General features: G+C 53.0%; 49 protein-coding genes (1 of these 49 running past the window's edge). 36 read left to right on the top strand and 13 right to left on the bottom strand.

Annotation, left to right across the window (positions count from 1 at the left end; translation table 11 throughout):
* The 5 genes from Q0859_RS19425 to Q0859_RS19405 all read right to left on the bottom strand — a co-directional run.
* On the bottom strand, positions 1-949 hold the 5' portion of the coding sequence (locus Q0859_RS19425; protein WP_299154397.1) for a toprim domain-containing protein. It extends 89 nt beyond the left edge of the window; only the first 949 of its 1,038 coding nucleotides appear in the window; the start codon lies at positions 947-949; its stop codon lies off the left edge, out of view.
* Positions 946-5,337 (bottom strand): strawberry notch-like NTP hydrolase domain-containing protein, encoded by a 4,392-nt coding sequence (locus Q0859_RS19420; RefSeq protein ID WP_299154394.1) that lies wholly within the window; start codon positions 5,335-5,337, stop codon positions 946-948. Before Q0859_RS19420 ends, Q0859_RS19425 begins: the two co-directional genes overlap by 4 nt.
* A gap of 82 nt (positions 5,338-5,419) precedes the next feature.
* The gene (locus Q0859_RS19415) at positions 5,420-5,716 is read right to left on the bottom strand and encodes a hypothetical protein (RefSeq protein WP_299154392.1); all 297 of its coding nucleotides are present in this window, start codon (positions 5,714-5,716) and stop codon (positions 5,420-5,422) included.
* A gap of 120 nt (positions 5,717-5,836) precedes the next feature.
* Positions 5,837-6,217, bottom strand: a complete 381-nt coding sequence (locus tag Q0859_RS19410; protein WP_299154389.1) for a DUF3768 domain-containing protein — start codon at positions 6,215-6,217, stop codon at positions 5,837-5,839.
* Between the two features lie 120 nt (positions 6,218-6,337).
* A complete protein-coding gene (locus Q0859_RS19405; protein ID WP_299154388.1) occupies positions 6,338-8,518 on the bottom strand; it encodes a ParB/RepB/Spo0J family partition protein in 2,181 nt (726 codons plus the stop codon).
* 258 nt (positions 8,519-8,776) lie between these two features.
* Between Q0859_RS19405 and dndB the strand changes: the two genes are divergently transcribed.
* From dndB to Q0859_RS19380, 5 genes are read left to right on the top strand one after another with little or no spacing between them, the layout of a single operon-like run.
* Entirely contained in the window at positions 8,777-9,883 is a 1,107-nt protein-coding gene (gene dndB / locus Q0859_RS19400) for a DNA sulfur modification protein DndB (RefSeq protein WP_299154386.1), read from the top strand.
* Positions 9,880-11,343 carry a DNA phosphorothioation system sulfurtransferase DndC gene (gene dndC, locus Q0859_RS19395; protein WP_299154385.1) on the top strand — a complete coding sequence of 488 codons (1,464 nt, stop codon included), beginning with the start codon at positions 9,880-9,882 and terminating at the stop codon, positions 11,341-11,343. The genes dndB and dndC overlap by 4 nt, the downstream gene beginning before the upstream one ends.
* A complete protein-coding gene (dndD, locus tag Q0859_RS19390) occupies positions 11,340-13,292 on the top strand; it encodes a DNA sulfur modification protein DndD (RefSeq protein WP_299154383.1) in 1,953 nt (650 codons plus the stop codon). The genes dndC and dndD overlap by 4 nt, the downstream gene beginning before the upstream one ends.
* Positions 13,282-13,656 (top strand): DNA sulfur modification protein DndE, encoded by a 375-nt coding sequence (dndE, locus tag Q0859_RS19385; protein ID WP_299154381.1) that lies wholly within the window; start codon positions 13,282-13,284, stop codon positions 13,654-13,656. The genes dndD and dndE overlap by 11 nt, the downstream gene beginning before the upstream one ends.
* Positions 13,657-13,660: 4 nt before the next feature.
* On the top strand, positions 13,661-14,863 hold the full coding sequence (locus Q0859_RS19380) for a cysteine desulfurase family protein (RefSeq protein WP_299154380.1): 1,203 nt from the start codon (positions 13,661-13,663) through the stop codon (positions 14,861-14,863).
* Here Q0859_RS19380 and Q0859_RS19375 read toward each other — a convergent pair.
* Positions 14,860-15,579, bottom strand: a complete 720-nt coding sequence (locus tag Q0859_RS19375; protein ID WP_299154378.1) for a hypothetical protein — start codon at positions 15,577-15,579, stop codon at positions 14,860-14,862. The two genes, Q0859_RS19380 and Q0859_RS19375, sit on opposite strands and share 4 nt — an antisense overlap.
* Before the next feature lie 216 nt (positions 15,580-15,795).
* Here Q0859_RS19375 and Q0859_RS19370 point away from each other — a divergent pair, with 216 nt between their 5' ends.
* From Q0859_RS19370 to Q0859_RS19330, 9 genes are all read left to right on the top strand, one after another.
* On the top strand, positions 15,796-18,843 hold the full coding sequence (locus tag Q0859_RS19370; RefSeq protein ID WP_299154376.1) for a sigma factor-like helix-turn-helix DNA-binding protein: 3,048 nt from the start codon (positions 15,796-15,798) through the stop codon (positions 18,841-18,843).
* The gene (locus Q0859_RS19365; protein WP_299154374.1) at positions 18,843-20,927 is read left to right on the top strand and encodes a DNA phosphorothioation system restriction enzyme; all 2,085 of its coding nucleotides are present in this window, start codon (positions 18,843-18,845) and stop codon (positions 20,925-20,927) included. Before Q0859_RS19370 ends, Q0859_RS19365 begins: the two co-directional genes overlap by 1 nt.
* Positions 20,928-20,965: 38 nt before the next feature.
* Complete coding sequence (locus Q0859_RS19360) at positions 20,966-21,154, top strand: hypothetical protein (protein ID WP_212706534.1); 189 nt, start codon at positions 20,966-20,968, stop codon at positions 21,152-21,154.
* Positions 21,151-23,202: an AAA family ATPase gene (locus tag Q0859_RS19355; RefSeq protein ID WP_299154372.1), complete on the top strand. Its 2,052-nt coding sequence runs from the start codon at positions 21,151-21,153 to the stop codon at positions 23,200-23,202. The genes Q0859_RS19360 and Q0859_RS19355 overlap by 4 nt, the downstream gene beginning before the upstream one ends.
* On the top strand, positions 23,192-23,623 hold the full coding sequence (locus Q0859_RS19350; protein WP_299154370.1) for a DNA phosphorothioation-associated protein 4: 432 nt from the start codon (positions 23,192-23,194) through the stop codon (positions 23,621-23,623). The genes Q0859_RS19355 and Q0859_RS19350 overlap by 11 nt, the downstream gene beginning before the upstream one ends.
* A 201-nt stretch (positions 23,624-23,824) precedes the next feature.
* A protein-coding gene (locus Q0859_RS19345; protein WP_299154369.1) for an IS3 family transposase occupies positions 23,825-24,978 on the top strand; the annotation gives its coding sequence in 2 pieces (ribosomal slippage) (positions 23,825-24,101 and positions 24,101-24,978; 1,155 coding nt in all).
* 44 nt (positions 24,979-25,022) lie between these two features.
* Complete coding sequence (locus Q0859_RS19340; RefSeq protein ID WP_299154367.1) at positions 25,023-25,565, top strand: hypothetical protein; 543 nt, start codon at positions 25,023-25,025, stop codon at positions 25,563-25,565.
* On the top strand, positions 25,565-26,794 hold the full coding sequence (locus Q0859_RS19335) for a DNA phosphorothioation-associated DGQHR protein 1 (protein WP_299154365.1): 1,230 nt from the start codon (positions 25,565-25,567) through the stop codon (positions 26,792-26,794). The genes Q0859_RS19340 and Q0859_RS19335 overlap by 1 nt, the downstream gene beginning before the upstream one ends.
* A gap of 134 nt (positions 26,795-26,928) precedes the next feature.
* Positions 26,929-27,936, top strand: coding sequence for an IS30 family transposase (locus Q0859_RS19330; protein ID WP_299154364.1), 1,008 nt, complete (start codon positions 26,929-26,931; stop codon positions 27,934-27,936).
* 161 nt (positions 27,937-28,097) lie between these two features.
* On the opposite strand, the gene Q0859_RS19325 is transcribed toward Q0859_RS19330, so the two are convergent.
* Positions 28,098-29,111 (bottom strand): LacI family DNA-binding transcriptional regulator, encoded by a 1,014-nt coding sequence (locus tag Q0859_RS19325; protein ID WP_299154363.1) that lies wholly within the window; start codon positions 29,109-29,111, stop codon positions 28,098-28,100.
* Positions 29,112-29,234: 123 nt separating this feature from the next.
* On the opposite strand from Q0859_RS19325, the gene Q0859_RS19320 reads away from it, so the two are divergent.
* The 8 genes from Q0859_RS19320 to Q0859_RS19285 all read left to right on the top strand — a co-directional run bounded on the left by Q0859_RS19320 (position 29,235) and on the right by Q0859_RS19285 (position 38,512).
* Positions 29,235-30,221: a substrate-binding domain-containing protein gene (locus tag Q0859_RS19320; RefSeq protein ID WP_299154362.1), complete on the top strand. Its 987-nt coding sequence runs from the start codon at positions 29,235-29,237 to the stop codon at positions 30,219-30,221.
* 197 nt (positions 30,222-30,418) lie between these two features.
* Complete coding sequence (locus Q0859_RS19315) at positions 30,419-31,855, top strand: sugar ABC transporter ATP-binding protein (RefSeq protein ID WP_299154361.1); 1,437 nt, start codon at positions 30,419-30,421, stop codon at positions 31,853-31,855.
* Entirely contained in the window at positions 31,848-32,846 is a 999-nt protein-coding gene (locus Q0859_RS19310) for an ABC transporter permease (RefSeq protein WP_299154360.1), read from the top strand. The genes Q0859_RS19315 and Q0859_RS19310 overlap by 8 nt, the downstream gene beginning before the upstream one ends.
* Positions 32,839-33,807, top strand: coding sequence for an ABC transporter permease (locus Q0859_RS19305; protein ID WP_299154359.1), 969 nt, complete (start codon positions 32,839-32,841; stop codon positions 33,805-33,807). Before Q0859_RS19310 ends, Q0859_RS19305 begins: the two co-directional genes overlap by 8 nt.
* Before the next feature lie 10 nt (positions 33,808-33,817).
* Complete coding sequence (locus Q0859_RS19300) at positions 33,818-35,392, top strand: FGGY family pentulose kinase (RefSeq protein ID WP_299154358.1); 1,575 nt, start codon at positions 33,818-33,820, stop codon at positions 35,390-35,392.
* A 21-nt stretch (positions 35,393-35,413) separates the two neighbouring features.
* Positions 35,414-37,420 carry a transketolase gene (gene tkt / locus Q0859_RS19295; RefSeq protein ID WP_299154357.1) on the top strand — a complete coding sequence of 669 codons (2,007 nt, stop codon included), beginning with the start codon at positions 35,414-35,416 and terminating at the stop codon, positions 37,418-37,420.
* A gap of 14 nt (positions 37,421-37,434) precedes the next feature.
* A complete protein-coding gene (gene fsa / locus Q0859_RS19290) occupies positions 37,435-38,091 on the top strand; it encodes a fructose-6-phosphate aldolase (protein WP_299154356.1) in 657 nt (218 codons plus the stop codon).
* A 211-nt stretch (positions 38,092-38,302) separates the two neighbouring features.
* Positions 38,303-38,512, top strand: a complete 210-nt coding sequence (locus Q0859_RS19285) for a helix-turn-helix transcriptional regulator (RefSeq protein ID WP_299154355.1) — start codon at positions 38,303-38,305, stop codon at positions 38,510-38,512.
* A gap of 266 nt (positions 38,513-38,778) precedes the next feature.
* Here the strand turns inward: Q0859_RS19285 and Q0859_RS19280 are convergent, their stop codons facing one another.
* Positions 38,779-39,357 carry a hypothetical protein gene (locus tag Q0859_RS19280; protein WP_299154352.1) on the bottom strand — a complete coding sequence of 193 codons (579 nt, stop codon included), beginning with the start codon at positions 39,355-39,357 and terminating at the stop codon, positions 38,779-38,781.
* A gap of 132 nt (positions 39,358-39,489) precedes the next feature.
* Between Q0859_RS19280 and Q0859_RS19275 the strand changes: the two genes are divergently transcribed.
* From Q0859_RS19275 to Q0859_RS19215, 13 genes are all read left to right on the top strand, one after another.
* On the top strand, positions 39,490-39,804 hold the full coding sequence (locus Q0859_RS19275; RefSeq protein WP_299154350.1) for a hypothetical protein: 315 nt from the start codon (positions 39,490-39,492) through the stop codon (positions 39,802-39,804).
* Entirely contained in the window at positions 39,767-40,441 is a 675-nt protein-coding gene (locus Q0859_RS19270; protein ID WP_299154438.1) for a lytic transglycosylase domain-containing protein, read from the top strand. The genes Q0859_RS19275 and Q0859_RS19270 overlap by 38 nt, the downstream gene beginning before the upstream one ends.
* A gap of 14 nt (positions 40,442-40,455) precedes the next feature.
* A complete protein-coding gene (locus Q0859_RS19265; protein ID WP_299154348.1) occupies positions 40,456-40,737 on the top strand; it encodes a TrbC/VirB2 family protein in 282 nt (93 codons plus the stop codon).
* Positions 40,738-40,752: 15 nt separating this feature from the next.
* Positions 40,753-41,031 (top strand): VirB3 family type IV secretion system protein, encoded by a 279-nt coding sequence (locus tag Q0859_RS19260; RefSeq protein WP_299154345.1) that lies wholly within the window; start codon positions 40,753-40,755, stop codon positions 41,029-41,031.
* On the top strand, positions 41,006-43,396 hold the full coding sequence (locus Q0859_RS19255; protein WP_299154343.1) for a type IV secretion system protein B4: 2,391 nt from the start codon (positions 41,006-41,008) through the stop codon (positions 43,394-43,396). Before Q0859_RS19260 ends, Q0859_RS19255 begins: the two co-directional genes overlap by 26 nt.
* A 199-nt stretch (positions 43,397-43,595) precedes the next feature.
* Positions 43,596-44,708: a transglycosylase SLT domain-containing protein gene (locus Q0859_RS19250; protein ID WP_299154340.1), complete on the top strand. Its 1,113-nt coding sequence runs from the start codon at positions 43,596-43,598 to the stop codon at positions 44,706-44,708.
* Complete coding sequence (locus Q0859_RS19245; RefSeq protein ID WP_299154339.1) at positions 44,705-45,472, top strand: type IV secretion system protein; 768 nt, start codon at positions 44,705-44,707, stop codon at positions 45,470-45,472. Before Q0859_RS19250 ends, Q0859_RS19245 begins: the two co-directional genes overlap by 4 nt.
* Positions 45,469-45,891 (top strand): hypothetical protein, encoded by a 423-nt coding sequence (locus tag Q0859_RS19240; protein WP_299154336.1) that lies wholly within the window; start codon positions 45,469-45,471, stop codon positions 45,889-45,891. Before Q0859_RS19245 ends, Q0859_RS19240 begins: the two co-directional genes overlap by 4 nt.
* Positions 45,892-46,905, top strand: a complete 1,014-nt coding sequence (locus tag Q0859_RS19235; RefSeq protein WP_299154334.1) for a type IV secretion system protein — start codon at positions 45,892-45,894, stop codon at positions 46,903-46,905.
* A 19-nt stretch (positions 46,906-46,924) separates the two neighbouring features.
* Positions 46,925-47,596: a virB8 family protein gene (locus Q0859_RS19230; RefSeq protein ID WP_299154330.1), complete on the top strand. Its 672-nt coding sequence runs from the start codon at positions 46,925-46,927 to the stop codon at positions 47,594-47,596.
* Between the two features lie 4 nt (positions 47,597-47,600).
* A complete protein-coding gene (locus tag Q0859_RS19225; RefSeq protein ID WP_299154328.1) occupies positions 47,601-48,332 on the top strand; it encodes a TrbG/VirB9 family P-type conjugative transfer protein in 732 nt (243 codons plus the stop codon).
* Between the two features lie 2 nt (positions 48,333-48,334).
* Positions 48,335-49,768 carry a TrbI/VirB10 family protein gene (locus Q0859_RS19220; protein ID WP_299154326.1) on the top strand — a complete coding sequence of 478 codons (1,434 nt, stop codon included), beginning with the start codon at positions 48,335-48,337 and terminating at the stop codon, positions 49,766-49,768.
* Positions 49,765-50,745, top strand: coding sequence for an ATPase, T2SS/T4P/T4SS family (locus Q0859_RS19215; RefSeq protein WP_299154324.1), 981 nt, complete (start codon positions 49,765-49,767; stop codon positions 50,743-50,745). The genes Q0859_RS19220 and Q0859_RS19215 overlap by 4 nt, the downstream gene beginning before the upstream one ends.
* Positions 50,746-50,806: 61 nt before the next feature.
* Here the strand turns inward: Q0859_RS19215 and Q0859_RS19210 are convergent, their stop codons facing one another.
* The gene (locus Q0859_RS19210; RefSeq protein WP_299154321.1) at positions 50,807-51,082 is read right to left on the bottom strand and encodes a hypothetical protein; all 276 of its coding nucleotides are present in this window, start codon (positions 51,080-51,082) and stop codon (positions 50,807-50,809) included.
* Positions 51,079-51,915, bottom strand: a complete 837-nt coding sequence (locus Q0859_RS19205; RefSeq protein ID WP_299154318.1) for a hypothetical protein — start codon at positions 51,913-51,915, stop codon at positions 51,079-51,081. The genes Q0859_RS19210 and Q0859_RS19205 overlap by 4 nt, the downstream gene beginning before the upstream one ends.
* A 232-nt stretch (positions 51,916-52,147) precedes the next feature.
* On the opposite strand from Q0859_RS19205, the gene Q0859_RS19200 reads away from it, so the two are divergent.
* Complete coding sequence (locus tag Q0859_RS19200; RefSeq protein ID WP_299154315.1) at positions 52,148-52,573, top strand: hypothetical protein; 426 nt, start codon at positions 52,148-52,150, stop codon at positions 52,571-52,573.
* 122 nt (positions 52,574-52,695) lie between these two features.
* Here the strand turns inward: Q0859_RS19200 and Q0859_RS19195 are convergent, their stop codons facing one another.
* From Q0859_RS19195 to Q0859_RS19185, 3 genes are all read right to left on the bottom strand, one after another.
* Positions 52,696-54,021, bottom strand: a complete 1,326-nt coding sequence (locus tag Q0859_RS19195; RefSeq protein WP_299154312.1) for a hypothetical protein — start codon at positions 54,019-54,021, stop codon at positions 52,696-52,698.
* A gap of 15 nt (positions 54,022-54,036) precedes the next feature.
* Entirely contained in the window at positions 54,037-55,527 is a 1,491-nt protein-coding gene (locus Q0859_RS19190; protein WP_299154309.1) for an asparaginase domain-containing protein, read from the bottom strand.
* A gap of 9 nt (positions 55,528-55,536) precedes the next feature.
* Positions 55,537-57,671, bottom strand: a 2,135-nt coding sequence (locus Q0859_RS19185) for an asparaginase domain-containing protein (protein ID WP_299154307.1), incomplete at its 5' end; no start/stop codon positions are given.

Genomic DNA, 57,671 nt, shown 5'->3' with positions numbered 1-57,671 from the left:
CGTTAAGCTTTGGGACAAGGCACTCACACTCAATGCCCGATGATGCCAGTTTGGATGCAAGAGTGTGCGCAGCGCGTTCTCCTGCCGCATCGTTGTCCCGTGCAATCCATATGCGCTTGATACCTGACGATGGAATGAAAAGGCCAAGATGTGTCGCTGTCAGACAGGACGCGAGGTTGAACTCTGGCAAGGCAGTGCCAACTGACAGCGTATTCTCCAGACCTTCGCCGACAATGAGGTCTTCCAGATTGGACCCTGACCAAAACCGCGCGGCGTTGCCGTAAAGCTGGCCCAGTATCCGTTTCGAGTTGCTCAGGCCTGCTATGCCACCCGTGATCGGGTCCAGATATGTCCGTGCGCACCCGGTAGTATTGCCCTTATTGTCCGTGATTTTCGCCAGAAGGGCAGGGGCGTAGCTTGGCTGATCTGGACCAGTGTTCGCACCACGAAAATAGACCCGAGGATGATAGCGCAAGGCAGGCCCAAAGTGTGCGATGCCGCGACTGTGCAGGTAGGCTGCTGCTGCAGTTCCCAGGATGGGCCTGCCAGCGGCAAAGAGCCTGCGTGCCGATGCAATGCGCTTGGTATTAGCCGTACCAGCACCTTTCGACGTCCTGTTGGATATCCGCTGTGCAGAAAGCGGCGCGTGTCCAAGGAAATGCTCGGCCTCAAGGAGGGTTTCATGCAGAGATCGTGATCCAAGTCTGGCGTGCAGTAGATCAATGAGGTCCCCAAATTCACCGGTGGCGTAGTCTGTCCACCTACCGGCCTTACGCCCATCTCCAGCGTGCAACCGGATCACAAGGCTGCGGCCCGCGGCACCTGACGTATCACCAACTTGCCAATAATCTCCCTGACGGTGTCCCTCCGCGAAATAGGCGCGGCAGAAACTCTCTGCACGCGCCCCAAGGTCCGCTGAAATCTCAGCAATCGAAACATGCTTTTTCATTGCACCGCGCCATCCACAGCTGTGCCCACAGGGAAGCGCGCCAAGAGGGTCGTCAGTACATTGAGGTTGTCTGAGGGCAGAAACATCCGCGTCTTCCATTGGATCACTTCGGTAAAGCAGCCCATGGCCTTCAACTCAGCGAGTATCGGACCCGTCGCACCGATTAACTCAAGCCGTGGTTGACCCATGATAAGTGATCGACGGAGTTGGAACCCGTTTATAAGACTGAAGGTGGCACGGGTCTCCATAACTGCGCGTAGGACGTCGTCAGGTTCCATTTGGATGTCCGTATCGAGCCCAAGTCGCGCATAAACGTTGATCAGCTGCTCCTGAGAAACCAACCGCCCGATAGCGCGTTCCCCATCTTCCGTCTGCAAACGATAAATCCGCATATTGTCGGCGGGCAGGCGATCCCAAATCGGCAGAAGCAAGCCGCAGATTAGTGTGATTTTGGATGTCGTGAACTCCGGCACGGCGTCGACCTCAGCCTGCCAAAGCTGCTCGAAGTTAGCATCATCGACTTCCTGCCAGTTTGATTTGATAAACTCACTCTGCTCGAACAAATCATAGGTCATTGGACGCAGCAATTTGATCCGCCGGGTCGGGACCCCGTCCTCGTCCATGTAGGCGGGCGCATTTGTCATCAGACCCGCACGCTTCGAGGTGGCGTTCCAATAGAGCTTCGCATCGGTCATAGAAGCGCAAATAGATTTGACCTTGGTGAGCGTCAGCGGCGCGTTGCGATCAGTCCGCTCGACCGTCAGCGCTGTGGCGGTTGCACCGGTCGCTTCATGCTCAAAAATGACTTTACGGTCTGTAATCACAAACCGCTCGGCACGCAGCGTTTCGAGACCAACATCAAGTGTGCCAGCCTGTCGCGCATCTTCGATGATCGCAGCCAGGAATTCACCAAAGGCATCAAAGATTGCGTCCTGCATGCTGATCTTGAGAGCCAGGCACCGATTGAGGAATTGCTGGATAGGCGGCAGGACCTCCTTCATGCAGCCATCTGCATCATCAAGGGTCAGACCTGTCATCTCCTGAAACCGCGCATAGGAGCAGGCCTCGATCTTACCTGCGCGCAGCTTGTAAAAGAACTGACGCAGTGCCGCGCGCGCGTAAGGGCTTTCAAGATTGTCCTCAGCACGGAACATGTTCTGCCCGCCGGTCTCACGTTGCCCCTTCGTGATCGCACCAAGCGTGTCGAGGCGACGGGCAATTGTGGACAAGAACCGTTTCTCGCCTTTGACGTTTGTGGCAACGGGGCGAAACAGCGGCGGCTGCGCTTGATTGGTTCTGTTGGTGCGTCCAAGACCTTGAATGGCGTTGTCGGCCTTCCAGCCCGGCTCAAGCAGGTAGTGCACGCGCAAGCGCTGGTTCTTAGCGCCAAGATCCGCGTGGTAGGAGCGCCCCGTGCCACCCGCGTCTGAGAACACAAGAATGCGCTTGCTATCATCCATAAAAGCATGAGTTTCGCCGAGGTTGGAGGAGGCAGGTCTATTCTCGACCTTCAGGCGCCCCTCAGACGTCCGTACAATCCGGCGCTTGCGCCCCGTGACCTCTGCCACAACATCCCCGCTGAAATGCCAGAGGATCTGATCGAGCGCACCTTGCACGGGTGCCAATGACCCAAGGTGTTCGATGAGGGCATCGCGCCGCTGCTCGGCCTCACGGCAGATGATCGGCGTGCCACCCTCATCGACCGCAGGACGGGATCGCAGTTCACCATTCTCGTCAGTGTAAGGCTCAAACAGCTGCGTCGGGAACGAATGCGCTAAATAATCCATCACATATTCCCTCGGAGTGATGTCGACCTGCAAATCACGCCACTCAGAAGGGGGGATTTCATCAAGGCGACGTTCCATCAGCGCCTCGCTGGTTGAGACGACTTGCACGACAGCGGCATGGCCTGCCGCGAGATCTGCCTCAATGGCCTTGATCAGAGATGGACATTTCATGGCCGTGATTAAGTGATTGAAAAACCTCTGTTTATTGCTTTCAAAGGCTGATCGCGCTGCAGATTTTGCTTGCGGGTTTAGTGTGCCGCCCTCTGACGAGATGCCTGATGCTTCAAGCGCGGCTTCCAGATTGTTGTGAATGATCTGAAACGCATCCGCATAGCTGTCATAGATCGCGACCTGCGCTGGTGTCAGGTCATGAACCAGCATGTCGTACTCCACACCGGCATAGGACAGCGACCGCGCGAGGTAGAGCCCGAGGGCTTTGAGGTCGCGCGAAATCATCTCCATGGCTGCAATGCCACCGGCTTCCATTGAGGACACGAATTCGGCTTGGGTCACGAAGGGAAAATCGCCCGTGCCCCAAAGGCCAAGACGGGACGCGTAGGCGAGGTTGCCGACAACGGTTGCGCCAGTGGCTGAGACGTAGAGGATGCGCGCATCAGGCACCGCATTTTGCAATGCGAGCCCCGCAAGGCCTTGTTGTGACGCCTTTTTGTCACCGCGCGCAGATTTCTCACCTGCGGCATTTGCCATCGCGTGACTTTCATCGAATGCGATGACGCCGTCAAAACCTTCACCGAGCCATGCGATAACCTGATCAAGACGAGAGGCTTTGCCTTCACGCTCGGCTGATCGCAGCGTGGCATAGGTGACAAACAAGATGCCCTCAGCCAGTCGAATGTCGCTACCTTGGCGGAACTTGGACAACGGCACGATATCGCTGTCCCGACCGCCGACGGCCATCCAATCACGTCTGGCGTCCTCAATGAGCTTGTCGCTCTTGGAGACCCAGACCGCGCGCCTACGGCCGTGCAACCAATTGTCGACGATAATGCCCGCGACTTGCCGTCCTTTGCCACAGCCGGTGCCATCGCCAAGGAACCAGCCTTTACGCAGCCGAAAGGCCCCTTCATCAGTCTCAGCCGCTGCAACAAGCTGACCCGCGATCTCGCTTGGCTTGAACCAGCCCTTAAGATGACAGGCATGGGCATGGCCGGCGTAAATAACACTCTCAAGCTGCGGCGCAGACAGAACGCCGTCACGTGTTAGCCCAGTGGGGAGGAGAGGTTGGTAGGTTGGCAGCGGCGGCGGGACAGACGCCATGGCGGCTGACTGCACCAGTGACGTCGGATGGGTGGCAGCGCCGTCAATCTGGAAGGCCTGCAGCGAGTAGTCTTCATAAACAGCGTCTTGCAGAGTGCCTTGGGGGTCTGCCCGGACTTTCGGCTGATAGGCGAGCGGAATTGCGTCAATGCTGTCGAAGGGATGCTTCGCGCGCTCTGCAGCAAGGTCTCGGGTTTCTTGGCGGGCGGCATCACGCAGTGCATGCAGATTGAGCCGCGGCGCAGGGTTGGGTGCGATCTGACGCGCGCCAGTAGGGCAGGGGGGCATTTCATCGGGCCGTTCTGGGCAATGGGCCAAAACAGCGGCCAATAGATCACCAGTCGTTTCGCACAGCGGATGATAGACGTCCTCGGCGTCAATCTTTGCGACGTCGTCGCCCGCGCTTTTCTTGTCGATGACCGTCAGGCGGGTATCGATGCTCGTGCCGTGCCGCGCAAAGACCTTGCCAGCAATGGCTGCCGAAAATACGACATCCGCGACCTCGTCAATGCTCTTGAAGGTCGACTGATGGCTTTTGGTTTTTGGTGCGAAGCTTTCGCCCGTAATCACAACGAGACGTCCAGAAGGCGCAAGCCGTGCCAAGGCTGACAGAACGTGTTGACTGGTTGCTTTGCGGAACTTGCCGTCGACATGTTGGGCGGCAGAGAAGGGTGGGTTCATAACGATGACAGAAGGTGTAATCGCGCGATCAAGCCTGTCATCGATGGACGCGGCATCGTGTCCAGAAACCGGAGCAGCTGCAAAGAGCGCCCTCAGCACACCGCGTCGTACCTCAGCCAGTTCGTTGAGGGCGATGTCCGCGCCAGCAATCTGCCCAAATACGGCAAGCATGCCTGTGCCCGCCGACGGCTCCAGAACGAGGTCAGACGGGCGAAAGCCCGCAGCTTGCGCAACAATCGCCGCGAGGGGCAGGGGGGTTGAGAATTGCTGCAGACGGACGCTCTCTTCCGAGCGTCGCGTGTGTGATGGCGCAAGCGCGGACAAGCGTTCGATCATGCTGAGAAATTGGGCTGGCGATGCGGCCTGCTTTCGCATCAATGCGCCGTAGCGCATGATCATCATGATCTGTGCGATCTCGACGGCATCATAGGCGTCCTTCCAGACCCATGCGCCATTTGTGTCACTTGCGCCAAAAGCGGCTTCCATCGCTGCGCGCAAGCTCTTTGCATCAATGGCTTGCCCCACCTCAAAATGTGGCAGATGGCTATTTGCCGCATGAATCAGACCATGCGCAGTCTCAGAGGTGGGCGGGTTCGCGTGAATAGTGTCGATAAGCGCCACCGTTTTAGGTTGAGCATTCATGTTGTGTCTCCAATGTCTCAAAACAGGAAAAGGAGGCGATCCAGCACATCCGGATCGCCTAATTATTGGGGTTTCAGAAATGTCAGGCGACAGAGCGGCTGAACTTCTCAGCAGTGCGGTCCTCGAGGTTGAAATAGAGGTCCTCGGTCGCCTTCTTGAAGCCCGGCGGCTTTCTGGCCGCGAGGCACCGCACGGATGCACGACAGCCTTCGCCGTGCGCCATTGCAAACTGGGTAACCTGCGCGATGAGGTCGTCCATTCCCGCAGCTTGCAGCCGTTTTTCGGGGTAGCTGTCCATCATCGTGAACTTGGTCACGACAAATGCGCCTTCGCGATGCGCTGGATAAAGAGTGATCTGATAATCGCGTGTTTGTGCCATTTTGTGGCCTCCTATGACGGCTGCTGAGACAATCTCGCGCGTTGAAATCCGCCAGTAGGAAAAGGCCGCCCTCAATCAGAGAGCGGCCTAAGTATCGATCAAACAGGAGGGGAGGGGGCGTCAGTATTCCGACGGCAAAAGCAACGTCAGAACGCGGCGGGTCTGTTCTGGATCAGTTGGCGCATCTGCGCCCATTTCATAATTGACGTCATAAAGATCCACTTTAAACCAGATCGTTGTGCCAAAGACCTCGACTGCACCAAACTCATGCCAGCCATGGGGGTCATTGTCGGGCGTGAAGGCCTCAAACGCAGCCACTTGGCGCGTAGCCGAAAGGCGGGCATCTGGGCCCATAGCCGATACGCCTGAGGTCATCACGAACTGCCCCTTTGGCGTGTCTTCTGTGTCATTGAAGAACATGATCGATTTACGAAAAGCGTCGTTTTGGGCAGCGATGATAGCGGCCTCAGTTGTCGGGTTGGTTTGCAATACAGTTGTCATGGATCGTCTCCGTTGCGAGCGAGCTGAACCAATTTCAGCCTGAGGCACCCGCCAGTCGGAAAGGGCCGCCCGTTTCACAAGGACGGCCCAATTGGACGCTGTTGCCGTCAATTTGGAAGGCTAGGCAGCAGTTTCGTTCAAGAACGCTGGCAAGGCGTCCGGCGCGGCATCTTCAGCACTTGAGGTTGTTACATCTGCAACCTCCGCTGGCGTAGCGGCGGCATTGTCTGGGGAGCTGAACGTCTCTGAAGCATTTCCAAAGCCTTGGAACGCCATGCCTTCAGGAAGCCAGCGGGCCGTCTTGGAGGCCACGGCCGCGTCAAACCCTTCCGTTTCAGCCGCCTGCTCAGCGAATGCGCGTTCCATCGCGGCCGCAATATCGCCTTTGCGTTCTCTGCTGCGCTCTTCGGCATAGTCGTCGCCAACAAGTTTACGGGCCATTGAAACTGCATGCCCTTTGTTGACCCGGCCCCAGTAAGTCGAAGCTGTCGGGCGCCAACAGGCGGCGACATCGGCGTCCAGACGCGCACCAATTTCCTCGATGATCGGGGTAGGGTGGTTATCTGACAGAAGCTGCGGTTTGACCGCCAGACCCACTGCCCAAGCGAACAAAGCTTGCTTTTGGGGCAGGGAGAGCGCTGACATCGCCCGAAAATCATCAGGCTTTTCAAGGGTCATCCACTCGACCGCAAGATCTTGTTCCAATGCATCGAGCATCTTCTGCGCGACTGTGTCAGCGTGTAAGGCCTCACGGTTTTGGGCCAGAAACGGGCTGATCGAGATGTTGAGCGCTTCCGTACCGTAGGACCGAGACAGCGCTTGTTCGCAAAGCGCATAGAGCATTGCGTCAAACGCCACATCGTAATCTGCGGCCAAATGTGCGCGCAAAATATGCTGGCGCGAGGCGCGCAGATCATCTGCAAGGCTTGCTGAGATACCATCTGCCTTGCGCAGTGTTGTCGCTGGATCTGAAACCGGCACTGGCGCTGATGACGTCGGTGGTGTGACGTTCGGACGGGTGATTGAAGCCTGATTGCGATCATCTGCCGCATCTTCGGCATCTTCTTGAACCACGGGAATGTCGTCAGGGCGCACCAACCCTTTTTCAACCCGCAACGTGCCATCATGACCAATCGTTACGACACACCCTGAGATCGCTTGATCCGCAGCAGCGTAGGGCTGGCGCGCCTTTTGCAGTGCTTCGATTTCACGAAGCCGAGGCTCGATGGCGTGATACTCATCTGCTTCAGCGTCAGTCCAGTCCGCGCCGTCATTGGCCAGCGCCAATTCTTCTTCGCGGGCCATCAGGTTGTTCTCTTCCGCGAGCAGATCAGGATCCGGTTCAATGTCTTGCGGATAAACACGCCCAAAACTGCGAAACGCGCCATAGTCGACGGAAAGATGTACTTCGACCCATTTCCAATCGGCATCATAAGTCTTGGCTGCGTCCTGCAGTTTTTCGATGGCAAGACGCTCCAGAAGCTCAGGATTCTCCATATGCGCTGCCGCGTTATCGTCAAAGAGGTCGCGCAATAAAACACCCCCCGCCGCTTCATAGGCCTCAATGCCGACAAAGCGCCCGATGCTTGAACTGGCAGAATTTGTCGTCTCTGTCAGCTGACGTTTGATGGACTGCGGATGGATGTGATAGCTGTCCTTCACTGCGTTCCAAACAGTCATCTGACGATCATGATCATCCGTCAATGTGAACGCCATGACGCATTCGAGGGTCATCTCGCCGGCGCGGAACTGCTCAATCAGCTCAGGCGCAATGCGGGCCAGCTTGAGGCGGCGGCGCACTAGATCAACACTGACACCAAATTTCAGAGCAATGTCGTCTTCCTTGCGGCCCTCGGCAATCATCTGGGCAAAAGCCTCAAATTGATCTGCTGGATGCATCGCTGCGCGCTGAAGGTTTTCCGTTGCCGAAGTGACGATCGCATTTTGCTCATCTTCGACCAAACAGGAGACAGGGTGATCGTTCGGTATGATACCATCATTCGCCAGTTGCTTGAGCGCCTTCAAGCGGCGCCCACCGGCATCCACTGCGAATTTCCCATCAGGCAACACATGAACGACAAGGTTTTGCTTGATGCCGTTTTCGCGAATGCTGGCGAGGAGTTCTGCGTCGTCGGTCGTACTCGCCGCAACTTTGCGCACATTGAGCGGGCTAAGTTCCAACTGATCGAGCGGGATCATGCGGAGGTCTTGGGTCATTGTGATCGCGGTTGTGGCGGCGTCAGCAGCTTTTGCGGCCACCGGCGGCTTCTTGGTCTTTGCTTTGGTTTGGGGTTTTGCCATGGGTTTCGTCCTTCTGGACGGGCCCGGATGAGACTCTCTCTATCCTTTCAAGCCCGGCAATCGGGCTTCCCTTTCTCTGGCTCTTTTATAAGGGTGGCCCTGGGCAGTGCTCCAAAATTGCTCGTGTCTCTCGGCAAAAAAAACTATCGCATCGGAGAGAGCCTCCAGGTGACATATCACTGGGCACATGGGCTCCGATTGCTGTTGACTTCCCAGTAGACTTCCATAGACTTCCATCTAAGTGGCAAAGGGGGTCTCATGAGTGGTAATTTCTACAATTTTGCAGCAATACGCGGCGTCCAGGCTGGAACCGAATATTATGTGATCATGGTGCCACTTAAGATGGTGCCAAAGATTTTCGAATTCGACAGCCAGGAACTGCCGGCAGACCTGCGCGCTCAACGCGTTTTGTCAAATGTGCGCGTTCCCCAGATCGCTTCCTATCTCTCGGAAAACTTCGAAGAATATACCCTTTCGTCGCTCTGCGCATCTGTGGACGGTGATCTAGAGTTTTCTCCTGCCAACGACAGCCTACAGTTCCGCAATGTCGGCGAGCTCAGGCTTTCAATGACCGCAAGTATCATCTTGAATGACGGACAACATCGTCGCGCGGCAATTGAAGAAGCTCTAAAAACGCGGCCTAAGCTGGAAAACGAAACGATTTCAGTTGTGCTCTTTGTGGATGAAGGCTTGGGGCGCTGCCAGCAAATGTTCGCAGACCTAAACAAAAATGCAGTGCGCCCATCTGGGTCGCTGAATGTTCTTTATGACCGCAGGAACCCACTAGCACGTTTAAGCACGCGAGTACTGGAAGAAATCCCGTTCTTTCAGGAATTCATTGAGTTGGAAAAAACGTCGCTCTCAAACCGAGCCAAAAAGCTCTTCACCTTGTCCAGCCTGAATCAAGCCAACAAATGGCTGGCTGGACAAGAGGCGGACCGGTTTGGTGAAGACACCGAAAGCACTGTGATCGCCTATTGGAGTCAAGTCTCAGAAGCGATCCCAGACTGGCAGAAATTGATGCGAGGTGCGACAACATCGGGTGATTTGCGCAAAGAAACGGTCCATGCCCATGGAGTCATGCTCCAAGCCTTTGGCTCTTTGGGTGCACGCCTGATCGCGGCAAAGCCAGATGGGTGGACGGAAAGTCTGACAGGCCTTGCAGAGATCAATTGGAGCAAGCGCAATGCGCAACTGTGGCGCCCTCGCGTAATGGGAGCGCGTGGCATGGATGGCAGTGTAAAATCCGTGCATCTGGCGACAAACGTCCTTATTGGGGCCGTTGGCCTGCTATTAACCGAAAAAGAACAGGCGAATGAAGACGACTACCTCGCGTCATTGGCTGAGGAGAAAGCCGTCGCATGACAGCAAACATAGATACAAACTTGGCAAAAAAATCAGGAATCGATCTCGCCGCTCTGCAAAATCACATCCGTGCCGTTTACACAGCTGACAACCGGCCATGGGTGATCGGATACAGTGGCGGAAAAGATTCAACTTGCGCCCTGCAGCTGATATGGAGTGCCGTAAGTTCGCTTCCAGAGGATGAACGGCGCAAAGAAATCTTTGTCTTGAGCTCAGACACGCTTGTCGAGACGCCGGTGATCGTAAACTACATCGATGACACCTTAGCCGCGATTAACGTAGCAGCGGCAGATCAGAATATGCCAATCACCGCGCAAAAGGTGGTTCCAGAGATTTCTGACAGTTTTTGGGTCAATCTGATTGGACGTGGATACCCTGCACCTTCGAAACGCTTCCGATGGTGCACGGAACGGCTGAAAATTGATCCAGCTAATGCTTTTATTAAAAACCGTGTTGCTGAGCACGGCGAGGTCGTCATGGTTTTGGGTGTGAGGTCCGCTGAAAGTGCAACCCGTGCTCAGGTGATGGCGCTACACAAAATTGATGGAACGGCTTTGTCGCGTCATTCGACTTTACCGGGGGCTTTTGTGTTCACGCCAATCGAGGCGTTCAATGTGGATGATGTGTGGGCTTTCCTGCTGCAAAACCCTTCGCCGTGGGGCTCTGACAACCGCGACCTACTCGCCATGTACCGGAATGCTCAAGCCGGCGAGTGCCCGCTTGTGGTCGACAAGCAAACCGAAAGCTGTGGGAATTCTCGCTTCGGCTGTTGGGTCTGTACCGTCGTGACCAAAGACAAAGCGATGGAAGCGATGATCGACAATGGCGAAGAGTGGCTCGAACCACTTCTCGATTTGCGTGACGAGCTGGCTGAAACACAAAATCCTGACAGAAAAAGGGAATTTCGAGATTTCAAGCGGCGGAACGGATCCGTGACGTTCGTTGGCGACTCCGAGACATCCATTCCTGGTCCTTACCTCTTTGCCTATAGGAAGGAACTGCTTCGCAAGCTCCTTGAAGCCCAAGAACAGGTGAACGCCAAGGCTCCACCGGGAGAGAAGACGGTTCTCATTCAAGTCGAAGAACTTCGCGAAATTCGTCGCATCTGGCGCAGCGAGCAAGGTGACTGGGGCGATGCTGTTTCTGAAGCTGTGGAAACGGTAACAGGCAAAGAGCTTCCCGCCGAAGCCGCTGATGGTTTTGAGTTTCAAGCCGATGACGCGAAAGTCCTAGCAGATGTTTGCGCCAAGCATGATTTGCCACCACGTCTCATGGCCCAGCTTCTAGAGGCTGAACGATCTGTACGTGGTCTCAAGCGCCGTACCCTCATTCACAGAAAAATCGCTTCTATTCTTGAGCAGGAATGGCGTGACGAAACAACCGTCCTGAAAGAGCGCAAAGAGCGGTTAGAACAAAACAAATCGACCTCATCCAACCCGCTATTTGAGACTGAAGCATGATCCTCCAATCCCTACGTCTAGAAAATTTTGGACTCTATGGCGGTGAGCACTGCTTTGAGCTGGCTCCAGATGCGGACGGCAAGAAGCCCGTGGTATTGGTGGTTGGACATAATGGAGCGGGGAAGACAACTTTCCTGGAAGCTGTGCGATTGGCGCTCTACGGCAAACGTGCCCTTGGTGCGCGTGTTGGACAAGTCGAATATGAGCGACATCTGCTCAAAAGGATCAACAATTTTGCCACGAAACGCAGTGCCTCTGTTGAACTGGCCTTCAAGAGCCAACACCTCGGGAATGAGGATATGTACATCGTGCGACGTTCTTGGGCCGCACGCGGTGCGAGCGTAGCCGAAAGCCTCGAATTTGAGCGCAATGGCGCGCCGGTCGACGATATCCCAAGCGAGGATTGGAACCACTATTTCGAGGACATCATCCCGGCTGGAGTGTCGCAGCTTTTCTTCTTTGACGGAGAAAAGATTCAAGACATCGCGGACGATCAAGAAAACACCGGGCTGACCGATGCCATCAAATCCTTGCTCGGGATCGACATTCTGGATCAGCTTCGGGGTGACCTTTCACTCTACAAGTCACGCAGCATGGACCGGGAAGGTGACAGTGACCTTGAGAATCTCGGGCGCGATTTGGAGGTCGCCAAGTCTGATCTGGTCTTGGCGGAAGAAGAGATCGGCTCTCTATCTGCAAAACGCACTCAGCTCGCACGTCGAAGCGAAGCATCACAGAAGGTCTTTGAGCAAGAAGGCGGCAGCATTGCGTTAAGCCGCGACACGCTGTCAGAGGAACTTAAGCGCGTCGAAAATGACCTAACTAAGCAAACAAACGCGCTCAAATCGCTTGTGAACGGTATTGCACCTTTCGCCCTAGCCCCAAAACTGTTGGCAAAGTTCTCATCGGATATGGAGAAGGCTCGCGGGCAGCAGTCGGCTCCCGCAATCGAAGCATTTGTGTCCAGTTTTCAAGAAGCTGTAGGCAGAGATGACACCAACTGGACGAAGGCCCATTTTGCGCGGCTTCGTAATTTCTTCGATAGTCGCCAAAGCTCCGCACCAAAAATGGCCTTAAGCACGGAACCAGACTGGGTCATGGCGAAATTTGCTCAGATCGCTGATGAGCGGGTTAAGATGGCCACGATTGCTGCACAATTGGGAGAGCTACAGAAGCAACGAACGCACTTGAAGGATCAATTGAAGAACTTCCGGCCAGGCGCGGCATCAGGAGCTTTTGAGGACTTGAAAAAAGCTGAATTCGAGCTCGGCACTGTTGAAACTGAACTCAATCGCAAACACGCCGAGGCAACGCAGGCCCGTGCGCGGGTCGAACGCTTGGAACGAGAGTTGCGTAAGTCGCAAGATGCCGTCTTTGCGTTGGCCAAGGCAGAAGAAAAGCGAGATTTAGCGACGCGGGCACAGGCCGCACTAAATGACTACGAAGAGCGGATTGTTGCACTGCGCCTTGCATCCCTTTCTAAGCACTTTGTCGAAGCATTTAGCGGGCTCGTTACACGTAAATCTCTCGTGAGTGACGTCATTGTCGACCCCAACACGTTTCAGCTGACCCTTTTGGGCGCGGAAGCCAGAGAGATTACCACGTCGGAACTCTCTGCCGGAGAACGGCAACTTTTTGCAATCTCGATGCTTTGGGCACTTGGTCAAACGAGCGGAAGAGAACTGCCGATGATAATCGACACACCATTGTCACGGCTGGACCGACAACACCGGACAAACCTGATGGCAAATTATATGCCGCGCAGCTCTGCCCAAGTCATCATGCTGTGCACCGATACAGAGCTGACACCGGATCTATCGGATATCATAACGCCTTATGTGAGCAGGCGATTTGAGATCGGTGCAGTGGGCGGCGGGCAGCGCACGGAGATCACTGTGCTGGACCCAGAGCAAGGTGCTCAGGTTTTGGAGACGACGGATGCACGTTAACAAGTTTCGGATTTCATCGACGGCGACGGGCCAGGTCAGGATCATCTCACAAAGATCAGGCCTGACGCCAAATCTTGTGTGCCGCATGGCGATGCTATCATCCTTTGAAGCTGGGCCGATTTCTGGCGTGGCCGATGACACAAGCGAAGGCCAAGAATTCAATGCTTATACGCTGTTTGGGGACTTCCAACCTCTCTTCATTGACCTCTTGAGGTATGTTGAGTTTGGCCCGGAAGAGATCGATACCGACGACACTGATCTGCTGGAGCGCCTTCGGCTCCACATTGATCGTGGTGTCCGGCAACTCTCGGTCCGCCTGAAATCCCCGGCTGATGCGGCCGACCTGATCGCGGGAAGTGCCTAAAACTATGTCGACACCAATTTATCTCGATCACAATGCGTCAACACCAATTGATCCAGATGTCTTGGAGACAGTAATACGGGTCAGTAGGGACAGCTACGCTAACCCCTCTAGTGTAGAACACAGCGAAGGATCGGCAGCGGCTCGGATTGTCGAGACTGCGCGCGCACAAATCGCGGCCCATATCAAATGCAAGGAAACCGAACTTGTCTTCACATCGGGCTCTACCGAAGCAAACAACCTAGCGATCTTGGGCGCATTCCCAAGGCTGCAGGAAGCGGGACGGTCCCATTTGATAACCTCGAAAATCGAACATCCATCGGTTCTGGCGTGTTTCGATCATCTCGAAGGCCAAGGCGCGCGGGTAACGCGATTGGGTGTTGATGAAGGTGGGCAAATCTCGCTCGATGAGCTGGCAGAGGCCTTAACCGATGACACCGGTTTGGTCTCGATAATGACCGCCAACAATGAGACGGGTGTGCTGCAACCTATCCTGCAGGCGGGCAAGCTCGCTGAGGATGCAGGGGCTCTGTTTCATACAGACTTCTCACAGGCTTCAGCCCTAGTGCCACTTGATCTTAAGGACTCGCCAATTCATCTGGCAAGTTTCTCCGGGCACAAGGCCTATGGCCCCAAAGGGGTAGGGGTCCTTTACCGCTCGATCCGTAAGCCACGGGTGAGCTTGGCTCCTGTTGTGTTTGGTGGCGGGCAGGAAAAAGGCTTGAGGGCAGGGACCCTGAACACGCCGGGGATTGCGGGTCTGGGACATGCTTTTGAGCTCATTTCAAAGAACATTGAACACGACCGTGAACGCATTAGCACCCTTCGAAATCAACTGGAAACGGAACTCAAAGACACCCTAAAAGTGCAGATCAATGGGAATGCCGAGTCTCGTTTACCAAACACGATGTCAATTACAATTGATGGCGTTGTCCCGCAGGCACTGATGCAGAAGCTAAGGGACAATCTTTGCTTCTCAGCGTCGAGCGCTTGCGCAACGGAACATGTTGAAACTTCACATGTTCTAATCGCTATGTTCGGCGACACTCCAAGAGCACGCAATGCGTTTCGATTGGGTTTGGGGCGACGAACTCTCCAACGAGACATCTCACAAGTAGCTGATCTCGTTCGCCGGGCGGCAGTCGAGCTTTTACTCTTGCGAACAGCAAAGAGCAATGTGTCCAATCCCGATAGGGCTAAAATGTACTAGTTCCAGAACCAGCTCTCACCCCAGCCTGCAGCGGTCAATCCGTTCGGCAGTGGATCCGGCACCCCGCAAGAGGCAAGGGCCTGTGACACGATTGTATTGGAATTACGCATTTTTGCCACGCCAAGAATATAGTTTTCGCAGCTAGCGCCTAAAGATTTCATTACGGTCATCATACAATTTGCCATCTTGCAAACGTTAGACTGGGCTCCGGCACCAATCTCTACACGAGCCGAAGGTGAAGATACGTTCCCATCTGGCGAATGAACTCCTTCGGCAAGCAGCCCGTGTTTCCCGATATAAGCGACTACAGCTCCCCAAGGATGGTTCGTAGCAGCACAGCTTTGCGGATTTCCAGTCGGACCACCTTTTTCAGGACCGCCACGCAATTCTAGTTGAGAGCCATTTGGTCCAGTCACAACTACGTAAGCATGGTTCTCAATGTTAGCTAAGGGCTTAAACAAGAGCTCTGCCGTGCAGTTTCTGTCGCCTTCTGCATACAGTGGCGGTGCCAGAACTTTATTATTGTCTGTGATGGGGTCAGCAAAAATAGTTGTCGAATTCCATATAAGAAGTGTAGCAACGAGAAACAGAGATCTCATACTTAATTTCTCCTCGGTCAAGTACTTGATCGCAACGATCAGACTAATAGTAAGCGAAAGAGCAAATCCTGAACAGTGCCAATTCAGAGCAACTGAATCGTGTCGTATGGTCGTCAATGAATTAGTCCTTCCGTTTCAGTCAATCTTCTTTGGCGAAGTAAAAAGTGGTATCAAACCGTGACAGATCCAGGCATTCTAGGTATTGCAAGCAAGGTTCTAGATTTTTCTTCTCAAACACATAGCGTTTGGAAGGTTCAATCGGTAGATTGAAGGCATAGTGGTGATCTTTGTGTTGCTTTTCTAGTAGGTTATAAGGGGCCGTAAGCAGACGACATGCTTTCAAGACTGGGCAAGAAACTCAAAGCTCTCGTGAGGCGGGAAACAGTTAAGACTGTGCCAACGACTCCTGCTGCCGCAACGGGCGGGCAAAGTCGCGTAGCCGCACCTGACACTGAGAATGCCTCAAAAATCAGGCCGGCTAACCCTAGTGCAGCCCGCGCGGCACCAAGTCAGGATCCGCAACCGACTCCTTTGCTAGTCTTGGAGAACATGTCCAAAACGCATGAACAAACTGAAACCAATCATTCTGAAGATGCTGTCGAAGAAGAAAATACTGAAAGAGCCGAGGCGAAAGTTACCAACTTAGCGCCCGATGAACCGATAGAAGCCAGGACAAATTCTGACGACGATTTAACTGTCTTGCGGCTGGGTTCGGCCATCGATGAACCGCTTCTAGTCGTCCATTCCAAGAAACTGGACAAGTACACTTCTAGCAACCGGCCGCGCCAGTCAGGACGGCCCACTTCTCAAAATGTTCCAGAAGAAGAACAACTTCTAGACTTGGCAATACAGAGTTTCGCGTCAACGCGGCTGATCAATGTGTTGCGTAATGCCGAAGGAGAGCTGCCTGCAAATACTGTCGCTGCCTACATGCGGGCGCCTGACGCAGCGCGAGACGCATTCAGACAACTCGAGAACTCTGGCGGAAAGACCGCAATGGAACTCGATGACCTTGTCAGAAAGTTCGCGCGCAAAGCCGATCAGAACAGGCAAACTGCGGGTGACCGCATAGTCGATGTCGTGTGCGAAGCCGATTGTTCGGTTCGCCTTTTAAATGCAATCACAGCACACTCCCATGCTCTGCCAGTAAACACTGTGTGCGAATACATGAGAGCCCCGGAAAGCTCCCGGCAAGCATTCCTCAAACTGCCGAACCTCGGGCGCAAGTCGGCAGATGAACTCGATCAGATTTTGCGCAATTTCGTGCCAAGCGTAACTGATCCTGAAGGTGACCAAGAACTGATCTCAAACGAGGATGGCTACTTCCAACGAGCGATCACCGCCGCCGAAATGTTCCTTTCTGGAATGATGTATCCTGATGAACTGTTCGAATGGTCACCGCCGACTAGGCTCGCGAACCTCCTCAAACTTGATCAGTTAGAACATCGAAAGAGTCTTGTAGATTTCCTGAAGACATATGACGAAACCGCCTCACGCATCCGTTCGCTGCCGGGCTGCGGACGAAAGAGCATCGAACAACTCGACGAAATCTTGTCTAGGTTGATTGAAGCGCGACTTTCAATTTGTGGTGCAGGTAGCGAAATTGCAGCCGACCTTAGACGTTTGCTGCGAGGCGAATTTGTATCGCGCACATCGCTTGCAAGCATAGTTGAACTCGGGAACATCAAACCTGAAGACATCAAGGCTTCCGAGACGGCCTCAATCGAAGAGTTGACAGTAGCCGAAATCATCGCGGCATCCGTCTCTTCTCTCAATGGCAGGCAGCAAGACATCCTTCAGCGGCGGTATGGCATCAATAGTGATGTAACCGAGACGCTTGAACAAATTGCTTCAAGTTATGACGTGACCCGAGAGCGGATTCGTCAGATAGAAAAGAAAGCAAAGCAAAAGCTCGCGACACGGCGCACAAAAAAAATATTGATGGGCGCGCTTGAGCAGGAGGGGTCGTTGGAGAACCTCTTCAAGAACAGAAAGATCGTCTCTGAGGAACAGATAAGTGCTGTAAGCAAGCTACTAACTGCAGAGGAGCGTCTAGCGGTTGACTTGGCGTACGGCGACTTGAGATCATTCCTCGACACTGAAAGTGTTCGAACCGAAGCAGGTTGGGTGCAAGAACAAGATCTGCTCTTGATGAGCCACGAACCGGAAGACTTGTCTGGATCACTTCGACAGCGGATTGTATCTGCGATCCGTGACCAACACCTTCCAATCCGGTTGTCACAAATCGAGTCTATGTTACCTGACTATCCGCTTTCAGAGATTAAAGCCGAGTTGTCGGACCGCTTCGATGCAACCTTCGACGGCGATATTGTTGAACTGGCCGCGAGATTGCCAATGTCCATTCGATGTGTGCTGATCCTTCGAGAGGCTGGGCACGCCATGCACTGCGACGAAGTCAGAGCTCGGATGCATGAGGTTTTTGCCAAAGACGAAAGCATTCATCACATTGGAAGTACTCTAGCAAGACTGGAAGAAGTCCTCATCGTCGAGAGAGGAACATATGATCTCTACGAAAACCTGAGTCTTACGGTCAACGATATTGACGAGATTCGGGACCGCACACTTCGCCACCTAGAAAATATTGGTGGGTTTGTCAGCGCTAAAGTTCTGTTCTCCGGCCTATTTCAAGGGGAGACTGAACGCTTCGGAATCGCGTTTGGACCTTACATGCTCCTTGGAATTGTGCAGGACGACGAGCGTTTCGAAACGAAGCGGGGCTTAATGATCGGCCTCGCATCCGATGATAAAAAGTCTGAATTCCGCGGCCTTGGTGAAGATGTGCTAACCGTTCTAACAGAAGCGAAACGGTCGATGACGCTCGTTGAAATTGCCGAGGAGCTTGAAGGCCGGAGGGATGTTTTGACAACTTCGATATCAATTGGTCTCGATAACTCGCCTGAGGCGGTTTCGGTCGGTCGAGGCCGCTTTGACCTGACTGTGCGGGCCATCGGTCAAGAGGAACGCCAAGCTGACTTAATACTGGCTTGCTCAATCGCTTTGGCAAGCGGCCCAAAGACGGCATTTGCGCTTTCAGAAGTACTGGGCCCAATTTGGGGCGAGATTCAGACAAGACCGCTTCTTAGCTTCCTAAAGAACCGCCATATTTTCGAAGTTGACCAAAAGATCATCACAATAACTGAGCCGCCTGAAGTGGTTGCAAGATACGTTAGAATTCGAGATGAAATTTTAGAACATGGAAATGCAAGAGTGCCAGACTATGAGGCGGTGCGTGATGCTCTCAAATCACGGGGTGCATCTGACCTGACTCGGCTCGACCACTTGTTCGAACGAAATGAGGGCGAGCAGGGAGAGGGAGAAGAAATGCTTGGGATGATTCTCGGGGATTTTGGTATTGATTGATGTCCCTTGAGACCCTGAAACTCCCTTTTTACATCACAACGAGCGAGAATGATCCTGTAGAGGATTTCTTCGATCCTGTTCTTGAGCGTGCGCAACAGTATGACATAGCTGTCGGGTATTTTAGCAGCGCGTGGTTACGCGATGCAGCACATGGCATGGCAACCTTTGCAATCAACGGAGGTAAAGCCAGGTGGGTGATCTCACCCGAAATTTCTCTCGAGGACTTCAGGAGCCTTCAGGTTGATGGTCAGCTGTCGGATGAGCGTGTCCAAGACCTCATTTCTCAAACGTATGAAGATTTCTACGAGAGTCTTACACAACATACGCGTGAAGCGCTCGGGTGGCTTCTACGTGATGGCGTGCTGACTTTCAAAGTGGGCATTCCGAAGAATAGGCTTTCCGGAATCTTGCATGCCAAACAAGGTATCTTCACAGATGAGCTTGGAAACCGGGTCGGCTTTCAAGGGTCCTACAATTTGACCGGTGGAGCTGGCACCAATTGGGAAGCTTTCAGCGTTTTTTGCGATTGGAAATCAAGTGAAAGCTTAGAAAGGAACAACCACATCGCAGCTTCCTTTGATCGAATGTGGAGAGGGCTCGATCCGAACTTGGCGCTGTTTGACCCTTCTTCAGCCGATCTTGAGAGGTTCGTCAGCGATGCTCAAGATAGCTCAAGACACTACGAATTGTTTCCGCCTGAAAAGCCAAGCTCTCCTCGTGTGCCTGAACACTTCCTGACTGACGGTCGCCTACGTGGCTACCAAGAAGAGGGGATACGTAAATGGTTCAAGAATAATGGTCGCGGGATTCTCCACATGGCAACGGGAACCGGTAAGACAGTGACTGCTTTGACGGCAGTGACGAGGCTGAATGATTTTGTTGCCCAGAAGAACGGCCAGCTTTGCATCGTTGTTACGGTCCCTTATCAACACCTCGCAGAACAATGGGCCAGAGAAGCTAAAGAGTTCGGGTTTGAACCTGTCCTGTGCTACGGCGGCGTCAATCGCTGGATGGAAGAATGCCAAAGGCGCCTGAATGAACTGCGATCAAAGGCAACGCAGCACGTAATGCTCATCGCGGTTAATGCGTCTATGGCGGACAAGCCATTCCAGTCTGTCCTGGGCTCATTTAATGGCAACATCCTATTTGTTGGAGATGAAGCTCATAATTTGGGTGCGCCATCTAACCTAAAAGCGCTCCCAGAGAGCGCTGCATTTCGACTTGGATTAACGGCGACGCCTGATCGCTACGGCGATGAAGATGGGACTGACGGTCTCAAAAGGTATTTCGGCGAGATTGTCTTAGACTATGGCCTGGACAAGGCGATCAGCGGAGGGCATCTCTGCCGATATCTTTACTACCCGATCCTCGTGCACTTGGACGAAGATGAGCAAGACGAGTACGCGGAGCTCTCGACGAGGATTGGCAGGCTGTTCGGCCAAGCAGCCAAGCCTGATAGTGATAAGGGCGAACAGCTGAACCGGTTGTTGATCAAACGAGCTCGTTTGGTAGGCAAAGCGCGAAACAAGCTACCGGAGTTAATCAAGCTTCTGAAGCAGCAGCGAGATGTCTCACATACTTTGATCTATTGTGGCGATAGCAAGGAAAATGGTCAGCGTTACATCGATACTGCTCTTGCGAGGGTAGGGGGTGAACTAGGGTTGAGGGCTAGCCCGTTCACTTCAGAAGAAAACAATGACGAGAGGTCGAAGTTGCTGAAGCAGTTCGCGGCTGGAGACATACAAGCATTGCTCGCTATCCGATGCCTAGATGAAGGGGTCGATGTACCAATGACGCGGACAGCCTACATCTTGGCTTCATCTGCAAACCCGAAAGAGTTTGTCCAAAGACGAGGTAGGGTACTTCGGCGCTCTGAAGGAAAGAGCAGAGCATACATCTATGACTTTATCGTTGTGCCGGATCTAGAAAAATTGTCAGATCAGGCTCCATCCAACGTAGAGCGATCCCTGATGAAACGCGAGCTGGCGAGGTTCAACGAATTTGCTATGCTTGCAGAAAACTATGGTGAAGCACTCTCCGTGATTACTGAGATCAAGAAAAGCCTTAACCTCCTTGACCATTAACAGGTATATATCAATGTACTTAGAGGAATACATTTAGAATGAACGAGCGAAGCAAATCCCCAAAAGAGGTTTTAGATTCAGCATCACCCAGAGTGAAAAAGGCTGTAAATGAGATATTGAAGCAGGAACAAGAATTTCAAGGCTATAAGAACACTGCTTCTGCTGGCAAAGACAAAGAAATCGCGCAACGCATCAGACAGGTTATTGAGCGGGAGTATCAAAGATGAGAATACTTCAGCTAAAAATCAAGAACTTCCGCCAGTTTTATGGGGAATGCGAGCTGAAGTTTCTTTCCGATGATACATCAAGGATAACTGTTATTCACGGTGAAAATGGTTCTGGGAAAACTTCCCTCTTAAATGCCTTCAAATGGGTGCTGTATGGAACTACAGACTTTGACACTGGCAATCAAACAATTTTAAATGAACTTGCTTTATCCGAGACGGCCATTGGATCAGTTGCGGAGCTAAGCTTAGAGCTCAAGTTTGAGCATGAAGGCTCGACTTACACTGTACATCGAAAACAAGATTTCAAGCGCACAAGTGATGCTTTGGAGGTCGATGCAATCGGAAAATCTGTTCCGACCCTTCATTGGATAAACGAAAAGGGCGGAACCGAAACAGCGCAAAATCCGGCCAACCGTATCAATCAATTGATACCTGAGCAGATGCATTCGTATTTCTTCTTTAATGGAGAGCGGATCGAAAAACTCGCGAATGTGTCTGCATCCGGTGAAATCCGAGAAGCCATCAAGACCTTGATGGGCTTAGAGATCATCGACCGTGCCAGTGATCATCTTGGGCGTCTGGTGATTAAGGACTTACGGAAAGAAGCAAGTGAAACGGCCTCTTCTGACTACCGCGAGCTGCTTGAGCAAGAAGCGAAGATCAACACTGAGATAGATCAACGCAAACAGGAGCGGGAAACTGCATCGAAATCTAACAAAGGATTTCAAACCGAACTTGATGCCATCAACGCATCTTATGAGCAGATTGCTGATGTGAAGGCGAAGGCAGAGCAAAGGCGAAGTCTGGAGACTGAAAAAGGCAAAATTGAAGGCGAGCTTGAGAACCTCAGCCAAGATAGAATGGACCTGGTCTCTCAGACTGGTGCGCTGGCTTTCCTGAACGATACCGTGACCTCTGTATCCAATGTTCTAGAAGATTGTCGTAAGAAGGGCGAACTGCCGTACAAAATCAGACGCACCTTCATCGACGATCTGCTGCATGACGCGAAGTGCATTTGCGGTACAGAGCTACAGGAGGGCTCGCAAGCTAGATCAGCTCTCGAAGGTTATCGAGATCAGGCAACAGGAGAGGATCTGGAGGCCGCGTTTACCGATGTCGTAAGCAACCTAAGAGCAATGCCACGTGAGAGAAACCGGCTATATGCACAGCTCTCGATTTGGTCCGCAAAAGAAAGTGAATTCAACAAACGCCTAAAAGCGATCGCAGAAGAGCTTGACGAGATCAGTAGCAGCTTGGGGTCTTCTGATATTGAAGATGTAAAACGTCTTGAAGAGCGGCGGAACGAGTTGACTCAACTACAAGCGGACGAGCGCTTGAAAATCGTCAAGGCGAAAGATGCGATCGAAACGCTGAACGACGACTTGGCTAAGATCAAAAAAGAGATCGACAAAGTCCAATCCAAATCTCAAAAAGAAGACTTGGCAAGACAGAAGCTTGAGTTCGCAGAAGCCTGCAAAAGTCTCATTGACAATCTTCATGAGGCTTTAGCTGAGGAGACGCGACACCATCTCTCGTCCAAGGTCAATGACACTTTCCAGAGCATCCTACGCAAAGACTTCTATGCGGAGATTGATAGCGACTATACCTTGAGAATATTCAAAGACATACCAGGGGTAGGAAAGCAGCCCGTTTCTGAGAAGTCGACGGGTGAGAACCAGGTCATTAGTCTGAGCTTCATTGCGAGCTTGGTAAACCTCGCAAAGGAACGTAACAAAGCAAAAACAACTTTCTTTAAAGGCGGCGTGTATCCACTGATCATGGATTCACCATTTGGCGCTCTGGATCGCGAATATCGTGAGAAGATCGCCCAGCACATTCCTGATCTCGCCGATCAAGTAATCATATTTGCTTCTAACTCTCAGTGGAGCAAGGAAGTTGACGACAAGTGTCGCCCATTTATCGGCAAGGAGTATAGCTTAATCTATCACGCCCCAAAATCGAAGGGCCGTGAGGAAGATAGTGACTACGTTAAGCGTACCGAGGGGCCTGAGTTCACCAAGATTGAGGAGGGCTACCTTGGCCACTAGAGTAAGACGACCCGCCGAATTTGAAGATATGCTGAGCGAGTTACGGGACGAAGGGATTTTCCCAACCTTCAAGGATGCACTTGTCTTTGCAGCTGCACTAGGCTTCCGCAGGGGCAACCGGAAATCCTTCCAGAAGAGCTCTGAACCGATCGATCTTGAAGTTTTCAGAGGCGATTTTGATCGCACGATCATGAGCATGATTGCGATCGAAGAGAACAAAGACCCAAAGATGCTGGCTCCCTCAAACGAAGTAGAGCGTGTCCTTTGCTTTGAAGAATATGCTAATGGTGGCCTTGAGATCATGAAGCGCGAGATCTCAGAGGGAAAACAAGACTGGCGGGAAGGGCTTCTTTCTCTAATTCACAGGGAAGAGGGTGATCAAACGATACTTGACGACATTACGGAGTTGGCAAATTTTTGAACAAGGTTGCGGGGAGCTTGGGATGAATCCGCGTCGAACTTGGCATTGGTGCGATAGTTTGGTGCAGCATAGTCTCGTTCGCACTTTCGTCGCGCACAACGCCATTCAGCGAGAGGAAGGCTGAGCTACCCCCTGAAATTCGGACACTGACGTAAGCTGTTATTTGTTGTCTGCTGATCTTCAACACGAAGGAGATCAGCAATGTCGAAACGGAAGCAACATCACCCAGAGTTCAAGGCCAAGGTGGCATTAGAGGCGCTGAAGGGCGAGGAAACGGTCAGCGAACTGGCCAGTCGGTTCGGCGTCCATCCAACGATGATCCATCAATGGAAGCGTGCCTTGCTTGAAGGCGCGTCAGGCGTATTTGACCGTGGCGGCCGGAAGGCACCGGAAGTTGATGAAGAGCAGGTCAAAGACCTCCATGCCAAGATCGGGGAGTTGGCCGTCGCCAACGATTTTTTGGCAAGAAAGCTCAAACCCTGGACCGGCTAGTGAGGTGTAGGATGATTGAGCCGAACCTGCCTGGCCTGTCAGTTGGCAAACAATGTGCGCTGCTGTCGATCTCACGGTCGTCATTTTACTATGAGCCAAAGGGCGAGAGTGAGATGAACCTCGATCTGATGCGTGTGATCGACAAGCAGTTCCTGGAGACGCCTTTCTACGGCGTGCGCCAGATGACCTGGCACCTGCGCAATGAGGATCATTTCGTGAACGAGAAGCGCATCCGCCGTCTCATGCGGCTAATGGGTTTGATGCCGATCTATCAGAAGCCCAACACCAGCAAGGCGGCAAAGGGGCACAAGATATACCCCTATTTGCTGCGCGGGTTGCGCGTTGATCGGCCCAATCAGGTCTGGTGTGCAGACATCACCTACCTGCCGATGCGGCGTGGCTTTCTATATCTGGTCGCGATCATGGACTGGCACACCCGCAAGGTTCTGACCTGGCGTATCTCAAACACATTGGAAGCCGAGTTTTGCGTTGATGCCTTGAATGAGGCCATTCACAAGTTCGGCCCGCCGGACATTATGAACACAGATCAGGGCAGCCAGTTTACGTCGTTTGCTTGGACAGACCGGCTGCGACGATCAAACGTGCGCATCTCGATGGATGGCAAAGGCCGTTTCCTCGACAACATCTTCGTCGAACGGCTCTGGCGGTCTTTGAAATATGAATGCGTGTACCTGCATGCCTGGGAAACCGGATCAGAGGCGAAGGCAGGCGTCAGGAAGTGGATCGACTTCTACAATGACAAGCGCCCACATTCCGCCCTTGGCGGCAAACCACCTGCCGTGATCTACTGGCAGCGAATTGAAACAACTAACCCCGATCAGCAGGCCCAAAAAGTAGCTTAATTTACGCTGGAAACTGTCCAACAAATGGGGAGTAGCTCAGGCAATTGAGTAGCAAAGACACGAACCCCGACCAACTGGGTGATTGGCAGTATCTAGGTCGCGAAATGCGGCGGCGTACTTTCGCACCGTTCAAAAGTGTGCCCTTCGTATTTTATTTTATTCTCGCAATCGTTGTTTTGGGTGGGCTAGGGATCTGGGTTGAGGTTGCGAAGAGCCAACTCAATCAAAACTGGAAAGTTGATGGTCTTCTTACGGCCTTGTCTACCTTTTTTCCTGCACTGATCGGCTCTGCTTCCCTTCAGTTAATATTGAAGTCGACTGATAGTTCGGACAAGATCCTAATATCATTTTCGCTACTTGTATGTATTCCTTCCTTCGTGGGAGTTGGTCTCATTGCAGCATTCTTTTCACTTCACCCTATACTATGCCTCTACGCCGCGATTGGCTTTGGCATTCTAGCAGTTTGGTTTTGGTGGTTCACGAATGGAGACGACTTGACCTATAGAAATGCTCCCATCGATGCCGCTGCTGGCGGGAGTACTGCCCGAACCATAAAGGGTAACTTAAATGAGTTTAAGGTAGATTAATGGATATTCAATTCCCTGTTACAATACCCGCTTTACGGGTCGATCAGCGTCTCGGCAGTTTTTATGTTGCTGTACTTCCAGCCGAGCTGTTGCTTCGCGTCTGCGCAAGCGACAGGATGAGCGCATCTCTTAATCCAGACGGAGTGGGCTATTCGCTTGAAGGTACACAACGGGTGATAAAGGATAACCGCCTATCAGAAATCGCTGCTTACATTAATCGTGTCGATGCAGCCTTTCCGAACTCAATCATTGTCGCTGCGAACTACGACCGAGAGACCGGATTTGACCAAGCCGAGAATGAAGATATCGCGGCGGAAGAAGGCGAGGAGTCCGGCGCTGTCTCCAGTGCATGGAGCGTTCAGGTGTTAGATGACGGTTGTCACAAACTGACGATCCCATCGGAAGCAAAGCTTGCGGCAGTGATTGATGGTCAACACAGGTTGTTCTCTTTTGCAAAAGCTAATCCAGAAGCTCTGCAGAGCATGAACCTGATTTGTTCCGTCTTCATAGACCTTCCCAAAGCCCTGCAAGCCCAAATCTTTGCAACGATTAACTCCACACAGAAGCGAGTAGATCGCAGTCTAACGTTTGAACTATTTGGATATAATGTTTCCGACGAGCCAGAAGAGTATTGGACTCCAGACAAATTGGCCGTCTTTTTTGCCCGAAAGCTAGCAACGGATACGGACTCACCCTTGCGAGGCCGTATCATGGTCGCGCCAAAGCGAGACTCTAAGTTAGAGAAGATTGCCTCTGAAGCCACATGGCGCATTTCGACTGCCGTTGCGGTTGACGGAATTATGAGACTCTATTCGAGTAACCCAAAGCGAGACGCCAATCTAATGCGCGAAGGCGACGCTCATACCAGAGATGTGCTTTTGGAAGGCCCCAAGGACAAATCTCCTCTGAGAAGCGCTTACGTCGAAGGCAACGATGCTGTGATCTTCAAGATGGTGCTAAACTATCTAAAAGCGGCAGATAGTGTTTTTTGGGAAAACGCGAACGAGGGTTCTTACATCTTTCGGACCATAGGTGTGCAAGCCATTTTCGATATACTGCGAAAGCTAGCATCGGATGCGTTTGAAGAGAGGAACATAAGCTCTGGGTATTTCGAAAAAATTCTGACCCCAGCCAAAGAGATCGATTTCTCCTCAACTGAATTCCAAAATGCCTCAGGCTCTGGTCGCACCTTCATCCGCAAAGCAATTGAGGGCGCTATAGGAATTTGAAACTATTTGAATACCTGACCAGACCTCAAAAATTTAACATAAACTTCATTATACGATTTTTCTCTTCCCTAAGGGCACATTCCATTTTGGATTGCATCACTAGATAAATTCTTGATGCAGATCAGGAGGATGTGATGAGACAACCCTACCGCAAATTAAGCCTGGATGAACGCAGAATCTTAGCAACGATGCTTCAGGCGAAAGCAACAAAGACCAAGATCGCTGAAACGCTTGGGCGTGACCGATCGACAATTCATCGTGAGATCAAGCGGAACTACTATTCTGATACCGAGCTACCGCAGCTGAATGGCTACCATGCTATGAATGCGCAGGACAAATACGAACAGCGTCGCGCGGTGCATCGCAAACTGATCCGCTATCCTGAGATCATGGCCGCTGTGCGAAGTGGTTTTGATGTGGGCTGGTCGCCTGAACAGATTGCTGGGCGCATGCGGCTGGAGCGTCATCCAATGCGCGTCAGTCACGAGACGATCTACCGTTACGCTTATTCAAAGGATGGCCGTGCTGAGAAGTTCTATCAGCATCTACCACGTCATCGGCGTAACCGCAGGCCGCGCGGGATGCGTAAGCATCATGGGCGCAAATTCCTTGATGAACTGGCCATAAAACACCGTCCTGATGTCGTTGGGGATCGCACTGAGTTCGGACATTGGGAGTGTGATCTGGTCATGTTCCGAAAGGAATTTGGCAAGGCGAATGTCACATCATTGGTCGAGCGCGTTAGTCGGTTCGCACTCGTTCTGAAGAACCCCGACAGACACTCCAAGCCAGTGATGGAAGGCCTGATTAATAGCCTGTCGTCCCTCCCAGCCCATGCTCGCCAATCGATCACCTTTGATCGTGGAACAGAGTTCAGTGCCTGGCAGCATATGAAGGACGGTCTTGGCGCTGATCCGTGGTTCTGCGACCCGTCCGCTCCTTGGCAAAAGGGTACTGTTGAGAACACCAACAATCGTCTGCGCCGTTACCTTCCCCGCAAGTCTGATCCAACGTCATTCACAAATCGATATTTGAAGTCGATTTGCGACCGCCTCAACGCCACCCCCAGAAAGTGTCTGGGCTATCAAACGCCTGCTGAAGTGTTCCGCGTAAAACTTGTGGAAGGAGCATCATCGCCCTGATAAACAAAAGCTATCGAAATTGCGCTTCACCGCGAGTTCACATAAAATTTGTTTATATTATAGATACTTAATCGACCCCCTGGGAAAATTATATGTACATTGCGCGGCTTGAGCCCCGCAAACCGCTTTGAGCTTCGGGACGTTCTAGCGAGGCCCGGACTTCACAAGATCGGAGGTACTTCAATCGTGCGAAGCTCGTCGTGATTGCCTTCGTTGATCATCGAAAACACTGCGTTCATCATCGTTTCCACATCTTGACGCACCATAAAAATGTGGTCCCCCAAAAGAGCCGCAAACGGATCCCAGTCAAAACATCCGATCACGATGTTATCCTGAAGCGCACGGTCTTTTTCACGAAGACTGGTTACCACACCCTCGAGCGAAATTGTCGAATTAACAAACATCGCCGCAGGAGGCTCAACGGCATCTTTCAGGAAAGTCGATAGAGCGGCAGAAGCTTTTTCCGATGCATATCCACAGGCCAGAATTTGACCCTCTGTAACTGTTATCCCGATCTCCGCATGCGCATCCCTAAAACCTCTGATCCTTTCTTGGGTGTTGTGATCCGCCTCGCGCCCACCCACAAATAGCGACCCTTGCGATCGCTCCGAGGCAGCCGCCAGAATCTTCTGGGTTAGTTTGAACGCGCCCGCATAGTTATTTGAAATGACAGAAGATGCCTTTTTACCGGGAAGATCCAAGTTCAGTGTCGGCACACCCGCTGGCGCGCACAGATCATGGATTTTGTCCGGATCGGTGGCACCCGTGCAGATCAGGTATTCGACTTGATAGGCCAGCATCGTGCGCGCAGCGGTTAACTCGAGTTCGGGATCACGCTGTGTACAAGTCACGATCGGAAAATACCCGGCCGCGCGCGCCATTTTTTCAAAAGTTTGCGCAATGGAACTGAAATAGCGGTTATCATACATCGGAACCACCATACCGATGATGCCCGATTTTTCTTTGCGCAAGGTGCTCGCCTGCATGTTGAGAGCATAGCCGTGTTCATCCGCAAGGTTGCGCACCTTGGTAGCCAATTTCTCGCTGATTCGACGCTTTTTCCAGTTGCCGTTCAACACAGCGCTGACAGTGCCCGCAGACGTCCCCGCCAACTGCGCGAGGTCATAGATCGTTGTTTTCTTGGTGTTTTGATCCGCCAAAGCCCGCATCCGCATTAAGATTTCTAAAAGATATTGACACTTCGTGGGCAATTGCGCAACGTAGCACAATCGATTGTGCATTGATGCGTGATCGATTGTGCAATAAACCGGCGGGAGGTCGGTTATAGGGAGGACGCCATGAAAGGCATTTCGAAATTCATGAGCACAGTTGCGGCTGTTGCTTTATTTACTACGGCCCCGCTTGCCGTTTCGGCAGAAACCACCATCGGCGTGGTCGTAAAAATTGGCGGTATTCCGTGGTTCAATGCGATGGAAGCAGGCATCGAACAGCGCGCAGAAGAGTTAGGCATCAACGCCTTTATGGTCGGCCCGACTAGCGATGACCCTGCTCTACAGGTCCGCGCGATCGAAGACCTCATTGCCCGCGGCGTCGACGTCATCGGCGTTGTGCCAAACGATGCGCAAGTGCTTGAACCAGTTCTTGAGCGAGCTCGCGCAGCTGGCATCAAAGTCATTACCCATGAATCACCAGACACAGTAAACAACGACTTCAACTTTGAACTGGTATCTTCAAACGATCTGGGCGTGGCTCATGCCGAATTGTTCCAAGAAGCAACAGGCTGTGAAGGTGGTTATGCCGTTTACGTCGGCGGATTGACCGTTCCGGCTCATAACGCTTGGGCGGATGCAGCAGTTGCCTACCTCGAAGAAAACTGCCCGGACATGACCCAAGTTGCTGAACGATTTGGCGTTGCTGAAAGCGTTGACGACAGCCGCAACACGACATTGGATCTGATGCGTGCAAACCCCGACTTGGCGGGTATTCTAGCATTTGGCAGCCAAGGCCCGATCGGAGCAGCACGCGCCGTTGAGGAACGCGGTCTGTCCGGTGAAGTTGCTGTCGTTGGGCTGTTTTCTGCAGGTCAGGGCCGTCAGCTGGTCCATGATGGCGCGATCACAGGCGGTTTCGTCTGGAGCCCACTTGAGGCTGGCAAGGTATTCGTCGAGCTTGGCAATATGCTTGTTGAAGGTGGTGAAATCACCGACGGAGCCGATCTTCCACTGCTTGGCGAGATCGTGCTTGAAGGCAACAATATCTTTGCCAACAAGCCGCTCGCGCTCAGCAAGGACACGGTTGATGCCCTTGCTGAGATGGGCCTTTGATCTAACAGGTTTCTCCCAAGCCTGACTCGTGGGGCGCTTGACCAACAGGCGCCCCACGGACTTGTCTAACACCTACACAATTTCGCAAAGCCTGTTTGGCCATCCAATTTGGCTGGTCCATGTCTTTGCAATGGAGCATTTCAATGCCGGACTATGCACTTCGCGCTCAAAACGTGACCCAGAAATTCGGGGCCTTTGTGGCGCTTGAGGATGTTTCTTTCGATTTGAAAGTGGGTGAAGTTCACTGCCTTGCCGGTGAGAACGGCTGTGGGAAAAGCACCTTGATCAAAGTGATCAACGGGGTGAACACGCCAGAGCCTGGCGCGCAGATCAGCTTTTATGACAGCGCCTCTGCCGCGCGCGTGTCCCCGACCGATGCAAAGCGTCATGGCGTGCACGTGATTTGGCAAGATCTTGCACTGTTTCCCGACCTGACAGTTGCGGAAAACATCACTTTTGACAGCTTCATCAAGGCTCCTTTTGCATCGCGTGACACTGCGGCAAAAACCGACCGCGCCGCACAGATCATTACGCGACTGGGGGTTAAGTTGGATCCGCATGCCAAACTGAGCGATCTCAGTATTGCTAAACGGCAATTGGTCGCCATTTGCCGCGTGCTGGACGCGAATGCGCGGATCATCTTTATGGATGAGCCGACAGCTTCCCTTACCCGCAAAGAAACTCAGACGTTGCTAGACATCGTGCGCAAGCTTTCTGCGGACGGTATTTCAATTGTCTTTGTCAGTCACCGTCTGGCCGAAGTGCTCGACGTCTGCGAGCGCGTTACAGTCTTGCGCGATGGTGCTTTCGTTGGATCCTACCCGACCGAAGGGATGACCCAGAAAAAGCTTTCCACACTGATGACCGGCTTAGACCTGAATGAGCAGCCCCGTGGCACTGAGAGCTTTGGGGAGACCGCAATAGAAGTGCGCGGCCTGTCATGTGATGCGGAATACGAAGACATCTCGTTCTCGGTACGGCGCGGCGAAATCCTTGGATTGACCGGCCTCATGGGATCAGGCCGCACGGAAATTGCGCTGTCACTCTTTGGCATGACGCAAGCTGACGAAGGCGCAATCCTGATTGACGGCAAACCGGTGAACTTTCGTAACAGCCGCGATGCGATTGCGGCTGGGGTAGCCTATGTTTCCGAGGACCGCTTGAACCTTGGCCTGGTGCAAAGCCAGTCCATTATCAAAAACACGGCCTCAACAGTCCTTGATGATCTTGCGAAACCTTCCTTCTACCTCTCGCCCAAACGCCTCAGCGCTTTGTGCACAGAGTGGATCACACAGCTGAAAACCAAGGTCAGCGACCCGCGCTTGCCTGTGTCGTCACTGTCAGGCGGCAATCAACAACGCATCGTTTTGGCTAAATGGCTCGCGACCAACCCCAAAGTTCTGATCCTCGATGCGCCCACTGTTGGCGTGGACGTGGGCGCTAAGGCAGGCATTTTTGAAATTGTGCGTGATCTGGCCGCAAAGGGAATGGCCATCATTCTCATCAGCGATGAGGCCAGCGAGATCCATACACATGCAGACCGCGTTCTAATCCTGCGAGGCGGCAAAATTCACAAGGATCTGAAGCCCGCAACCGTGAGTGAAGAGACACTGGAGGAGATGATCAATGCGTAAGGTATTTGCATCTGCCGAGGGTATTCTTGGCCTTCTCATCATCTGCCTGTCAGTCCTTTTGACCGTGACAACAGACAGCTTCGCATCCATTCAGAACATCTTTGATCTGCTCAACAACCAGTCGGTGAACATCATCTTCGCGGTTGGCCTTGTGGTCGTTCTTGTGGCGGGAGGGATCGATATTTCCTTCTCGGTTGCCGCCTCAGTCGTACAGTACGTTGTTGTGACCTTGCTTATTTCAATGGGCGGCGGAAACTGGGCCATTGGCCTGCTGTTGGCCGGCGCGACAGGCATTAGTTTGGGTCTGATAAACGCATTGTTCATTCATAGATTTCGGATCGTTTCGATCATCGTCACTATCGGAACGTTCAATGTGTTCTTTGGATTGCTAATGTATTTGTCACGTGGACGTTCGATCTACACGATACCTGACTGGCTTTACGCGCGTGTTTCGATCTTTAGCGTTGAATTGGAGCGCGGTTCGGCCACGCTATACCTGCCAGTGCTTGTCATGGTCGTCATGGTCGTGGCGACATGGTTTATCCTCTCCCGAACAGGGTTTGGCCGCCAGATTTATGGCTTTGGCTCAAACCCGGACGCCGCACGCCGCTCTGGCATCAATGTCGCGTTGATCCAAGGGTTCGCTTATGGCTGGCTTGGATTGTGTGCCGGTATCGCAGGACTAATGCAGGCCCATATCGTGCGCGAGGTCGTGCCAAATGCCCTTTATGGTCGCGAGCTGGATATCCTCGCCGCTGTTGTTCTTGGCGGCGCTGTTTTGGGCGGCGGTCGGGGCACAGTGCTTGGGGCAGTTTTGGGCGTGATGCTCTTGGCGTTGATCCAGAACGGGCTGAACCTTTTGGGAATTTCACCCTTCGCGTTCAAAATGATCGTTGGTGCTATCATTCTGTGCGCCATTACGGCCACGAACCTTGACCGTATTTTTCCCCAAACACGCAGATCCACAAAGGGAGGCGCAACAGATGCGTAAGCTATTTCAAGGCTGGTCAGGCGACCGCATAGAACTGACCGCGATGGTGGCATTCCTTGCTCTGTCAGTTTTGTGTTTTGCCGGGATTGCGCCAAATTTTCTTTCGGTCGGCATTTTCCGCTCCATGGCGTTTCAACTGCCCGAGCTTGGATTGCTGACCCTTGCTATGTTCATTCCAATCATCGCGGGTGGCCTGAACCTTGCCGTGACATTTACAGCCAATATCTGCGGATTGGCGGCGGCCTTCATCGTTCAGAAGTTCTTGTTGGAAAATGGCGGTCTTGCTCTACCGATTGCGTTGATTGTCGCCGTTTTGACGGGTCTGGTTATTGGCATGCTCGTCGGGGCAATGGTCGCCTATGTCGGTGCGCATCCGATCCTTGTGACGTTGGGCGCGATGATTTTCTTGCGTGGCTTGGGTGAATTACTGACCCGGGGCGGCGATATATCCGGCATGCCCCCGGTATTTGAAATCATCGGCCACGGCACATTGTTTGGTGTTCCTATTCCAATGTGGATATTCCTCGCTGCGGTCGCAGTTTGCTTTTACATTATGCAATTCACTAAACTTGGGTTCTCGATCCATATGGTCGGCTCGAACCCCAAGGCAACACTGTTTTCAGGCATCGATGTGAACCGCGTATTGGTTTGGGTTTATGGGCTATCCGGTGCGCTGTCCGGGCTTGCAGGCTTTTTGATGTTGGCGCGCTTTAATTCGGTACGCGTGGGTCACGGCGAAAGCTATCTGCTCATCACGATCCTTGCGTGTTTTCTGGCGGGTGCAAACCCGTTTGGCGGCTTTGGGCGCGTGCTGCCCTTGGCCGTTGGCTTAATCAGCCTGCAAGTTATCGCATCCGGCATGAACCTGATGGGCGCAAGCCAGCACTTAGCGACAGCAGCTTGGGGCGGGTTTTTGATCCTTGTCATGATCCTGCGCGCGCCGTTCCAGTCAAAGACGTGAAGGACCTCAAATGACCTATGTACTCGGAATTGATGTGGGGTCCGGCAGCGCGCGGTGCGGCGTGTTTGATCAAAACGGAACATTACTGGGCACGGCAAAGCAGACCATCGCCATCCACCGCCCGGCGCCCAACCATGTCGAGCAATCCTCAACCGATATATGGTCAGCCATTTGCGCCGCTACAAAAGGCGCGGTTGCACAGGCAAATGTCGCGCCAGACGAGGTGATCAGCCTATCATTCAGCGCTACTTGCTCACTGGTCTTGCTGGATCAAAATCACGCACCCTTGCCCCTGAGCGAAGGCGGCGAAGGTTGGAACATCATCATGTGGATGGACCACCGTGCGAGTGCGGAGGCTGGCATATGCAATGCGACAGGCGCGTCTGTACTGAACAATCTTGGCGGCGCGATATCTCTCGAAATGCAAATTCCCAAACTCATGTGGCTCAAGCGCCAGCGGCCTGAGCTTTGGAATAAACTGGGGTATGCCGCTGATCTCGCCGATTATCTGGCGTGGCGCTGCACGGGCGAAAACGAACGCTCAATTTGCACGGTGGGATGCAAATGGACTTACGACGCCGACAATGGATGCTGGGATGATCGGTTCTTTAATCAAGTCGGGCTGCCGGATCTGCGCGCACGCGCTGCCCTGCCCGACACGGCTTGCGAGATTGGCGCACCGCTTGGCGCATTAACGCAATCCGCAGCGGATGATCTTGGCCTGACCACGCAGTGCCACGTGGCCGTCGGATTAATTGATGCGCATGCAGGCGCTCTTGGAACTTCTGGACTGTTTACAGATGACACGCCAGAAACACGCCTCGCTCTGATTGCTGGCACATCGAATTGCCATATCGCCCTAACGAAAAATCGCATCGAAGTATCTGGTGTCTGGGGACCCTACTACGGGGCAGTCAAAAGCGGACTCCATGCACTCGAAGGCGGGCAAAGTGCGACCGGCGCCATGCTGGACCAAATCGTTGTATTGTTTGCAAGAGCGCAATCATTCGGGGATGCGCCCCACGGCCCGATCTCCGAAACGCTGATGGAGCGTATGGCAACAGACCCTGATCAGGGTAAAGACGTCATGGTCCTACCTGACTTTATCGGCAACCGCTCCCCCTATGCAAACCCCGACCTACGCGGCGCTATCATGGGGCTGACATTGGAGGAGCCGGGCGAGACCTTCCTCAAGGTCTATTGGGCTGCCTGCGCCAGCATCGCCTACGGCACGCGCCAAATCATCGATGCAATGAGGGCGCATGGCGTACCAATTGACAAGCTACACCTGAGCGGGGGCCATGCCCAGTCTGCGCTTTTGGTGCAGATCTATGCCGATGCCACGGGATGTGATGTCCTCGTTGCCGAGACACCCGAACCCGTCTTGCTCGGTGCTGCAATCGCTGCTGCCGCGCCGCTCGGAGATGATTTTCCAATCTCTCAAGGGTGCGCGGTCCGCGCGGCTCGCATTATTTCACCAAACCCAATCGCAACAGAAATGCACACTGCGCGCTACGCAGTATTTTGCGCCCATTACGAAGATGATGCAGCACCAGCCGCCGCGCCTGTCGCAGTCACCACATAACCAAACATACAGGATATCAAGATGATAATAAGGACCGGCCAAACGGCCGATTTTGCCACGCTTGCCAACACGCTTCGCGGCCTTGCGATTGACGCAGTTGAGACTGCGGGCCACGGGCATCCGGGTGCAGCGATGGGGATGGCGGACTTTGCCACGGTCCTTTACGCCAATCAACTTCGTTTTGACGTCAGCGATCCTGACTGGCCGGACCGTGATCGCGTTGTTTTGTCCAACGGTCACGCCTCCATTTTACTATATTCTTTGTTGCATCTGACAGGCGTCACTGGCGTCAGTATAGACGATATAAAGGCGTTCCGCCAAGCTGGGTCCAAGACGCCTGGTCACCCTGAGGTTGGACACACACACGGTGTTGAAACGACCACAGGTCCACTAGGTCAGGGATTCGCGACAGCCGTCGGCATGGCGCTTGCTGAGCGACGTCTGCGCGATGAGGTCGGACCCGATCTTTGCAATCACCGGACATGGGTGTTTGCTGGGGATGGCTGCTTGATGGAGGGTGTTGGTCAAGAGGCCGCATCGCTCGCCGGACACCTTAGGCTTGGCAATCTGAATGTCTTGTATGACATGAATGCGATCACGATTGATGGCAGCACTGAGCTCTCTTTCACTGATGACACTGCTGCTAAGTTCAAAGCAATGGGTTGGCATGTCCTTGAAGCGTGCGGTCACACGCACGGCGAAATTGATGATGCATTGGCCACCGCTAAGGAAGAAACTGATCGACCAACTATCGTCATGTTCCGCACAACAATCGGATTTGGCGCACCGACAAAGGCTGGAACATCCGGCATCCACGGTTCCAAGTTGGGTACAGATGAAGCGAAAGGCGCAAAAGCTTCCTTGGGTTTGCCCCATGCCGCGTTTGACATCCCTACAGACGTGCGGGACACATGGTTGGCTATTGGCGCACGAGGCTCGGCAGAACGGCTTGATTGGACCAAGCGAACCGAACGCTTGCCTGCCTCCGAACTGGCGGAGTTCTATCGCCGGGTAGAAGGGCGTCGACCAAGCTCATTTCCAGCCTCCACAAATGCTGCAAAGGCCAGCTGGATCGATGCACCAGCTTCGGTTGCGACGCGTAAAGCCAGCCAAATGGCGCTTGAGGTGTTGACCCATCAATTGCCTGAACTGATCGGGGGCTCTGCAGATCTGTCTGGCTCCAACCTGACCAAAACTGCTGCGACAGACAAAACGTTTACTGCTACATCCTCGGGCCGCTACATCAACTATGGCGTTCGAGAGTTCGCGATGGCGGCCGCAATGAACGGCCTGGCATTGCACGGCGGCTTTGTCCCGTACGGCGGTACATTCCTCGTGTTCTCAGACTACATGCGCAACGCGATCCGCCTGTCTGCATTGATGGGTACAAGGGTGCTGTATGTCATGACCCACGATAGCATCGGCCTTGGCGAAGATGGCCCAACGCATCAGCCCGTCGAGCATTTGGCCAGCCTCCGCGCGATCCCAGGGTTAAACGTGTTCCGCCCTGCCGATGTGATTGAATCCATGGAGGCCTATGAAGTCGCCCTTGCCGGACCATCCGTGCCGTCTTTGTTTGCATTCTCACGCCAAGGCGTGCCGCAAGTCAGGCTGACCGCCGGTTCAGAAAACCTCACAGCCAAAGGTGGGTATGTCTTACGAGAGGTCGAAACCCGCGACATTACTTTGATCGCCACTGGCTCGGAAGTCAGCCTCGCAATCGCAGCCGCTCAGTTGCTCGCCGAGGATGGTCTATCCGCTGCAGTGGTATCCCTGCCCTGCTGGGAGTTGTTCGATGCACAATCCCAAGTTTACCGCGATGCCACCCTTGGTGCAGCGCCGCGTTTGGCAATTGAAGCAGCTAGTCCCTTTGGTTGGGGTCGTTATGTCGGCCATGAGAACAACATGATTGGGGTGCCTGCCTTTGGCGCTTCTGCCAGTGCCGAGCATTTGTATGAACAGTTCGGCCTAACACCTGAAAACATTGCAGCGGTGTCCCTGGCTCGCATCGCTGCCACAAAATCATAGTACAGGATAAAACCATGAAGTTCTTCATAGACACCGCCGACGTTACTGCCATCCGCCACCTGAATGACGTCGGGTTGATCGACGGCGTGACGACCAACCCAAGCATCATCGCCAAAAGTGGGCGTGACATTATGGAGGTCACCAAAGAAATCTGCGCATTGGTAACTGGGCCTGTGTCGGCCGAGGTGACCGCGCTTGATTACGATGGCATGATGAAAGAGGCAGCTGTTCTGGCAAAGATCGCAGACAACATCTGCATTAAACTGCCACTGACAATGGACGGCCTGAAGGCCTGCAAGGCGCTCACATCCGACGGCCATGAGACCAACGTGACGCTCTGCTTCTCCGTCAATCAGGCCTTGCTGGCCGCCAAATGCGGTGCGACTTATGTGTCGCCATTCGTAGGCCGCCTTGATGATATCAACCTCGATGGGACGCAGTTGATCCGAGATATCCGCACTATGTTCGACAAATACGACGATCTCAACACCCAGATACTCGCCGCGTCCCTGCGTAATGCTAATCACGTCTCAGGTGCAGCCCTCGCAGGCGCTGATGTTGGTACAATTCCCCCAAACGTTATAGAAGGTCTTGCCGAACACCCGCTTACAAAAAGTGGCCTCGATACCTTTATGAAGGATTGGGCAAAAACAGGGCAGCAAATCATCTGAATTCCAATTCTTAAAATCTGCATAGCAAACGAAAACGAGCATTTCTGATGTTCGCAACAGGAAGGTGTTGTTCCGATAGTCCACAACGTGCGTTCATTTGGCTTTAGAAAAGCGGATTCAAACCAAAGTATTTGCCGATTAAAACAAACAGCCCTTGAATGTAACATATATCGCGTGGCTAAATATCACGCATCATGGCCCGTTCACGGTCATGAAACTACGAGACCGTGTAGCGTTAAATATCCAAGATCTGAGGCGTGCTCGCAATCTCAGCCAAGAGGAGCTTGCGCTAAGGGCGGATGTAAGCCGTGGTCATATGGGCAAAGTCGAGAATGCCAAGTTTGCGGCATCATTGGATCTATTGGAACGCATCGCCAAAGCGCTGAACGTAGACCCGGAAAAGTTATTCGCTCAACGTTAATTTGTAATGTCGACGTAACACCATTCATAACTGTCGTGAGGTCCGCACCGTTTCAAAGGACGGGCAGTTAGGATGCAAAAACAAAAAACTGGAGTGCCTTTCCAAGAAGGATATTTGATTGAAAATACAACGGAAACACATATTTTCACCAATTATCTATGGAACAACGGAGACGTAACGTGCCTTTGGCTTGTTGATCCCGAAAGTGTGGCTGTCGAAGATATCGTTACACGTCCTTTCTCAGTTCTCACGACCACGAAAGAAGACTAGTAGGAAAACCAGTCTGAATGGCCCATGTTGCCTTCGTAATCGCCATATTCGACCATGATATCGCGCGAGTAAAAGCTCCCAAATCTGCGTCCAACTGGCAGCAAAATGGTTTGGCCGCTTTCGGACACGAATGAACTCGGCCAACGGCTGTGTGATCCATAAACCCGCGCAATGTATCGGCAGGTTCTGTTTTCGCGGTCACAAGACCGAATACTCCAATCCCACTGCCTGGGATCGTCACGCGGCGTGTAGGACCGACCTGTGAACCAAATCACATGAGTACGGTTGAGCCATTCGTATTCTGGCAGGTTCGTATCAACCTCGCCCTCTCCACCCGGACCACCCAATTCGATGGGCACTGCAGCGAAGGTGCAAATCCCAAAAGGCGGTCTGCTGGGCCACGGCGTAATGCGGCGGATCATTGTCCGATAGGCCCGCGCGCAGACAGCGCTCGGAGGAAATCCACCCGCCATACAGAGCATAATTGCGCAATCCATATCGTAGGCCTGCGCTTTCTGAGGTGAGCTAAACATCGTCAAAACACCAAAGAATGCTGACAAAATAAGTCGTTTCATCGGAGACTCCTTTGTTTGGTTTCCTCCTATGGTTTAGCATTTTGTTAAATTCTGCAATATATCATATTGACTCAATGTGTCTTTCCGCTTGTACTGGGTCGGACTAGAAGGGCTCTCAGGGGGAGAGTCCAAATGCCGATAGCGCGCAATCAAATCTTGATCACACTCGATGGGGTCAAAGACCTTCAAAAGAGGGAAGTTGCGTTCCGCTGCCGGTATGAACTCGTGGGGTTCACGGACGATGGCAAGCCGCGCTACCAGTGCATCTACTTGCGGGAGGGCGAACCCGAAGCCATTCTTGTGTCCACACGGATCACACCCCTCGGCCCGGAAGCACGGTACTTCAACATCTGGCCCGGCCTTTTCAAACATCACCTTGAATTTGGCGACGGTCGCGATCTGCGCTTTGGTGCTGACTACAGCATTACCCTCGAAGGTAACGGCTGACGTCCTAGCGTTTCGCGCTGACGGATCTGCTACGTCATCTGGGTGGACGTTTCACGGAATACGTCCGAGCTGGGCCACCTCCGAAGATACTGTAGAAGCGCAACCTGTTGCCGTTGCTCCAATTGCGCCTGCGGCGGGAGCCACAAGCCAAATTCTTGCCCTCATTCGGCAAACAGCTACTCGCCACCAAAACAACAGAGCCATTGCGAGATCAGGCCTTTCGACGCGAGACTGGCACGTTCTGTTTCAAGCGATGATTGAAGCGGAGAGCAGCTACAATCCAACCGCTATCAGCCCAAAGGGTGCCTATGGTTTGGGCCAGTTGATGCCCGCCACTGCGCGTGAGCTCGGCGTGGATCGGCGCGATATCTCCCAAAATCTCGATGGCGCGGCTCGCTACCTCCTCGCACAACTGGCTGAGTTTCGCAGCGTCGATCTGGCCTTGGCCGCTTACAACGCAGGACCGCATCGCGTTGTTCAATATGCGGGCGTCCCACCATTCTCGGAAACCCGCACATACATTGCACGCATCCACGACATTCGTGAACGGCTGTCCGATGGAACTTCGCGGCCAGCGCCAATCCGCGTGGCCAATACAGCACCCACACGTGCTCCCGTCATTATCGACCTGAACTGATCAAGGACATTTTCATGCCGAGACACCACTCACGATACTTGCCACTGGTGGCCGCAACCATAGCGCTCGCCGCCTCCCCTGCCTTCGCGCAAGACTTGTCACCTATTCAAACCATGCTGGAAACGGTCGAAGCCGCACTCACGGGACCAATTGGCATTGCCGTGGCCACACTGGCAGTCATTGGCACAGGCTTCATGTGCATGATGGGACGGCTGAACTGGGGATGGTTCGCTTCCGTGATCATTGGGATCGTTTTGATTTTCTCGGCGGGCACCATCGTCGACGGCTTCACCTAAGAGCAGGCACAGCAGATGGCAGAACGTTCTCCACTTTTTCTCGGCCTCGCGCGGCCACCCAAGTATCTGGGTCTCCCTGTCGGATATCTGGTGGTCTTGGCTATGGGGGTCGTTCTGCCGTTTATCTGGACGAAATCTCTGATCTTTTTCCTGATCGGGATCATCGCCTACCCCATTCTTTGGTTCGTCGCCGACAAAGAACCTCACTTCTTTGAGGTTCTGCGCATCTCTTTCGGCACAGTGCGTCCGACCAAAAACCGAGCGCATCATGGGGGTAACAGCTTTGGCGCTTGATGGTGGAACTCTGAGCGGCATCGGCCCTGCGGTGTATCAAGCTGGCGGATCAAGCTTTGCCCGTGAAAGCTACCTTGCCGAGCACTTGCCTTACTTCGCTCTGGCGACGGACGATGTGATGGTGCTGCGCGAGGGTGATCTCCTCGCTACATTGCGCCTTGATGGCCTCAACCCCATGACTACCGAGGACGATCGACTTGATGCCCTAAAGCGCGCAGTTGCCGCAATCGTGGCTCAAACCGGGAATGCGTTTGGCTTCTACATTCACCGTGTTTCTGTTCCACAAGACTTGGATCTGAAACCAGTTGAGGGTGATACCTTCGCATCCCATGTTGATGCCCGCTGGGCCGCTCACATCAAAGGCCTGCGCCCGTCCAAACGGCAGATGTACTTGAGCGTAATTCGCAGGCCCAATCTCGCGGCACGCATCCCGCTTTTACGCGCTCTCGCCCGCAAAGCATGGATCAAAGACCGCGCGGCACGTGTCCAGGAACTCAATGAAGTCATGGGCTTCTTCGCAGTAGCCCTGTCTTCAGCAAACCCAATCCGTTTGACAAAGACTGGCGGTGAATGGCTGGGGTATTTGAACACCCTAAACGCGGGAAGCTTTTCACCTATCGCATTTGGTCAAAGCCCCCTGCCCCTATCTCATACCATCAGTGATTGCCGCGCGACGTTTGACGGCGATGTGGTCACTGTTATCTGTGCCACAACAGGAGCCGTCAAATACGGTGCACTGTTCAGTATCAAATCCTATCCCGCACTAACAGATGTGACGCTGCTCGATGCCTTGGACCTGCCGCTCGATATCGTACTGACCAACTCTTTCAGCCCGATCCCGAACAACATCATGGCCGAGCGCATCCAGCGCATCATCAGGCAGATGCATGCTTCCGATGATGCGGCCGTATCTCTGCGCGACCAGCTGGCTTTGGCAGCCGACGATCAAGAAGCCGGTCGCATCGCGTTTGGCGATCATCACCTTTCCATCGCGGTCTACGCACCTGACCGTGACACGCTGGAACGCGCGGCCGCGCAGATCAAACGGGTCGGCCAAGAAATCATGGCTGTGATCGTGCGCGAAAACATGGCCCTCAAAGCCACCTATTTTGCACAGAGCCCGGGCAACTTCGGCTACCGCGCCCGCAAGACGCCAATCTCCTCAACCAATTTTGCCGATTTTGCAGCCCTTCACGGCAGCGTTGAGGGGCGCAGCAATGACGAAAGTCCGTGGGGCCATAGCATTGCGGTTCTGCCAACGGTCGGCACGTCAGGTTATCGCTTCAACTTCCACGAAGCGGGCGCTGCGGGCAAAGAACCTACTGTGGGCCACACGCTTGTTCTAGGCCGGACAGGAACAGGCAAAACACTGACCACAGCCTTCCTCACGGCCCAGGCACAACGTGTGGGTGCGCGCCTGTTCTTCTTTGACAAAGATCGCGGGTTGGAAATGGCGGTTAGGGCTCTTGGCGGCCGCTACAATGAAATTCGCGCAGGCGTACCCACAGGCCTCAACCCGCTCGCCTCTGAAATTGACGAACGTGGTCGCGCTTGGCTTTCTGATTGGTTGGCAACCTTGCTCACGCGCAGCGGTGCCCTTTCGGGAGAGCAATCCCGCCATATCCAAGGTGCTGTGACACAGAACGCGGATGCTGGCGCGGCTCTCCAACGTTTTGCCAGCTTTGAGACGCTGTTCCAGTCGTTGGATGATGATGGTGAGCTGCAATCGCGCGTCGCAGAATGGGCACCAGGTGGACGGTTTGGCTGGGTGTTCGATGAACCTGACCGTGGGCAATGCCTCGATCTCTCAGGCGATATCGTCGGATTTGATATGACTGAGATCCTTGACATGACAACCGAGCGCATGGCGGTGCTCTCCTACATTTTCCGCCAAATCGAACGCGTAGTTGAAGACCGACGCCCCACCATCATCGTCTTGGACGAAGCGTGGAAACTGCTTGATGATCCCTATTTCGGCGCACGATTGGAAAACTGGCTCGTCACCCTGCGCAAGATGAACTGCGTCGTGATCATGATGACGCAATATCCCAGCCAGCTACGCGACAGCCGCGTTGGCAAAACAATTGTAGAGACGGTTCCAACGCAAATCCTGTTCCCGAACGACCGCGCCACGGTTGCTGACTACGATTTCCTGCGCGTGAACGCCAAGGAAGCCGCTTTGCTCGTCCAACCCACCATTGGTCAACGTATCGCGTTGGTGCGCTCAGCAGGCGACAGCGTCTTTGTCGATGCCGATCTATCCGCCCTTGGCGACTTGCTCCCAATTTTGGGTGGCGGTGCAACAGGTGAGGCCCGCGTGCCAGCCGACTGGCGCTCAAACCCCGATTTCTGGAGACCTCAATGAGACATTTCCCACTTCTCTTCATGGTAGTTGTGGTGCCGCTGGTATCAGCCTGCGAGCAATATACTGAGAAAACGTCGCCCTGTTTTGGTCGGAATGGTGAGCCCGTGGTGACACGCGCAGCACTTTCCTTTGCCGCGACAGCACACGTTTCAGGCGCGAACGGCAAAGACTGCACCTTCGAAGCGCTGCCACCCCCAGAATGATCCGCCCTGCCATCATATCTGTTGGGCTTTGTGCCTGCCTGCATGCGACCTCAGGCATCGCCCAAGGTGTACCAACACAGGACAATGCCGCGATCGGGCAAACCATCGCGCGTGTGACCGCATTGGTTCAAGACTTGGGAACCCAAAGTGAGAAAGAGGCCGAGCGGTCTTCCATCGCCGACGTGCAAGCAGATCAGCTGCGCACGCTTGAGGCCATTTCTGCCGCCATGACCGGCCCAGGCTTTGGTATCAGCGCCCTTGAGGGCAATGCGGATTTTGGTGTCGCCTCTGTCTATCCCAATAGCGATACAAGTCCGATGAACAGCCGTCTTTTTGGCGAGGGGCGCGAAACGGTTGAGATGATGATTGTCCGTGTGGCTGGCGAATATGCCGGTGCACCAGGCGTTGCACGGGCTGGGCTTTCCGCCACGCAATGGCGCTGCCTGTTTCAGGCCCTGATCAAACAAGAAAGCCGCTTTAACATCACCGCCGAAAGCCATGTTGGCGCTTACGGACTGACACAGCTTATGCCCGGCACGGCATCTGACATGGGCGCGAATCCATATGATCCCATGGACAATTTGCGTGGCGGTGCGCGCTACATCACGACCCAGCTGAACCGCTTTGGGAACATCCCGCATGCCCTCGCCGCTTACAACGCAGGCCCCGGCCGCGTGATCGAGTATGGCGGCGTGCCACCTTTTACCGAGACCCAAGGCTATGTGCGCAACATCTCCAAATTCTACAACGAATACCTCGCCGTTGTGGGTGGAGCGGACGCGCTTGGCACATTGTCATCGTCAGACTTTGCCCTCGCGGAATATGCCAACATCTCGGATGCAGGCGTCTACTATGCGGCAAGCAGCCACGCCACGACGATGCAGGTCATCAACCGCCTGCGCGCGATCATTCTGCAGATTGATGCACAACCAAATGCAAAAGCCGCGTGGGAACTCAACACCTACGCCAAAGCTGAAATCGCCCGCATTTTGAATCTGCGCGTCAGGCTGATGGCAGCTAATCAACAGCGCGAAGCGGCCCATGCCCAGCACCTAGTCGCGGACCGGTTAGCTGAACGTGAATTCATGCAAATGGGAGTGCCAAATTGAAACAGCTTCTTCTTTCGGTCGCGGCGATAACCGCCCTCGGCCTCTCCACGTCAGTGCGCGCGCAAGGCGTGCCGACGTTTGACGGCTCACAGCTTGGCCAACTGGTCGCGCAGCTTGAGCACATGGCTGAAGACCTGAATGTGCAGCTGCAACAGCTGGCCACCATGCGGCTAGAACTTGAGACGCAGCTTTCCCAGCTTCTCAATTTGGACGCCCAGCTAATCTCTCTTATTGAAGGCAGCGGGTTGAGCGATCTCTTTGCATCGGTTGAAGAATTCCGCGCCTTACGGGGCAAACTTGTTGGCCCGTTAAATACAGCGCGCTCACTGGCGAGCGGAGATTTTCTGAGTGGCTTTAATCCCGGCGCGGAACTGGAAGCATCGGTAAAACGCGTGCTGTCTGGCAGTGGGTTCACACCTGAGACGCTCAGTACCCTTTCGTCATCGCCACAGCCTGCTGACAACCGCATCGCGACCTCCGCAGGCGCCAGCGCTATGTTGTCGGTGGCGGCCCAAGAAAGCCATGCTGAGGCAGGACAAAGCCTGGAACGGCTCGAGACAATGGTTGGCTTGATCGATGATCAAGATGGTTTGAAAGCGGCCGTTGATCTTAACACACGGGTTACAGCGGAGCTCGGCATTATCCTGACGCAAATCTGGCGCTTGGAAGCGGCACAGGGTGTCAGCGCAGGACAACTTGGTGTTGTTGACGCGGCGACATTGGCTGATGAGCGGCGGTTCAGGTCGATGGCGGTAGACCCATGATGGTCTATACTCCAAATGCGATCCGTTCGGTCGTTGCAACGCTTGTAGTTGCACTGCCGATGTCTGCTCTTGCTGAAACACCTGATTCAACATCCGGTGAGCCAAAGCCATTCAGTTCGATGGCCATTACCCCTGATGCAGAGAAGGCCTGCCGCGTGCCTCGACCTCCAGCAGATCTTGCGGAAACCGCTTATCTGCGCAACGGATATCGCGCTATTCTGCGCATCCTTGTCGCCGAACGGCAATTGGAAACCGAGACCTGTGACTGCCTTTTAGGTGAATTCACATGGGACATGGCACTCGCGGAACTGCCGCGCTTTCAGACGTCGGACAACCCGCGCCTCCCATTCAAGGTCCTCGACCTTTATGCCATGGCTGATGCGCTCGAGGCTAAGCACGCCGAGGGTTGTTCAGAATAGATGGGGATTATCAGCGATATCCTCGACCAAGTCGATGCAGCTGTCGACAGCGTCGCACAAGATGGCTTCATCTCATCGGCTGCAGCAGTGGGCAATGTCATTACAGCAGGTGCAGTCCTGTTGCTGATATTGCTGGGCATCAATGTTGTGATGCAACTCAGGCCCATGACCTTTGGAAGCGCCTTTGCGTTTGGGATCAAAATCTCACTGGTCGCCATCTTTGCGCAGAGTTGGGATAATTTTAGCGTCATCTACGGCATCGTAACACAAGTGCCGGACTCCGTCGGCGCATCCATTCTCGCTCTCACAGGATCTGGCGACGAGGCTGGCGTCTATGAGAGCCTCGACAACATGGTGGCCCGCATCACCGCCTACGGCGACACTATCGGCGACCAAGCGGGTTGGGTCTTTGGCGCAGTGCTCGGTGCGATCTTCTTTGTTCTCTCAGCACTTTTTGCAGCCGTTACAGCAGGGATAATCGCCTTCGCCAAAATCGTCTTCGCACTGATGATCGTGATCGCACCTTTCATGATTATCACATCACTCTTCAAACCCACTCAATCCCTCTTTGAGGCTTGGAGCCGTGCAACCATCGGCTATGCTCTGATGCCCGTCGCCGCTGCGGGTGCTGCTGGCATTATCGTTGCGATCGCAGAAGCCATTGGCGATGCCTCCGCCGATCCCGTCGATGTCGAAACCGTCAGTCTCATCTTGCCATTCTTGGTCATTCTGTTGCTCAGCGCCGGGATTATGGCATCCGTCCCCTACATCGCCTCCAACCTAACCGGCGTGATGGGCATCGCGTCTAACGCTGTTGGCCTGACTGGGCTGGCGCGTCGCGGCATCGTCAACACGGGCAATTATGGGACGGGCAGTGCCACGCGCCTCGCAACAGGCAAATCACCGCAAGAGCTCCAGCAAGCCGTGAATAGCGGTGTTGTCAAAACCGGCGAAGCGATCCGCAGAACACCAGCCTCAGCACTCAACACCGTCAAATCCTTCCGCGCCTCCTGATGAAAGACCAACACTAAAAATGAAGAGTCAAACGAGCCAAGACCAAAGCGACGCCTTTGCAGTGGATTTTATCTACGGCCCGCGAAGACGCGAACGATTTGCCTATTTTGTCGCTGCGGCTGGCGTTCTGGTCGGGCTGGCAGGAATGGTCGCTGGTGCAAGCTTGTTCCCGCTCAAATCGATTGAGACCTTTGTCGTCGTTGTCGACAAAGAAACCGGCCAAATGGACCGCGTCGCTGCCGTTCAAGCACTGTCCTTATCTGAGAGCGATGCCATCATTCAGGCCAACCTTGTGGCCTATGTAGATGATCGTGAAACCTATGATTTGACGGATGGTGAACAGCGGATTAATTCCGTGCTCGAGCGCTCTGACGGAGATGCCGCACGTACCCTGCGCGACCTTTGGACCTCGTCCAACGAAGACTACCCAATCGCTGTTTATGGCCGTGATGCTGTCATCGAGGTTGTGATCAAGTCTGTGAACCAGATTGAACCAGGGGTCGCCCAGATCCGCTTTACCCGCACCCTGCGCCGTTCGCGCGACACCCGAACCGTGACGCGCAGTTATGTTGCCACTGCTGGCTACGCTTTCGAACCTGAAACCCGCCAGCGCCTGCAAGACGTCTGGGCCAACCCCTTGGGCTTCGTGGTCACTTCATACCGCGTCGACGCTGAGACTTTGGAGAACTGATCCCTTGAATATCGCTGCCCGTTTGATCTGCGCTGCCGCATTGCTATCGGCGTCCCCCGCCCTGTCCGAGGCCGTTCCGCGAAGCGGGTCGCTCGACAACCGCGTGCGCACTGCCACTTATGTTGAGAACCAAGTCTTTTTGATTGAAACCGACCTTAGGCACTCAACAAGTATCCACTTTGGGCAAGGCGAACGGTTTGACGCCGTCATCGTCGGCGACACTGAAAGTTTCCAAGTCGATCCGATCCCTGAGCTCGGAAACGTGCTGACCATCAAGCCGCATGTGCAAGGGGCCTCAACCAACATGACGGTAATCACCAACCGCAGGACCTATTCCTTCCATTTGCGTGAAGGAGCCATTCCGGGTCGTTCAGGCATGTTTTTCGAGGTGCGGTTTCGCTACCCAGAAGATGAGCGTCGCGCAGCAGCAGCCAATACCCAACCCAAAGGCTTTGAAGCACCGCGTAATTACAGCTACCGCGTCGCCGGCGAAGGGGATTTTCGTCCAACCCATATCTACGACGACGGGCGATACACATACTTCACCTTTCCTGAAAACGCACGCCAACCAGCCGTATTCAAAGCAGACGATCAGGGCCGCGAACGCACGGTTAACTGGACCCAGCAAGGCAACACAGTTCGGGTGCTCGGCGTGAATGAATTCTGGACCCTTCGCATCGGCGAAGAGGCCATCTGCACTTTGCGCGATGACAGCGCAGTTTATGTGAGCAACTGATCATGGCAGATGAGAACACACCAGACCTGCAGGACCGCCTCAGCACGTTCAGCCAGAAGGGCAAAGCCAAACGCCGTGGAGGAAACATCGGTGTTGGCGCATTGGCGATTGCGCTTGCGCTTGGCGGGGGTGGTGCCGCTTATTTCTTGGCAAGCAATCTGCAAGAAGGAACCGAAGGTTTAGAAACATCTGACGTTGAGACCTTCCAGGATCAACGCACCGGAAATGGTGGGCGGTTAGAATTCCCGCCGGATGAAGCGGAACAGCGGGTCAACGACGCACTGATCGCCGTTGAAGAGGCGCTCGATGTGCCGACCCCTGCCCCAGCTCCGGCAGAGCCAAGTGCAGCAGTGCTAGAAGAAATCGCGAAGTTGCGGGAAGCGCTTGCTGCGAGCCAGTCCGCCCGAAACGCTGAAATCCAAGAAGCCGTCTCTGATCTGCGTGAAGCATTCCAAGTCCAGACAGATGCGCTCGAGGCGTCGATTGCCGCCAAAGACACCGAGATGGAAAACGCGCAACGGCAGAACGAGGCGCGTCTGGCAGGCTTACAGGCCATGTTGGACGCTGAACGTGCGCAGCGCGAAGGCCTTGAAGCAGAAATGGCGCGCGATGGCTTGATAGCAGATCAACGGTTGCTTGAAGAGCGCCAGCGGCAAGAAGAAGAGCAACGTCAGCGTGAAGCTGAGCAAGTCGCCCAAGAACTGCTAACCGCGCAGATTGTCTCTCCCTCGGTCGTTTATGCAGATGGCCCGCGGGCCACATCCACTGGCGGAACAAATCCCACTGCTGCAGTGGCAGGAGCGGATGGAGCACCTCTGTCCGAAAACGAACAGTATCTACGCCAAGGCGCACGTCCGCTAGACGTTCAAGAAGCATCCCAAATGGCCTTCCCGGAGCGAACACTTTCACAAGGCTCTGTCATTCAAGCTGCCTTGCAAACAGCGATCAACAGCGACCTGCCGGGCTCTGTTGTAGCGGTTGTGTCTGAACCGGTTCCGGCGTTTTCTGGCGATCAGATCCTGATCCCGCGTGGCTCCCGCCTTTTTGGCCAATACCGTTCTGGGATTGAGTTGAACCAAAAACGCATCTTGATCCTCTGGACTCGCGTTCTGACCCCAGACGGGACATCGATAGAAATCGCGTCCGTTGGCGGTGACCAGTTGGGACGCTCCGGCTTAACCGGCATCGTGGATACAAAGTTCACTGAACGCTTTGGAGGCGCGGCGCTGATCTCGCTGATTGGTGCTGCACCAGCTGTCGCAGCAAACAGTACCGACAATGAAATAGCCAGCGAAGTGCTTGAGGGGGTTTCTGGTGATCTCGAAGATGCGGTTGGGTCGGTCATTGCTGAACAGGTCTCGATTTCACCTACGATTTACATTGATCAAGGTGCATCCGTGACCGTTCTCGTCGACCGCGATGTGGTGATCTATTGAGCCAACCTCCACTGCCTGCGTCTTACCTAGAGCGATATCTTGAGCCGTTCCGCGATCTGCTGCTGCGGGACGACGTCGTTGAAATCGCAATCAATCCTGATGGGAAAGTCTGGATAGAAGCCGCAGGTGACGCAACAATGCGGCATGAAGGTCAAACCGTTGACCGCGCTACGGCATTCAATATGGCACAGACAATTGTCGGTGATGCCAATGCCCGCGTATCAGAGAAGAACCCTCTGGTGTCTGGCAAAGTTGAATATGCAGGCCGACCACTGCGCGTTCAGGTCGCGGTTCCACCTGCCATAGAACAGGGTGCTTCAATCACGGTCCGTCTGTTCGCCACGGCGGGCGTGAAGGGCTACAAACCATCCTATCTTTTTGGGAAAGCTGTCTCGCTGGATCAACTGCGGGCTGAAAAGATGAAGGACATTGCCAACCAAGCTAAACAAAATCTTGAAGGAGCTTTGGAGGCTTTAGTGCATCAACGGCTCAATGTACTGATCAGTGGTGGCACATCGACAGGCAAGACCACCTTTGCCCGACATCTTCTTACCCATGTCGATGATGGCGAACGGCTGATCACGATTGAAGATGCGTTTGAACTTTTTCCCAGCCAACCCAATACCGTCGCCTTGCTAGCAAGTCGCAGCAGTGGATCACAGAGAAGTTCGAACACGCTTCTGAAGGCGTCTTTGCGGATGCGTCCGGACCGGATCATCGTAGGCGAACTACGCGGAGACGAGGCGTTGACTTACCTTGAAGCAATCAACACAGGTCATGGCGGGTCTGTCTCAACCATCCATGCGGAAACAGCTGAACTTGCAATCGATCGGTTAGCCATAATGGTATTGCAAGCTGGCACTCCGCTAACCTTCGCTGAGGTGCGGCATTACATTCAGAAGTCGATCGATGTTATCGTCCAACTTGGGCGGGTAGATGGTAAACGTGGGATTGCTGAGTTCCATATGCCCCAGTAATCCCACGCTGTTGCAAACCCCAAATGGCGCGCGGTCATATTGTGTTGTCTGCGCACGAAGTTCATGTACGCCTCGAAATGAAAATCAGACCGATGATTATCAGCAGAAGCGTAGTGTTGATTGCGCTTGCGATCGCTAAGAAAAGGTCACCGATGGTTGCTGTATAAATGAACAGCAACCCATTTCCTGCAAGAAGCAGGTAGTTGCGATACAGCGATTGATTGTCGGCCTCGCCATCACGGATCATTTGCCTGAGTTTTATCAACGCAGGCAAATTAGCCAAGACGACGAGCACGCCGGCCGCAATAGGTAAAGCGCTGAGCAAGAAGATGTTCACTTTTGTTCCCCCAGAAGAAGTTGCAGCTCGGAAAGCAAATCGATCGTGTTCCTGGGAAAAACGCGCTCTGAGATAGACAGCCGATGCGTAACACCGCTCGCCCGAAGCAATACCTTCGGCGAAGATAAGATCTGAAGTGCATCATCCAAGATTTTTCCAGCGTATTTTGGTTGCAAGTACGCCAGCTGAAATCGATTGTGCCCCAACGCTTGGCCGCGGTCATTTGAAGCCCTTTGGTATCCAACACGAAGCGCGTAATCTTGCGCAGTCGGACACTCAGACGGCGCACGGAAACCGAGCTTATAGCCAATCGCTCGGCTGACGCCGGCCGTATCCATTGTATTATACGTGACTGGAAGCGGGTCACTAACGACAAATCCGGGAACGCCCATGGCGTCGTAGAGCGCGCTAGAAACCACCAGACTTACAAAGCCCCTAGCCAAAGACATCTCAGAAGACCCAGTTGGCTTATCACTTTGGTAGACGATGCGAGCACCCCGGAGGTATTCTGCTGTCAGGATACCGCCAACTTCACCGTCGTCCGGCTCATCTTTGCAGTCGTCTGGATAGACCATCGCCGTCGGGCCTGTCGTCGCTGCATTTAGTGAAGCGCTGAAGGCCGAAGCGTAGACCGTAGACTTGGTAGCAAGACCGAATGCCCGACCTGTCGCCAAGATGTGAGCCACCTTTTCGTCTTTCCACGGCAAGACATTGGCATCATCTGTTTCACGAATGAACGAGCAGGCATCATCAATGGACAGGTCATCACCATTCAAATCCGCCACGCGCCGTGACGCGAACTCCACAAAATTGATATCAAAAGCATCTTTCAAAGTACTTCTCCTACCTAGTGTTCGACTAAAGGTCTAGCATGGATATAGATGCTTTTATAGTATTTGCGCGAATTTGCGCATTTGACTCTTTGCAACATAAATGCTACATCATGTGCAAATGTTTGCAAAACGCTGTTTGTATGTTTGCAGTGCTCGAGTGAACCGGTAGCAAAGGTGCATTGCCGCATCAGCTTGAGCGGAGCTTCTGCAGCGGAACCTGAAAGGAAAGACAATGCCTAAACAAATCGACAAACCTTTGGCAACAGATCTGTCTGTTTTGCCACATCACTTGATCACCTCTATACTAGCTACAATAGATGGCGCGTTGGATCTTTGTGATCGCGGCGATACTTCCAGTTCGCGAGATTTTAGGGGCGCTTATGCTCTTGCACTACACTTAGCGCCGATAGCCGGCCTATCGAAAACGGATGTTGCGCAGCTAAGCAATACTAGCTTGTCGACCTTCAACCGATGGCTTTGTGCTGGCTCCGAACTGAAACCACATAGAGCGCATGTTGCCGGCTTATTCCTGGGCTTACGAAAAGTGGCGCAAGCTGCTAAAGATGCGTTGAGTTCGGAAGATCAGCCCAGTTCCATAGCTGACTCAAAAGCGCATCCCTCTGCAGCTGACCAAAATTTACTCGAGATGGCAGAGTAGGTGCGGACAGCGAACCTATCACTCGGATGTGTGGCATCGTTTTTGATGGAGGAGCTTGATGAACGAAGACTGCGTATGAGATTCAAACTTTAAATCTTCGAAACGACTGGCAACATATCGCATCATTTCAACGAACTCTCAGCATAAAGATCTACAGCATCAACTATATCAATCCCGTTGAAGGACCTTTTTGAGTATACATCAAAAATCATTGAAAGCTCCGTTAGCAGCAATAAGAAAACATCGCAGTTTGAAGTTCTAATTAGACTCCTGAACTTCTGGTATGTTCGTGGAGTAACGCCCCCTTCCTTAACATCGTAAGCAAGATCTATTAGCCTATCTGTCTGCTTATCATTAGGAAAAACGATGTTTTCCTGGCTATGCATGAATCTGAATGCGCTCCATTTGGCATCACTCGTCACTTGCCCAATACCGGCGGCAAAAATTCGTTTATCGCTGTTACTATCAGTCCACAATTTGACGGCATCTGGAATTGAATAAAATTCAACACCACTACCATCTAACTCTTGACGAATGTCAGATTCAAAGAATTGCGTAGTGTTGCAAGCAATTAGGACTTTGTCGACCTCTGCCTTTCGAAACTGTCTAACCTCACTAAGTACTCTTTCCCTGATCAAATGTGACCGTTCTTGCAACTCCATAGTCCATCCCATCATTGGGGCAGAACTAACTTGTACACTTGGATTTGAGATGTCTCCTTTGTACAAATCACCCTGCTTTGAACGCCATACGCTATTGACCCTTTTCCAAAGAAGCATCCCAGATTCCGGTGCGTTACCCGTCAATATCCCAAATTTTGGCGCACTATGTAATGGGTCCGAAACCGTCGCAATGTCGGCAAGGCCTATGAGATCTAAGCCTAGTTTCTCGACAAACTCCTTCGGTTCAAATTCTATTCCCCAAGTTCTATCTCCTGCATTGGTCATCATAGTTGAAGTTTCACCGGGGTTCGTAACTGTAGTCTCATCAAATATCTGAAGCACTTCGTTGCTATCTCCCAGAATCTCAACCGAGGTGAATGGGTTGATAAGGCCATACCCAAAATTGGAATTTGCCATTTCGGTTAATTCGGCTTTTTTCAAAGAACGTCCTTGCACTACAGAAGAAGCGAATAACTTCTCAAAATCAAACGACTGATGACCCCTACAGTGCAAAACGACGTACTTCTTCGCTCCATCCCCGTCGCGAAATTCGGCCAGATACGAGCGAAGTTCGTCAGAAAGCGGAATTCCGACATAGCCAAGTCGCCGACGGCGCGATGCCGCATCACGGCAGCTCGTCACGGGAGCATTTCTGGAAAGCAAATACCATGTGTGATGCTCTATGCAGAACTTTATTGTGGTCTTCACGCCTTCAGGCAAATCGTCCTCACCCGGCTCCAAAAGGAGCCGGGCCTTGGCGTAAGCTGCATCGAGTTCATCTAACATGGTCGGAAATAGATCCTATTCTTTTACGAAGAGGCCAAGCTCAGCTCTCTGCCATTCCAAGTCCCCTTTTTCCGACGCTAAGATCAGGCTAAAAGACGAACGTTGTCCGGGCCGAAAAAGCCGACGCGTTGCGGCCGTGACATCAAACGAGATTATTGATGCGTCGGCGGTCGGTGCCTTACGAAAGCGACCCGCGAACTTAGTAGACTCTGGTCCACTTGGTTCCTCATTAGAGGAAAGGTTGGCGTAGACATCAATCTCTAACGCCTCGTCTTCGGCTGGACCAGTGACCTTCGCACCATATAGCCTTAACTGAACGCCCTCGAGCTCTGACGGTTCCCATGTACCAGGCAAGTCACGATCCGCTGGAAACCGGAAACGTGGCTTTCCAGAACTAAGATTCGCGGCTGGTGTCGGGAATGGCATCTCATAGATCGAAGTACTTTGCTCGCCGGCTTGGTTGGTCTGAAGAAAATTTCGCAAACCTACCTGATCATATTGTAGGTCTTCATCCGCTAAACCGACCATCAACTTAACCATCGCAGCTTCAGGGGTCAGATCTGTTCCTGAAACCATTCCGAAAGCGAGAAGTTTGTTGGATGTCTCATAAAGCCCAAGTTCGACACGCCCTTGAGTACATTGGGTCACGTTGATCATTGTGACCTTTGGGTCGTTTTGGCTTGCATTTGCAAGCCGGGCCAAGAATTTTTCATCCGTGGGGATGTTACCAGCGCCATATGCTCTAACTACCGCACCCTTTGGAGTAAAACTTTTGCTATCGAACAACAAATCGGCGACGCCATTGTGGACAACTCCAGGGAAAACGTTGAAGTCAATTACGTTTAGCTCAAGGTTCTTCCGAACGAAGAAGGCGCCATCAGGAATGGGCAAGATGCGCGCTTCATTCACCTCAATGTTGGCGCCTATCTTGGCTAAGTTCGGATACTTTGGCGACTCGTATGCGATATAGCCGTTCGCATCCTTCTTTTTAGAACGGTTGCCTCGTAGAAGATCAGTTCCAAAACATATCATCACCTCTGGGATCACGGGAATACCCGTCGCCTTTGGGTTGGCAATTGAGAGCGAAGTGATTGTGTTTTGCAGCCCATCATTGCGGGCTTGAAAGAGGTGTGTTCGTTGAGATCCTGTCAACACCACCGGCTTGGCGAGGTTCGCTAACATGAAAGACAATGCAGAAGCGGTATAAACCATCGTGTCAGTGCCATGCAGGATGACAAAGCCTTCATAGTCATCGTAATTATTCTCGATGATTTCGGCCATTTCTGTCCAGTGTTCGGGGCCGATATCGCAGGAATCAAGGGCGACTGACAGTTTTGCAAAGCCTAGCCTATAGCCGAGACCTTCCTTTAGGACAGATGTCCGATCTAGGAAATCATTCCAATCAACCACCACTTGAGGCGACGCTGTATCATTTGGGTCTTTCGGCATCGAACCGATCGTTCCCCCGGTATATATAACCAACACACCTTTGTTCTCAGTATTCATGATGTTCTCCTATTTTTCATCTCGATTGGCAGGCTTAGTCGTCGTCACTTCGCCCAGCGTTGATTCACCCATAATTTTCTTAATGTGGGAGATCCGTTGGTCTTCGGTTGTATCTTTTTGTCGGATAGCCTTGTCGGTCTGTGCAATCGCCCACATGAATTTCGTAAGTGCCGCTGGCGGAGCCATATCGCCGGCGGAAATTGCTTTGAGCTTAAGGGGCGCACTGGCTGGCGCGTAGTTATCCATGAAAACAGGCATGATGGGATAACGCCCCGAAATTAAAACCGGGATATTCTTACCAATCGCCTTAGAAATCGACGGAAGAAGATCATAGCCTTTAACTACCGGAATGTTCCCAAGTCCAAGAGACTCGATGACCAACCCCCTTATGTCCCCTTGATCTATAACGAGATCTAGCAACTCTGGTCTAAGTCCAGGGTGTAGCGCCACCTTAAGAATTCGCTCTTCAAAATCAGCTTCTAAGTCCCAGCCCCGCAAGGAACCTAGACGACGTGGCTGCAGCTTGTAGTCGAGTGCCTCGCCAATAATTGCAAGAGGGCCTTCAGTGGGCGCATCAAAAGCCTTAAAACGAAAGTCGTCCACTTTTTCCGCTCGGACGGCACGGATGACCTCATCATTAAAGGCAATAACAACCTCAGGCAGCTTTTCTCCTTCTCGCGCCACTAAAGCAGCACGTAACAAATTCACCTTCGCATCAGCATATGGCTTGTTGTTCGGCGCTTGCGAACCGGTAAAAACAACAGGGAAGCGAAGTCGATCACCAAGAGCAAATGCGACTGCACTAGCCGCATAAGCCAAGGTATCGGTACCCATGGCTATCACTGCGCCCGCGATCCCTTCCGCCCGATGATCATAAATCATCTTTGCGATCGATACCCAATCTTTCGGAGTGATGTTCGCGCCGTCAGTTGGTCGACCGATCGCTGTAAGAACCTGTGGCTGGATAAGGTCAGTGAGGTCCTTCATGCTATCAAAGAATTTCTGAGGGTCTTCTGGCTCAATCAACCTTCCATGCTGGTCAACGTCCATTCCGAGAGTCCCGCCGACATTCGCAACAAGAACCTTTGGCAGATCATTTTTCTTAGGGCGCTTTTTGCGCAGTTCTTGCTTCCCATCGTCGGCCTCATTGTGGAGAACGTCGCGAAGCCGCTCGTTGAGCCAACTATTGTCCAGGACCTTCGAGTAGATCTTTGAACGTTGTGTGTACCCAACTTTCTCATCAAACACAGTAAGCCCTGTCGCGAGCATTGCCGCGTGCGGGCGATCTTGAAGCACTTGAGCCTGACCATTCTTGAGAGCTTCACCATAAGCAATTAGGACTTGGCTTGCCTGCTGAGGATATTCTTGCTCAAGAACACGCCAAGGTTCCAAAAAGTGATTTTTATCATTTTGAAATCGAATCGAACTTTTTTTGCCCCGAGCCATAGCAACCAATTCAGCCACCAGTCGCCTAACTCCACACTCAGTATCAATTTTATCCCGCTGCACTTCTCTTAGAAGAATATTAGTGAGAAGGGGTTGCCCTGAAGTATACTCGAGAACTGTCCTGCAGAGCTCATTAGCTAAGTCCGCTTGCACATAGTCAATTCCCGAAGAGAACCCATTTATAGTCTCATTCGACAAATCAAAATCTGGGATACGAATTGGTAGTACACGGTCAAATTTTGCTAGATCATCGACACCTAGCATCGTAATATTTGACAAACCTGTTAAGATGAACCGCAAATTATCGAATTTGGGATCACTCATTAATTCCGAAAGAAAGCGACTCAGAACTTCTAGCGCATTCCCGTAGTATCGTGCGCGATCAAGTTCATCCAAGAAAATGTAAGTCTTTCCGTCTAGATGTGGGACAACCACTTCCAAAAAGAAGTCGAGTAAGAATTTATGGTCATGGCCGCGCCGCCCAGTTAGACCATCTCCACATTCATCAAAATAGGAATCACACTCGATTTCAAGTCCAAGTGCTGCGCAAACCTCATCAGCAAAAGCATTAACAAACTCTGTAGTGGGACGAGGCGCATCGATAGACATTGCGACTGCCCCTAAATCGACTCTGATGCTTTTGATGCCCGCCTCAGTAAACTCGTCAATTATTTTCAACAACAGGCTAGTCTTGCCCA

Source organism: uncultured Tateyamaria sp., assembly GCF_947497045.1.
Lineage (GTDB): Bacteria > Pseudomonadota > Alphaproteobacteria > Rhodobacterales > Rhodobacteraceae > Tateyamaria.
The sequence above is the reverse complement of the archived record's forward strand: the minus strand, read 5'-3'. Positions and strand labels throughout refer to the sequence as shown.

Excerpts from the sequence above, each read along its gene's own strand:
- Q0859_RS19420 (WP_299154394.1), bottom strand. The coding sequence starts at position 5,337 with ATGAATGCTCAACCTAAAACGGTGGCGCTTATCGACACTATTCACGCG.
- Q0859_RS19415 (WP_299154392.1), bottom strand. The coding sequence starts at position 5,716 with ATGGCACAAACACGCGATTATCAGATCACTCTTTATCCAGCGCATCGC.
- Q0859_RS19410 (WP_299154389.1), bottom strand. The coding sequence starts at position 6,217 with ATGACAACTGTATTGCAAACCAACCCGACAACTGAGGCCGCTATCATC.
- Q0859_RS19405 (WP_299154388.1), bottom strand. The coding sequence starts at position 8,518 with ATGGCAAAACCCCAAACCAAAGCAAAGACCAAGAAGCCGCCGGTGGCC.
- dndB (WP_299154386.1), top strand. The coding sequence starts at position 8,777 with ATGAGTGGTAATTTCTACAATTTTGCAGCAATACGCGGCGTCCAGGCT.
- dndC (WP_299154385.1), top strand. The coding sequence starts at position 9,880 with ATGACAGCAAACATAGATACAAACTTGGCAAAAAAATCAGGAATCGAT.
- dndD (WP_299154383.1), top strand. The coding sequence starts at position 11,340 with ATGATCCTCCAATCCCTACGTCTAGAAAATTTTGGACTCTATGGCGGT.
- dndE (WP_299154381.1), top strand. The coding sequence starts at position 13,282 with ATGCACGTTAACAAGTTTCGGATTTCATCGACGGCGACGGGCCAGGTC.
- Q0859_RS19380 (WP_299154380.1), top strand. The coding sequence starts at position 13,661 with ATGTCGACACCAATTTATCTCGATCACAATGCGTCAACACCAATTGAT.
- Q0859_RS19370 (WP_299154376.1), top strand. The coding sequence starts at position 15,796 with ATGCTTTCAAGACTGGGCAAGAAACTCAAAGCTCTCGTGAGGCGGGAA.
- Q0859_RS19365 (WP_299154374.1), top strand. The coding sequence starts at position 18,843 with ATGTCCCTTGAGACCCTGAAACTCCCTTTTTACATCACAACGAGCGAG.
- Q0859_RS19360 (WP_212706534.1), top strand. The coding sequence starts at position 20,966 with ATGAACGAGCGAAGCAAATCCCCAAAAGAGGTTTTAGATTCAGCATCA.
- Q0859_RS19355 (WP_299154372.1), top strand. The coding sequence starts at position 21,151 with ATGAGAATACTTCAGCTAAAAATCAAGAACTTCCGCCAGTTTTATGGG.
- Q0859_RS19335 (WP_299154365.1), top strand. The coding sequence starts at position 25,565 with ATGGATATTCAATTCCCTGTTACAATACCCGCTTTACGGGTCGATCAG.
- Q0859_RS19330 (WP_299154364.1), top strand. The coding sequence starts at position 26,929 with ATGAGACAACCCTACCGCAAATTAAGCCTGGATGAACGCAGAATCTTA.
- Q0859_RS19325 (WP_299154363.1), bottom strand. The coding sequence starts at position 29,111 with ATGCGGATGCGGGCTTTGGCGGATCAAAACACCAAGAAAACAACGATC.
- Q0859_RS19320 (WP_299154362.1), top strand. The coding sequence starts at position 29,235 with ATGAAAGGCATTTCGAAATTCATGAGCACAGTTGCGGCTGTTGCTTTA.
- Q0859_RS19310 (WP_299154360.1), top strand. The coding sequence starts at position 31,848 with ATGCGTAAGGTATTTGCATCTGCCGAGGGTATTCTTGGCCTTCTCATC.
- Q0859_RS19305 (WP_299154359.1), top strand. The coding sequence starts at position 32,839 with ATGCGTAAGCTATTTCAAGGCTGGTCAGGCGACCGCATAGAACTGACC.
- Q0859_RS19300 (WP_299154358.1), top strand. The coding sequence starts at position 33,818 with ATGACCTATGTACTCGGAATTGATGTGGGGTCCGGCAGCGCGCGGTGC.
- tkt (WP_299154357.1), top strand. The coding sequence starts at position 35,414 with ATGATAATAAGGACCGGCCAAACGGCCGATTTTGCCACGCTTGCCAAC.
- fsa (WP_299154356.1), top strand. The coding sequence starts at position 37,435 with ATGAAGTTCTTCATAGACACCGCCGACGTTACTGCCATCCGCCACCTG.
- Q0859_RS19285 (WP_299154355.1), top strand. The coding sequence starts at position 38,303 with ATGAAACTACGAGACCGTGTAGCGTTAAATATCCAAGATCTGAGGCGT.
- Q0859_RS19280 (WP_299154352.1), bottom strand. The coding sequence starts at position 39,357 with ATGAAACGACTTATTTTGTCAGCATTCTTTGGTGTTTTGACGATGTTT.
- Q0859_RS19275 (WP_299154350.1), top strand. The coding sequence starts at position 39,490 with ATGCCGATAGCGCGCAATCAAATCTTGATCACACTCGATGGGGTCAAA.
- Q0859_RS19265 (WP_299154348.1), top strand. The coding sequence starts at position 40,456 with ATGCCGAGACACCACTCACGATACTTGCCACTGGTGGCCGCAACCATA.
- Q0859_RS19260 (WP_299154345.1), top strand. The coding sequence starts at position 40,753 with ATGGCAGAACGTTCTCCACTTTTTCTCGGCCTCGCGCGGCCACCCAAG.
- Q0859_RS19255 (WP_299154343.1), top strand. The coding sequence starts at position 41,006 with ATGGGGGTAACAGCTTTGGCGCTTGATGGTGGAACTCTGAGCGGCATC.
- Q0859_RS19250 (WP_299154340.1), top strand. The coding sequence starts at position 43,596 with ATGATCCGCCCTGCCATCATATCTGTTGGGCTTTGTGCCTGCCTGCAT.
- Q0859_RS19240 (WP_299154336.1), top strand. The coding sequence starts at position 45,469 with ATGATGGTCTATACTCCAAATGCGATCCGTTCGGTCGTTGCAACGCTT.
- Q0859_RS19235 (WP_299154334.1), top strand. The coding sequence starts at position 45,892 with ATGGGGATTATCAGCGATATCCTCGACCAAGTCGATGCAGCTGTCGAC.
- Q0859_RS19230 (WP_299154330.1), top strand. The coding sequence starts at position 46,925 with ATGAAGAGTCAAACGAGCCAAGACCAAAGCGACGCCTTTGCAGTGGAT.
- Q0859_RS19220 (WP_299154326.1), top strand. The coding sequence starts at position 48,335 with ATGGCAGATGAGAACACACCAGACCTGCAGGACCGCCTCAGCACGTTC.
- Q0859_RS19200 (WP_299154315.1), top strand. The coding sequence starts at position 52,148 with ATGCCTAAACAAATCGACAAACCTTTGGCAACAGATCTGTCTGTTTTG.
- Q0859_RS19195 (WP_299154312.1), bottom strand. The coding sequence starts at position 54,021 with ATGTTAGATGAACTCGATGCAGCTTACGCCAAGGCCCGGCTCCTTTTG.
- Q0859_RS19190 (WP_299154309.1), bottom strand. The coding sequence starts at position 55,527 with ATGAATACTGAGAACAAAGGTGTGTTGGTTATATATACCGGGGGAACG.